The sequence below is a fragment of the Micromonospora sp. II genome, from assembly GCF_001709195.1.
GTDB lineage: Bacteria > Actinomycetota > Actinomycetes > Mycobacteriales > Micromonosporaceae > Micromonospora > Micromonospora chalcea.
The window spans coordinates 168287-223976 of sequence record NZ_LYXF01000035.1 but is presented as its reverse complement, the minus strand read 5'-3'; the positions used below and the strand labels follow the sequence as shown (position 1 = coordinate 223976).

General features: G+C 71.7%; 59 protein-coding genes and 1 other RNA gene (2 of these 60 cut by a window edge). 15 read left to right on the top strand and 45 right to left on the bottom strand.

The window, feature by feature from the left end; translation table 11 throughout:
* On the bottom strand, positions 1–602 hold the 5' end (the start) of the coding sequence (gene mptB / locus A8711_RS18960; RefSeq protein WP_069089123.1) for a polyprenol phosphomannose-dependent alpha 1,6 mannosyltransferase MptB. Its footprint begins 886 nt before the window's first position; 602 of the gene's 1488 nt are visible here — the first part of the coding sequence; it begins with the start codon at positions 600–602; its stop codon lies beyond the left edge, outside the window.
* Between the two features lie 11 nt (positions 603–613).
* The gene (mptB, locus tag A8711_RS18955) at positions 614–2026 is read right to left on the bottom strand and encodes a polyprenol phosphomannose-dependent alpha 1,6 mannosyltransferase MptB (protein ID WP_069088977.1); all 1413 of its coding nucleotides are present in this window, start codon (positions 2024–2026) and stop codon (positions 614–616) included.
* A 36-nt stretch (positions 2027–2062) separates the two neighbouring features.
* Between mptB (A8711_RS18955) and A8711_RS18950 the strand changes: the two genes are divergently transcribed.
* Positions 2063–3733: a hypothetical protein gene (locus A8711_RS18950; protein ID WP_069088976.1), complete on the top strand. Its 1671-nt coding sequence runs from the start codon at positions 2063–2065 to the stop codon at positions 3731–3733.
* A 366-nt stretch (positions 3734–4099) separates the two neighbouring features.
* Here the strand turns inward: A8711_RS18950 and A8711_RS18945 are convergent, their stop codons facing one another.
* Together A8711_RS18945 and A8711_RS18940 are read right to left on the bottom strand one after the other, a co-directional pair.
* The gene (locus A8711_RS18945; protein ID WP_069088975.1) at positions 4100–7123 is read right to left on the bottom strand and encodes a bifunctional [glutamine synthetase] adenylyltransferase/[glutamine synthetase]-adenylyl-L-tyrosine phosphorylase; all 3024 of its coding nucleotides are present in this window, start codon (positions 7121–7123) and stop codon (positions 4100–4102) included.
* A 2-nt stretch (positions 7124–7125) separates the two neighbouring features.
* Entirely contained in the window at positions 7126–7893 is a 768-nt protein-coding gene (locus tag A8711_RS18940; RefSeq protein WP_069088974.1) for a type 1 glutamine amidotransferase, read from the bottom strand.
* Positions 7894–8006: 113 nt separating this feature from the next.
* Here A8711_RS18940 and A8711_RS18935 point away from each other — a divergent pair, with 113 nt between their 5' ends.
* Positions 8007–8882, top strand: a complete 876-nt coding sequence (locus A8711_RS18935) for an LD-carboxypeptidase (protein ID WP_369830120.1) — start codon at positions 8007–8009, stop codon at positions 8880–8882.
* A 96-nt stretch (positions 8883–8978) separates the two neighbouring features.
* On the opposite strand, the gene A8711_RS18930 is transcribed toward A8711_RS18935, so the two are convergent.
* On the bottom strand, positions 8979–9875 hold the full coding sequence (locus A8711_RS18930; RefSeq protein WP_069088973.1) for a virginiamycin B lyase: 897 nt from the start codon (positions 9873–9875) through the stop codon (positions 8979–8981).
* 181 nt (positions 9876–10056) lie between these two features.
* On the opposite strand from A8711_RS18930, the gene A8711_RS18925 reads away from it, so the two are divergent.
* On the top strand, positions 10057–10548 hold the full coding sequence (locus tag A8711_RS18925) for a hypothetical protein (RefSeq protein ID WP_069088972.1): 492 nt from the start codon (positions 10057–10059) through the stop codon (positions 10546–10548).
* A gap of 171 nt (positions 10549–10719) precedes the next feature.
* Here A8711_RS18925 and A8711_RS18920 read toward each other — a convergent pair whose 3' ends face one another.
* The 5 genes from A8711_RS18920 to glnA form a co-directional block, all read right to left on the bottom strand.
* On the bottom strand, positions 10720–12147 hold the full coding sequence (locus tag A8711_RS18920) for a M28 family peptidase (RefSeq protein ID WP_051611414.1): 1428 nt from the start codon (positions 12145–12147) through the stop codon (positions 10720–10722).
* Between the two features lie 182 nt (positions 12148–12329).
* Positions 12330–12695: a VOC family protein gene (locus A8711_RS18915; protein WP_064448280.1), complete on the bottom strand. Its 366-nt coding sequence runs from the start codon at positions 12693–12695 to the stop codon at positions 12330–12332.
* A 97-nt stretch (positions 12696–12792) separates the two neighbouring features.
* Positions 12793–13485: a YafY family protein gene (locus A8711_RS18910; RefSeq protein WP_069088971.1), complete on the bottom strand. Its 693-nt coding sequence runs from the start codon at positions 13483–13485 to the stop codon at positions 12793–12795.
* Positions 13486–13517: 32 nt separating this feature from the next.
* Positions 13518–13943 carry a DUF350 domain-containing protein gene (locus A8711_RS18905; RefSeq protein WP_069088970.1) on the bottom strand — a complete coding sequence of 142 codons (426 nt, stop codon included), beginning with the start codon at positions 13941–13943 and terminating at the stop codon, positions 13518–13520.
* Between the two features lie 80 nt (positions 13944–14023).
* Entirely contained in the window at positions 14024–15373 is a 1350-nt protein-coding gene (glnA, locus tag A8711_RS18900) for a type I glutamate--ammonia ligase (RefSeq protein ID WP_036344036.1), read from the bottom strand.
* A gap of 206 nt (positions 15374–15579) precedes the next feature.
* Between glnA and A8711_RS18895 the strand changes: the two genes are divergently transcribed.
* Entirely contained in the window at positions 15580–17340 is a 1761-nt protein-coding gene (locus tag A8711_RS18895; protein ID WP_069088969.1) for an NAD+ synthase, read from the top strand.
* A 118-nt stretch (positions 17341–17458) separates the two neighbouring features.
* The gene (gene panB, locus A8711_RS18890) at positions 17459–18304 is read left to right on the top strand and encodes a 3-methyl-2-oxobutanoate hydroxymethyltransferase (protein ID WP_043329285.1); all 846 of its coding nucleotides are present in this window, start codon (positions 17459–17461) and stop codon (positions 18302–18304) included.
* Positions 18305–18406: 102 nt separating this feature from the next.
* On the opposite strand, the gene npdG is transcribed toward panB, so the two are convergent.
* The 4 genes from npdG to A8711_RS18870 all read right to left on the bottom strand — a co-directional run bounded on the left by npdG (position 18407) and on the right by A8711_RS18870 (position 21746).
* Positions 18407–19105, bottom strand: a complete 699-nt coding sequence (npdG, locus tag A8711_RS18885; protein WP_069088968.1) for an NADPH-dependent F420 reductase — start codon at positions 19103–19105, stop codon at positions 18407–18409.
* A 64-nt stretch (positions 19106–19169) separates the two neighbouring features.
* Positions 19170–20606, bottom strand: coding sequence for an RNB domain-containing ribonuclease (locus A8711_RS18880; RefSeq protein ID WP_069088967.1), 1437 nt, complete (start codon positions 20604–20606; stop codon positions 19170–19172).
* A gap of 87 nt (positions 20607–20693) precedes the next feature.
* Positions 20694–21464, bottom strand: coding sequence for a histone (locus tag A8711_RS31575; RefSeq protein WP_083297053.1), 771 nt, complete (start codon positions 21462–21464; stop codon positions 20694–20696).
* Between the two features lie 78 nt (positions 21465–21542).
* Positions 21543–21746 carry a hypothetical protein gene (locus A8711_RS18870; protein WP_018787041.1) on the bottom strand — a complete coding sequence of 68 codons (204 nt, stop codon included), beginning with the start codon at positions 21744–21746 and terminating at the stop codon, positions 21543–21545.
* A 178-nt stretch (positions 21747–21924) separates the two neighbouring features.
* Here A8711_RS18870 and A8711_RS18865 point away from each other — a divergent pair, with 178 nt between their 5' ends.
* On the top strand, positions 21925–22701 hold the full coding sequence (locus tag A8711_RS18865) for a M48 family metallopeptidase (protein ID WP_083297060.1): 777 nt from the start codon (positions 21925–21927) through the stop codon (positions 22699–22701).
* A 93-nt stretch (positions 22702–22794) separates the two neighbouring features.
* Here A8711_RS18865 and A8711_RS18860 read toward each other — a convergent pair whose 3' ends face one another.
* Both A8711_RS18860 and A8711_RS18855 read right to left on the bottom strand, forming a co-directional pair.
* Entirely contained in the window at positions 22795–23541 is a 747-nt protein-coding gene (locus tag A8711_RS18860; protein ID WP_233607655.1) for a hypothetical protein, read from the bottom strand.
* Positions 23535–23846 (bottom strand): PadR family transcriptional regulator, encoded by a 312-nt coding sequence (locus A8711_RS18855; RefSeq protein ID WP_043329277.1) that lies wholly within the window; start codon positions 23844–23846, stop codon positions 23535–23537. The genes A8711_RS18860 and A8711_RS18855 overlap by 7 nt, the downstream gene beginning before the upstream one ends.
* 234 nt (positions 23847–24080) lie before the next feature.
* On the opposite strand from A8711_RS18855, the gene A8711_RS18850 reads away from it, so the two are divergent.
* Together A8711_RS18850 and A8711_RS18845 are read left to right on the top strand one after the other, a co-directional pair.
* The gene (locus A8711_RS18850) at positions 24081–24452 is read left to right on the top strand and encodes a hypothetical protein (RefSeq protein WP_013287772.1); all 372 of its coding nucleotides are present in this window, start codon (positions 24081–24083) and stop codon (positions 24450–24452) included.
* On the top strand, positions 24449–24934 hold the full coding sequence (locus A8711_RS18845; RefSeq protein WP_069088964.1) for a roadblock/LC7 domain-containing protein: 486 nt from the start codon (positions 24449–24451) through the stop codon (positions 24932–24934). The genes A8711_RS18850 and A8711_RS18845 overlap by 4 nt, the downstream gene beginning before the upstream one ends.
* A 117-nt stretch (positions 24935–25051) precedes the next feature.
* On the opposite strand, the gene A8711_RS18840 is transcribed toward A8711_RS18845, so the two are convergent.
* Together A8711_RS18840 and A8711_RS18835 are read right to left on the bottom strand one after the other, a co-directional pair.
* A complete protein-coding gene (locus A8711_RS18840; RefSeq protein WP_069089121.1) occupies positions 25052–26008 on the bottom strand; it encodes a threonine/serine dehydratase in 957 nt (318 codons plus the stop codon).
* Positions 26009–26220: 212 nt separating this feature from the next.
* Positions 26221–26616: a VOC family protein gene (locus tag A8711_RS18835; protein WP_069088963.1), complete on the bottom strand. Its 396-nt coding sequence runs from the start codon at positions 26614–26616 to the stop codon at positions 26221–26223.
* Positions 26617–26727: 111 nt separating this feature from the next.
* Between A8711_RS18835 and A8711_RS18830 the strand changes: the two genes are divergently transcribed.
* Complete coding sequence (locus tag A8711_RS18830) at positions 26728–27195, top strand: DUF3592 domain-containing protein (protein ID WP_043329270.1); 468 nt, start codon at positions 26728–26730, stop codon at positions 27193–27195.
* Between the two features lie 64 nt (positions 27196–27259).
* On the opposite strand, the gene A8711_RS18825 is transcribed toward A8711_RS18830, so the two are convergent.
* The 10 genes from A8711_RS18825 to A8711_RS18780 form a co-directional block, all read right to left on the bottom strand.
* On the bottom strand, positions 27260–27694 hold the full coding sequence (locus A8711_RS18825; RefSeq protein ID WP_124779027.1) for a hypothetical protein: 435 nt from the start codon (positions 27692–27694) through the stop codon (positions 27260–27262).
* Between the two features lie 119 nt (positions 27695–27813).
* On the bottom strand, positions 27814–28386 hold the full coding sequence (locus A8711_RS18820) for a hypothetical protein (protein WP_069088961.1): 573 nt from the start codon (positions 28384–28386) through the stop codon (positions 27814–27816).
* 566 nt (positions 28387–28952) lie between these two features.
* Positions 28953–29234: a hypothetical protein gene (locus A8711_RS18815; protein ID WP_043329266.1), complete on the bottom strand. Its 282-nt coding sequence runs from the start codon at positions 29232–29234 to the stop codon at positions 28953–28955.
* 220 nt (positions 29235–29454) lie between these two features.
* Positions 29455–30660: a tyrosine-type recombinase/integrase gene (locus A8711_RS18810; RefSeq protein ID WP_083297052.1), complete on the bottom strand. Its 1206-nt coding sequence runs from the start codon at positions 30658–30660 to the stop codon at positions 29455–29457.
* Positions 30660–30842 carry a helix-turn-helix domain-containing protein gene (locus A8711_RS18805; protein ID WP_069088959.1) on the bottom strand — a complete coding sequence of 61 codons (183 nt, stop codon included), beginning with the start codon at positions 30840–30842 and terminating at the stop codon, positions 30660–30662. Before A8711_RS18805 ends, A8711_RS18810 begins: the two co-directional genes overlap by 1 nt.
* Positions 30839–32593 (bottom strand): replication initiator, encoded by a 1755-nt coding sequence (locus A8711_RS18800; RefSeq protein WP_069088958.1) that lies wholly within the window; start codon positions 32591–32593, stop codon positions 30839–30841. Before A8711_RS18800 ends, A8711_RS18805 begins: the two co-directional genes overlap by 4 nt.
* A complete protein-coding gene (locus tag A8711_RS18795) occupies positions 32590–33138 on the bottom strand; it encodes a DUF2637 domain-containing protein (RefSeq protein ID WP_069089120.1) in 549 nt (182 codons plus the stop codon). The genes A8711_RS18800 and A8711_RS18795 overlap by 4 nt, the downstream gene beginning before the upstream one ends.
* A 191-nt stretch (positions 33139–33329) precedes the next feature.
* The gene (locus tag A8711_RS18790) at positions 33330–33584 is read right to left on the bottom strand and encodes a hypothetical protein (protein ID WP_069088957.1); all 255 of its coding nucleotides are present in this window, start codon (positions 33582–33584) and stop codon (positions 33330–33332) included.
* The gene (locus A8711_RS18785; RefSeq protein ID WP_069088956.1) at positions 33581–35203 is read right to left on the bottom strand and encodes an FtsK/SpoIIIE domain-containing protein; all 1623 of its coding nucleotides are present in this window, start codon (positions 35201–35203) and stop codon (positions 33581–33583) included. The genes A8711_RS18790 and A8711_RS18785 overlap by 4 nt, the downstream gene beginning before the upstream one ends.
* Before the next feature lie 272 nt (positions 35204–35475).
* Positions 35476–35877, bottom strand: a complete 402-nt coding sequence (locus A8711_RS18780) for a transcriptional regulator (RefSeq protein WP_069088955.1) — start codon at positions 35875–35877, stop codon at positions 35476–35478.
* Between the two features lie 136 nt (positions 35878–36013).
* On the opposite strand from A8711_RS18780, the gene A8711_RS18775 reads away from it, so the two are divergent.
* Complete coding sequence (locus A8711_RS18775) at positions 36014–36856, top strand: GntR family transcriptional regulator (RefSeq protein WP_069088954.1); 843 nt, start codon at positions 36014–36016, stop codon at positions 36854–36856.
* Positions 36853–37542, top strand: a complete 690-nt coding sequence (locus A8711_RS18770) for an HAD family hydrolase (protein WP_069088953.1) — start codon at positions 36853–36855, stop codon at positions 37540–37542. Before A8711_RS18775 ends, A8711_RS18770 begins: the two co-directional genes overlap by 4 nt.
* 91 nt (positions 37543–37633) lie before the next feature.
* Here the strand turns inward: A8711_RS18770 and A8711_RS18765 are convergent, their stop codons facing one another.
* A complete protein-coding gene (locus A8711_RS18765) occupies positions 37634–37828 on the bottom strand; it encodes an AlpA family transcriptional regulator (protein ID WP_281575159.1) in 195 nt (64 codons plus the stop codon).
* Positions 37829–38287: 459 nt separating this feature from the next.
* Between A8711_RS18765 and A8711_RS31570 the strand changes: the two genes are divergently transcribed.
* Positions 38288–38521, top strand: a complete 234-nt coding sequence (locus A8711_RS31570; RefSeq protein WP_083297051.1) for a hypothetical protein — start codon at positions 38288–38290, stop codon at positions 38519–38521.
* 34 nt (positions 38522–38555) lie between these two features.
* On the opposite strand, the gene A8711_RS31565 is transcribed toward A8711_RS31570, so the two are convergent.
* From A8711_RS31565 to rnpB, 4 genes are all read right to left on the bottom strand, one after another.
* Positions 38556–40349 carry a caspase family protein gene (locus tag A8711_RS31565; protein WP_083297050.1) on the bottom strand — a complete coding sequence of 598 codons (1794 nt, stop codon included), beginning with the start codon at positions 40347–40349 and terminating at the stop codon, positions 38556–38558.
* On the bottom strand, positions 40342–40743 hold the full coding sequence (locus A8711_RS32085; protein WP_141707673.1) for a hypothetical protein: 402 nt from the start codon (positions 40741–40743) through the stop codon (positions 40342–40344). Before A8711_RS32085 ends, A8711_RS31565 begins: the two co-directional genes overlap by 8 nt.
* Positions 40744–40939: 196 nt before the next feature.
* Positions 40940–41155, bottom strand: coding sequence for a hypothetical protein (locus tag A8711_RS18760; protein ID WP_233607874.1), 216 nt, complete (start codon positions 41153–41155; stop codon positions 40940–40942).
* A gap of 414 nt (positions 41156–41569) precedes the next feature.
* An RNA gene (rnpB, locus tag A8711_RS18755) (RNase P RNA component class A) lies at positions 41570–41978 on the bottom strand.
* Positions 41979–42133: 155 nt separating this feature from the next.
* On the opposite strand from rnpB, the gene A8711_RS18750 reads away from it, so the two are divergent.
* A complete protein-coding gene (locus A8711_RS18750) occupies positions 42134–42895 on the top strand; it encodes a sulfite exporter TauE/SafE family protein (RefSeq protein ID WP_064448270.1) in 762 nt (253 codons plus the stop codon).
* Positions 42896–42919: 24 nt separating this feature from the next.
* Here A8711_RS18750 and A8711_RS18745 read toward each other — a convergent pair whose 3' ends face one another.
* Positions 42920–44143 carry an MFS transporter gene (locus A8711_RS18745; RefSeq protein WP_069088950.1) on the bottom strand — a complete coding sequence of 408 codons (1224 nt, stop codon included), beginning with the start codon at positions 44141–44143 and terminating at the stop codon, positions 42920–42922.
* Positions 44144–44199: 56 nt separating this feature from the next.
* Between A8711_RS18745 and A8711_RS18740 the strand changes: the two genes are divergently transcribed.
* The gene (locus tag A8711_RS18740; protein WP_064448268.1) at positions 44200–44667 is read left to right on the top strand and encodes a MarR family winged helix-turn-helix transcriptional regulator; all 468 of its coding nucleotides are present in this window, start codon (positions 44200–44202) and stop codon (positions 44665–44667) included.
* Positions 44668–44723: 56 nt separating this feature from the next.
* On the opposite strand, the gene mctP is transcribed toward A8711_RS18740, so the two are convergent.
* From mctP to A8711_RS18705, 7 genes are all read right to left on the bottom strand, one after another.
* Positions 44724–46367, bottom strand: a complete 1644-nt coding sequence (gene mctP, locus A8711_RS18735; protein WP_069088949.1) for a monocarboxylate uptake permease MctP — start codon at positions 46365–46367, stop codon at positions 44724–44726.
* Positions 46367–46609, bottom strand: a complete 243-nt coding sequence (locus A8711_RS18730; protein ID WP_030504212.1) for a DUF3311 domain-containing protein — start codon at positions 46607–46609, stop codon at positions 46367–46369. The genes mctP and A8711_RS18730 overlap by 1 nt, the downstream gene beginning before the upstream one ends.
* Positions 46610–46735: 126 nt before the next feature.
* Positions 46736–47881: a bifunctional RNase H/acid phosphatase gene (locus A8711_RS18725; protein ID WP_069088948.1), complete on the bottom strand. Its 1146-nt coding sequence runs from the start codon at positions 47879–47881 to the stop codon at positions 46736–46738.
* A 5-nt stretch (positions 47882–47886) separates the two neighbouring features.
* On the bottom strand, positions 47887–48624 hold the full coding sequence (locus A8711_RS18720) for a zinc ribbon domain-containing protein (protein WP_069088947.1): 738 nt from the start codon (positions 48622–48624) through the stop codon (positions 47887–47889).
* Positions 48614–49450 carry a Nif3-like dinuclear metal center hexameric protein gene (locus A8711_RS18715; protein WP_069089119.1) on the bottom strand — a complete coding sequence of 279 codons (837 nt, stop codon included), beginning with the start codon at positions 49448–49450 and terminating at the stop codon, positions 48614–48616. Before A8711_RS18715 ends, A8711_RS18720 begins: the two co-directional genes overlap by 11 nt.
* Positions 49451–49560: 110 nt before the next feature.
* Positions 49561–50142, bottom strand: a complete 582-nt coding sequence (locus A8711_RS18710) for a flavoprotein (protein WP_030504216.1) — start codon at positions 50140–50142, stop codon at positions 49561–49563.
* A complete protein-coding gene (locus tag A8711_RS18705) occupies positions 50139–51368 on the bottom strand; it encodes a helix-turn-helix domain-containing protein (protein ID WP_069088946.1) in 1230 nt (409 codons plus the stop codon). The genes A8711_RS18710 and A8711_RS18705 overlap by 4 nt, the downstream gene beginning before the upstream one ends.
* Before the next feature lie 217 nt (positions 51369–51585).
* On the opposite strand from A8711_RS18705, the gene A8711_RS18700 reads away from it, so the two are divergent.
* On the top strand, positions 51586–52257 hold the full coding sequence (locus tag A8711_RS18700; RefSeq protein WP_036344045.1) for a bifunctional DNA primase/polymerase: 672 nt from the start codon (positions 51586–51588) through the stop codon (positions 52255–52257).
* A gap of 350 nt (positions 52258–52607) precedes the next feature.
* On the opposite strand, the gene A8711_RS18690 is transcribed toward A8711_RS18700, so the two are convergent.
* The 4 genes in view from A8711_RS18690 to A8711_RS18675 are tightly spaced (at most 35 nt apart) and all read right to left on the bottom strand, a layout consistent with a single transcriptional unit that may run on beyond the window.
* Positions 52608–53336: an FAD:protein FMN transferase gene (locus A8711_RS18690; protein WP_069089118.1), complete on the bottom strand. Its 729-nt coding sequence runs from the start codon at positions 53334–53336 to the stop codon at positions 52608–52610.
* Between the two features lie 35 nt (positions 53337–53371).
* Entirely contained in the window at positions 53372–53968 is a 597-nt protein-coding gene (locus A8711_RS18685; protein ID WP_064448262.1) for an FMN-binding protein, read from the bottom strand.
* Positions 53969–53981: 13 nt separating this feature from the next.
* The gene (locus A8711_RS18680; RefSeq protein ID WP_069088944.1) at positions 53982–55397 is read right to left on the bottom strand and encodes a ferric reductase-like transmembrane domain-containing protein; all 1416 of its coding nucleotides are present in this window, start codon (positions 55395–55397) and stop codon (positions 53982–53984) included.
* Positions 55394–55690, bottom strand: partial view of a DUF1501 domain-containing protein gene (locus tag A8711_RS18675; RefSeq protein WP_223201459.1) — the 3' portion only. It continues 1077 nt past the right edge of the window; only the last 297 of its 1374 coding nucleotides appear in the window; the start codon falls outside the window, past its right edge — the gene reads right to left on this strand; its stop codon occupies positions 55394–55396. Before A8711_RS18675 ends, A8711_RS18680 begins: the two co-directional genes overlap by 4 nt.

Below are 55690 nucleotides of genomic sequence, written 5' to 3'. Positions count from 1 at the left end.
GGCACCCCGGCGGCGCGGGCCAGCCCGGGCAGGCAGAGCGCGGCCAGAAGCACCCCGGCCACCGCTATCAGCCGCAGCGCCACGACGGTCCCGATCAGGCCGCCGCCGGCGAGAACGGCGAGCCCGGCCAGCAGCACGAAGAACGGCCCGTACGGCGCCGGGGTGTCCCGCCAGATCGGCGACACCGAGTCGGTCCACGGGCAGCCGGCCGCCGCGACCCCCACCCGGTACGGGCTGAGGCCCTGCGTCCACGTCCAGCCCTGGCAGGCGTACGAGTAGACGTCGCGGCTGCCGATCGGCGGCGCGGCGAGCAGCGGCAGCGACCAGAGCCCGGCGGTCACGTACGCCCACCGGCCGGACGGCGCGCCCCACCGCAGCGACCACCAGGCGCCGACCAGCAGCAGCGTCCCGGCCAGCCAGCAGCCGAGCGTCAGCGGCCCGTTCGGGGCCGCCCAGATCGCGGCGAGCGTGCTGCGCGGGGGCGGGCCGGGCAGCGCGCCGCCGAGCCACCCGGCGACGGTGAGCAGCACCGCCCCGGCGAGACCGGCGTAGCGGGCGACGGCGGCGGCGATCGGCCGGACCGGTCCGTCGACCTCGCTCACCGGCACACTCCTCAGTCCGCGGGAACCGGCTGCCGGCCCTTGCGAGCCGACCGTACCAACCAGACGACCACGCCGATCACGAACAGCGTCATCAGCGGCGCACCGGGCATCTTGCTGTACCGGGCCAGCCCGGTGCCGTCGGCGAGCACCAGGAACGACGACACCACCGTGACGATCGAGAACCAGAGCGTGCGGTGCCCGGTGGCGGCCAGCACCGCCAGCGGCCACAGCCAGTACCAGGGGTGGAACAGCGGGGACAGCGCGACAGTGGCGGTCAGCGCCAGCCCGGCGTGCCAGAACGGCTCACCGCGACGCAACGAGCGGAACCACAGCCAGATCAGCACCCCGACCAGCACGACCATGCCGATCGCCCGGGTCACCGGCAGCGCGTCGACGTGCACCCCGAACGGCGCCAGCAGATAGCCGACCGTCTGCCCCACCGCGGTCGGCGGCGACGTCCAGGCCACCACCAGGCTGCCCTGCTCCAGCCCGCTGATGAACCCCAGCCCCAGGCCGGAGACGAGCGTCACCCCGGCCAGCGCCACGAGCGATCCGCCGACCACCCACCCGCCGTCGCGGACCAGCGACCTGATCCGGTACGCCCCGACGATGGCGGCGAGCGCGGCGAACGGCATCACGACCAGCGCGGTGACCTTGACGGCGGCTGCCAGTCCGAGCAGCGCCCCACCGGCGAGCAGCGGCCAGGGCCGCCCCGGCCGGGCCGCCACCACCGCGAGCCCGGCGACGAGCAGGCCGATCATCAGCGCGTCGTTGTGCGCGCCGGATATCAGGTGCACGGGCACCAGCGGGCTGGCCAGCGCCAGCCACAGCGCCCGCCGCGGCGGCACCCCGCAGCGGCGGGCCAGCACCGGCAGCGCCCACGCGGTGAGCGCCACCCCGGCCACGGCGAGCAGCCGGAACAGCGCGACCGCGCCGAGCAGCGACCCGGTCGCCTCCACCACCGCACCGGCGAGCAGCACGAACAGCGGCCCGTACGGCGCCGGGGTGTCCCGCCAGATGTAGGAGATGGTGTCCAGCCAGGGGCAGGGCAGCGCCGACACGCCCTGCTCGTAGGGGTTGATCCCGGCCGAGAAACTGGCGCCCTGGCAGGCGTACGCGTACACGTCCCGGCTGCCCAGCGGCGGCGCGACGAGCATCGGCAGCAGCCACAGCGCCACTGTGACCAGCACCCAGCGCGACGACGGCACCCGGTCCCGCAGCGACCACCACGCCCACGCCAGCAGCCCGGTGCCGACCAGCCACAACCCGATGATCAGCGGCCCGTTCGGGCCCTGCCAGATGCTGACCGGGGTGGGACGCAACTCGCCGTCGGGCAGGGCGCCGCCGAGGAACGCGGCCACGGCGAGCAGCACCGAACCCGCCAGGCCGATCCAACGCGAGAGGTGGTGAGGCACGCCCGACATGCTGCCAGTACGGTGGTTCGCGATCAGGAGGTGGGCATGCGGGGTGGTCGGGTGGTGGCGGTGTCCGCCGCGTTCGCGCTCGTCCTCGCCGTGCTCCACCTCACCCTGCCGGTCACCGGCTCGGACCTGTCCGCCCAGGTCGCCCGCGCCGACTTCTTCGCCGCGCATCCGTCCGCCCTGGTCGACCTGCGCTGGTACGGCGGCGTGCACCCGTGGGGCTACAGCCTCGTCTCGCCGCCGCTGATGGCGCTGCTCGGCGTACGCGTCACCGGCGCGCTGGCCCTGCTCGCCTCCGCCGCCGCGTTCGCCGCCCTGCTGGTGCGGACCCGGGTGCCCCGACCGCTGCTCGGCAGCCTGGTCGGCGTGGTCACGATCGCCGGCAACCTGGTCTCCGGCCGGGTCACGTACGCCCTCGGCGTCGCGTTCGGCCTGGCCGCGCTGCTCGCGCTCACCGTGCCCGCCCGACCTGGAGCCGCCGTCGACGCCTCCGGCACCGATGCCGGTGCGGCCGGTGCCGCTGCTGGTCCGGCCGGCCCCGGCGCGCCGGCCTCCCCCGTCGGCATCTGGGCGGGCCGGAGCGTCTGGGCGGCCGTCGCCGCCGTTGTCGCCGCGCTGCTCGCCTCCGCGGCCAGCCCGGTGGCCGGGCTGTTCGTCGGGCTCGCCGGCGTCGCGCTGCTGCTGAGCCGCCGGTACGCCGACGGCCTGCTGCTCGCCGTACCCGCGGCCGGACCGCTCGCCGTGACCGGGCTGCTGTTCGGCGAGGGCGGCTGGATGAACATCAGCCGCACCGACACCCTGCACGCCGTGGTGACGAGCCTGCTGGTCGCGGCGCTCGTGACGTACCGGCCGGTGCGGGTGGGCGCGCTGCTGTCCGCGGCCGGGGTGCTGGCGTCGGCGTTGCTGCCCACCCCGGTCGGGCTGAACGCCACCCGCCTGGTGGTGATGTTCGCGCTGCCGCTGCTGGCCGCCGCGGCGACGCCACCGGCGAGGCTGGGCATCCCCCGGTTGCCCCGGACCGCCGGTGCGGCCGGGCTGGCCGCCCTGCTCGCTGTCGTCTGCTGGTGGCAGCCGCCGGTGGTCACCGCCGACCTGCGCAGCGCCGACGATCCGACGGCCGACCCGGCGTACTTCGCGCCGCTGCGCGCGGAACTGGCCCGGCGCGGGCTCACCGGACGGGTGGAGGTGCCGCCGACCCGCAACTACTGGGAGGCGGCCCGGATGGGCGAGGTGCCGCTGGCCCGGGGCTGGCTTCGCCAGGCCGACATCGACCGCAATCCGCTGTTCTTCACCACGGTGCCCGGCGCGGACGGCACCGGCATTCCGCTGACCCCCGTCACCTACCGGGACTGGCTGGCCGACAACGCGGTGCAGTACGTGGCAGTGCCCGACGCCGAGTTCTCCTGGGTGGGGCGATCCGAGGCGGAGCTGGTGGAGACGGGCCTGCCGTACCTGACCGAGGTCTGGTCGGACCGGCACTGGAAGCTGTACGCGGTCGCCGACCCCACGCCGCTGGTCGGCGCGCCGGGTGAGCTGATCAGCCAGGACGGCGCCTCGATCACCTTCCGCGCCCCCGCCCCCGGCCCGATCCCGATCCGGGTCCGCCACGATCGCTGGCTGACCGCCTCAGGCGGCGCCGAAGTCACCCAAGACGGCAAGTGGACAACGGTGACGGTCCCCCGAGAGGGCACCTACACCCTCACAAGCTGATCCCGGCGGAGATCTTGGTACGAAATGGCCCCCATAGGGGCCGTTCCCTACCAAGATCTCTCGGCTTTCCTGAGATTCGGAAAGCATTTCTCGCGTGTCGGGACCAGCAGCGGCAGCGGAGGCGAGGGCGGCCATCGAGGTCCCGGCATCCCGTGGCACCGGGCTGGACCGCCTCGCCCTCTGACCGCCACCCCGCTGCCGACGACAGGCGACGCAGCTAGGCATTACAGCTAGGGCCGCAAGTGCAAGATCGACGTTGGGACCGGGCGGGGCGAGGTCGAGGGCGGGACGGGGCACGGCCGACGTGAACAAGGCCGAGGGCCGGGCAGGCGCAGCCTAACCAAGAGGCGTGGGCGGGCGCAGGGGCTAGAGGGGGGACTCCAGGATTCGCTGGACGACCGTGCGGGAGTGGCGGCCGGTGCGCAGGTACTCGTCGAGGAACTCGCCCTGGTCCTCGCGCCCCAGCAGCCGCACCACCCCGGCCAGCTCCACCCCGTGCCGGGGCAACTGGTCCCCCGCCCGGCCGCGTACCAGCATCAACGCGTCGCGCACCTCGGCGGCGAGCGTCCAGCCGGCGGCCAGCTCGGCGGCGTCGGTGGCGTCGAGCAGCCCGGCGTCGCGGGCGGCGGTCAGGGCGTCGAGCGTACGGGTGCCGCGCAGCTCGGGGATCCGGCCGGCGTACCGGAGCTGAAGCAGCTGCACGGCCCACTCGACGTCGGCGAGCCCGCCCCGGCCCAGCTTGGTGTGGGTGGCCGGGTCGGCGCCCCGGGGCAGCCGCTCGGTTTCCACCCGCGCCTTGATCCGGCGGATCTCGATGACCTGCTCGCGGGTCAGCCCGTCGGCCGGGTAGCGCACCGGCTCGATCATCGCCTCGAACTCGGCGCCCAGGTCGGCGTCGCCGCAGACGAACCGGGCCCGCAGCAGCGCCTGCGCCTCCCACACCCGCGACCAGCGCGCGTAGTACTGCGCGTACGCGGCGAGGCTGCGTACCAGCGGGCCCTGCCGGCCCTCGGGGCGCAGGTCGGCGTCCACACCGAGCGGCGGGTCGGGGGCGGGCGCGGACAGCAGCCGGCGCAACTCCTCGGCGATGGCCTGCGCCGCCGCGCTCGCGGTGCTCTCGTCCACTCCGGGCGGCGGGTCGTAGACGAACAGCACGTCGGCGTCGGAGAGGTAGTTGGACTCGTACCCGCCGAGCCGGCCCATGCCGATCACCGCGAAGCGCAGGCCGGGCGGTCCGGGGTGGACGGTACGGGCGGCGCGCAGCGCGGCGGCCAGCGTGGCGTCGGCGACGTGGGACAGCGCGGTGCCCACCGCCGTCACGTCGACCACTGTGGGCCGCCGCTCGCCGCCGCCGACCGGGCGCGGGGTGAGCGGCGCGAGTGAGCCGGCGCGGCTGAGCACGTCGGCGGCGGCGATGCGGACCAGTTCCCGGCGGCGCAGCGCACGGACCGCCCGGATCGCCTCGACCGGGTCGTCGTGCCGGGCAGCGGCCGCGGCGAACCCGTCGACGAGCGTCTCGCGCGGGCGCGGGGTCAGTTCGCTGTCCTCGGCGAGCAGCCGCAGCGCCTCCGGCTCGCGGGACAGCATGTCGGCCGCGTACCGGGACGAGGAGAGCACCCGGGCCAGGCGGCGCGCCACCGGGCCGGAGTCGCGCAGCAGGCGCAGGTACCACGGTGTGCTGCCGAGCTTGTCGGACACCTGCCGGTAGTTGAGCAGGCCGCGGTCCGGCTCGGGGGCGTCGGCGAACTCGTCCAGCAGCACCGGCAGCAGCGTGCGCTGGATCGCGGCGGTACGGCTGACACCGCCGGTGAGCGCCTGCAGGTGCCGCAGCGCGCCGGCCGGGTCGGCGAAGCCGAGCACCTCCAGCCGGTGCCGGGCCGCCTCGGGCGTGAGCCGCAGCCCTTCGGCCGGGACCCGGGCCACGGATTCCAGCAGCGGCCGGTAGAGCAGTTTGGCGTGCAGCCGGCGTACCTCGGTGGCGTGGGTGACCCACTCGGCGCGGAACTCCTCGACGGCGCTGCGGCCCGGCGTGGCCGCGTAGCCGAGCGCGGCGGCGAGCCAGCGCAGCGCGGCCGGTTCGGTCGGCACGGTGTGGGTGCGGCGCAGGGCCTGGAGCTGGAGCCGGTGCTCGACGGCGCGCAGGAAGCGGTAGCCGCGCAGCAGCGCCTCCCCGTCGGCGCGGCCCACGTAGCCGCCGGCCACGAGCGCGCGCAGCGCCGGCACGGTGCCCGGCACCCGCAGCGACTCGTCGCCCCGGCCGTGTACGAGCTGGAGCAGCTGGACGGCGAACTCGATGTCGCGCAGCCCGCCCGGACCGCGCTTGATCTCGCGTTCCAGCTCCTTCGGCGGCACGTTGTCGAGGATCTTGCGGCGCATGGACCGGACGTCCTCGACCGCCTCGGGGCGTTCGGCGGCGGTCCAGACGAGCGGGGCGAGCGCCTCGATCCACTCCCGGGCCAGCTCCAGGTCACCGGCGGCCGGGCGGGCCTTGAGCAGCGCCTGGAACTCCCAGGTGCGGGCCCAGCGCTTGTAGTAGGCGAGGTGGCTGGCGAGCGTGCGGACCAGCGGGCCCCGGTTGCCCTCGGGGCGCAGCGCCGCGTCGACCGGCCAGGCCACCAGCCCGCAGATCTGGATCAGCCGGGTGGCGATCTGGGTGGCGGCGGGCAGGTCGTCGTCGGTGGCGGAGACGAAGATGACGTCGACGTCGGAGACGTAGTTCAGCTCGTCGCCACCGCACTTGCCCATCGCCACCACGGCCAGGCGGGGACGCGGCGTGCCCTCCGGCAGCTCGTCGGCGGCGATGTCGTAGGCGGCGGCCAGCGTGGCGTCGGCCAGCCCGGACAGCGCCGCCATGGTCTGCTCCAGGCCGCGCCCGCCGGTCAGGTCGGCCGCCGCGATCCGCAGCAGCGCGAGCCGGTACGCCTGCCGCAGCAGCGGGACCGCGCCGGTCATGTTGGTGAGCCGGGCGGCCACGCTCAGGTCGAGCCGGCCGTCCGCGGTGGGGGCGAGCCCGTCCGGCTCGGTGGCCAGCACCGCCCACTGCCCCGGGTTGGCGACCAGGTGGTCGCCGAGCGCGGAGGAGGCGCCGAGCACCGCGATCAGCCGGCGGCGCAGCCCGGGGTCGGCGGCCAGCGCGTCGCGTACGGCCACCTCGTCGCCGGAGCGCCGCTCGGACTCGACCAGCCGGTGCAGCTGACGCAGGGCCAGGTCCGGGTCGGCGGCGCGGGACAGCGCGGCGAGCAGTTCGGCGGCGCGTTCGTCGGCCGGCTCCTGCGTCTCGGGCCGCCACAGGTCGAGCCCGTCCGGGCCGAGCAGGTCGGCGGCGCGCGTGGCGCCGTCCCCCTCGGCGAATCCGTAGCGGGCCAGGCGCCCGCGGGCCGGCCGGGTCACCGTCAGGCCCCGAGCAGCGGCAGGCTGCGGCGCGGGTTGTCGTCGCCGAGTTCGCCGAGCGCGAGCGCGGCGAACCGGATCGCGAACGGCTGCCACGCCTCCTCGACGTCGGCCATCACCCGGTCGCAGGCGGCCACCACCAGTTCCGGGTCGTAGTCCAGCTCGGCCAGCACCGCCGAGTCGCGGGACCACTCGGCGATCATCGCGGTGTCGCACTCGATGTGGAACTGCAGGCCCCAGGCCCGGTCGCCGAGGCGGAACGCCTGGTGCGGGTAGCGGGTGGACGCGGCCAGCAGCGTCGCGCCGTGCGGCAGCTCGGTGATCTCGTCGGCGTGCCACTGGAGCACGTCGGGCATCAGCGGCACGTACCGGAACAGCGGATCGTCCTCGGCGGCGTCGCGCCGGCCCACCAGGGCCGGGCCGATCTCCGGCCCGGACGGGCTGCGCTCGACCAGGCCGGCGTGCGCGGTGGCGAGCAGTTGCGCGCCGAGGCAGATCGCGAGCGTGGGCACCCGCTGGCGGACCGACTTGCGCAGCAGCCCCTCCAGCGCCGGGAACCAGGGCGCGCCGGGGGCGCCGTCGGACCCCGGGTACGCCTGCTGGTCGCCGCCGAGCACCACCAGCGCGGCGTATCCCTCCAGGTCGGCGGGGAGCGCGTCACCGGCGTGCGGACGCAGCACGCGCAGTTCCAGGCCCCCTTCGGTGAGCCACTCCCCCAGGCGGCGGAGGTCGTCGGTCGGGTCGTTCTCGATCACCAGCGCGGTCGCCACGACGTCGAGGCTAACCGGTGCGGCCGACAGGGCACGGTCCGGCAGGCCCTAGGCTCGCGATCGTGCCCGACGACTGCCTGCGCCCACCGGCCCTGCGTCCCGGCGACGCGGTGATGCTGGTGTCCCCGTCCGGACCGACCCGTCCCGAGCGGGTGGCCCGTGGCATCGAACTGCTCACCGGCTGGGGGCTGCGTCCGGTGCCCGCGCCGAACGCGTACGCCCGGCGGGGTTACCTGGCCGGCGACGACGCGCTGCGGGCCGCGGACCTGAACGCGGCGTTCGCCGACCCGGAGATCCGTGGGGTGATCTGCACGCGGGGCGGCTACGGCGCGCAGCGGGTGGTGGACCTGATCGACATGGCGGCGGTACGCCGGGACCCGAAGGTGGTGGCCGGGTTCTCCGACATCACCGCGTTGCAGTTCGCGCTCTGGCGGGGCGCCCGCCTGGCCGGGGTGCACGGGCCGGGGGCGGCGTGGCGGGACGAGCGCACGCCGCTCCGCTCGGCGGAGTCGCTGCACGCCGCGCTGACCAGCGCCGAGCCGGTGACGGTGGCGGCGGTCGAGGCGGAGGAGACGTACCCGGTGCGGGTGCCCGGCCGGGCCGAGGGCCGGCTGATCGGCGGCAACCTGTGCCTGATCACCGCGTCGATCGGCACGCCGGACATGCCGGACCTGACCGGTGCGATCCTGCTGGTCGAGGAGGTGCAGGAGCCGCCGTACAAGATCGACCGGATGCTCACCCACCTGCGTCGCTGCGGCGCGCTGGACGGGATCGCCGGGGTGGCGGTGGGCCAGTTCACCGAGTGCGCGGACGGCTGGGACACCACTGTCGTGGACGTGCTCACCGACCGCCTGGGCGACCTGGGCGTACCGCTGCTCGGCGGCCTGCCCATCGGCCACGGCCCCGCCCAGCTCACCGTCCCGGTGAACACCCCCGCGGTCCTGGACGCCACCACAGGCACCCTGACGGTGACCTCCGCCGTCCGCTGAAGCCGAGCCCCGGCGCCGGCCCGGCCCCGGCCCCGGCCCCGGCGATCATGAAGTTAGCGGCAGTTCAGAGATCCACAACTGCCGCCAACCTCATGATCAACGCGGCGCGGGCGGGGTGAGGTGGGCTACCGCGCCGATCTCCAGGGCTGCCCAGACCGTGCCGTCGGGGGTGACCGTGAGGCCATGGGGCTCCGACGCGGGGGTGGGCAGATCGTGGGCGGTGATGTGGCCGTCGGGGTCGAGGTGGGCGATGCGGTTGGCGCCCCACTCGGTGAACCAGCAGCCACCGGCCGGGTCGGCGACGATCGCGTGCGGGCGCGCCGCGCGGTCCGGCAGCGGGAACTCGTCGATCCGCCCGTCCGGCGTGATCCGGCCGACCTGCCCGGCGGCGATCTCGACGAACCAGAGCGCGCCGTCGACACCCCGGGTGATGCCGACCGGCCCGGCCGCCTCGGTGGGCAGCGGATGCAGCGTCACCGACCCGTCCGGGTCGATCCGGGCGATCGCGTTCGCCTGGTTGAGCGTGAGCCAGAGCGCGTCGTCCGGCCCGGCCGCGAGCATCGACGGGAAGCCCTTCTCGACCGGCAGCGGGAAGGACGTCACCTCCCCGTCGACGCTCACCCGGCCGGCCGTGTCGTCGTTCATGCCGGCGTACCAGAGCGCGCCGTCCGGGCCCGCCGCCAGCCCGCACGGGCCGCAGCCGGGCGGCAGCGCCACCGAGCCGGTCTCACCGTCGACGGTGATCCGGCCGAGCCGGTCGTCGCCCGAGCGGGTGTACCAGAGCGCGCCGTCGGGGCCGCCGACGATGATCAGCGGGCGGCTGCCGGGTGGGTCGTCGCGGTAGGTCCGCACCTCACCGTCGGGGCCGAGCCGGGCGACGCCGCCGGAGCCGGCCAGCGCCAGCCAGAGCGCGCCGTCGGGCCCGACCGTGATCGAGTACGGGCCGGAGCCCGGCCCGGTGAGCGGGATCTCGCGGATGGCAGGCTGTGTCATGGCGTGGCCTTTCATCGGGTTTCGCCCAGCCTCGCGGCCGCTCCGGCACACCGGCAACACGAATAAAACGGGCCTTCCGGACGGGATTGCCAGCCTGCTGACAGGTTCGCCACGGGTTGCCCTCAGTTCCGGGGCTCACTGTCGGTGACGTCATCGCACCACCACCGAACAGGAGAATCGCATGATCCGCACGATGTCGAAGAAGCACCTGCTGGCCGGCCTGGCCGCTGCCGGCGTGCTCGGCGTCGGGATCGCCGCCCCGACGGTGGCGCTCGCCGACGACAAGAACCCGAAGCCGTCCTCGAGCGCCAGCAGCACCGACCAGGGTGACGAACGCCGCCAGAAGCACGCCGACCGGCAGGCCGAGTTCGCCGAGGCGCTCGCCAAGGAGCTGGGCGTGTCGACCGACAAGGTCACCGCGGCGCTGGAGAAGCTGCACGAGCAGCGGCAGGGCGACCGCCCGGAGCGGCCGGAGCGGCCGTCGACCGAGGACCGGCAGGCGGCGCTGAAGGAGCGCCTGGACCAGGCCGTCACCGACGGCAAGCTCACCCAGGAGCAGGCCGACGCGGTGCTCAAGGCCACCGAGGCGGGCGTGTTCCCGGGTGGCCCCGGCCACGACGGCAAGGGCGGCCCGCACGGCGAGCGCGGCAAGGGCGGCCCGGACGGCAAGTGACCGCACGGCCACGCCGTTTCCCGCCGGCCGGCCCTCCTCGTGACCGGCGCCGGCGAGGCCACCGCCTGACACCAGGCGGGCGGGACAGAGGCGCCGCACCGGGGCTCCCCGGTGCGGCGCCGGTCGCCGTCCCCGTGACACCGCGGCCGGCGGCACGGGGACGGCAGTAAATCAGCGAGCTGTCGCGTACGCGGCGCAGCCGATGAGTTCGAGGGAGACCTGGAGTCGCTCGAGGCTGATGTTCTTGGCGATGGTGTCCTCCGGGGTGTGGTACGGCGGCTCCAGCAGCGCCGGGCTCGTCTCACCCCGCCAGGAGAAGTTGGCGCTGGCGATGCCGACCTCCTGGAAGGACTGGTGGTCGCTGGAGCCGCGCTGCGTCACCGGCGACATCCGCGGGTCGTAGCCGAGGCGTACACCGGCGGCGGCCACCTCGTCGGTGGCCCGGTTGGACTGGCCGGTGAAGGACAGCAGCCAGTAGAGGGTGGCCGGGTCCCAGCTCGTGGCGACCATGTCGTTCTGGTACACCGCCAGGAAGCGGTCCCGCTCGGCCTGCGGGAGCTGCCGGACGTGGTGACGCGAGCCGAGCAGGCCCTGCTCCTCCGAGCCCCACAGCGCGAACCGCAGGGTGGCGTCGACCGGGATCGCCTTCATCACCCGGGCCAGTTCGAGGCAGAGCACCGTGCCGGAACCGTCGTCGTTGGCGCCGGGGGCGCCGATGACAGTGTCGTAGTGGGCGCTGACCATGACGACCGGCCCGTTCGCGCCGGACCGCCCGACCCGCTCCGCGATGACGTTGTGGGACGTCAGGTTGCGGTGCGCGACGGTGGAGATCGTGAGCGTGAGCCGCCCGGCCGCGAGCAGGGCACGCAGCCGCTCCTTCTGCGCCTGCGCGACGCCGACCACCGGGATCGGCACCGGCGTGCCCGCCGAGCCCGGCAGGGTCGGCGAGAACGCGCTGCTGCGCCGGGGCGGCACCCCGTCGGCGGCGAGGAACACCACGGCGGCCGCGCCGCGCGCCACAGCGGTGGCGACCAACTGCTCGCGCCGGGCGGCCACGTAGTCGACGAGCACGATCTGGCCGGTGACGCTCGCCGGGTAGTTCTCTTCAGCACCCGCGCCCACGTCCACCACGTCACCCTGGACTGTGGTGTCCAGCGCGGCCTGCGGGGAGGCGCCGGCCTGCCAGTTCAGGTCGGTGGGCAGCCCGGCCGGCGAGGCGAGCTGGGCGAGGAACTTGTCCGCCACCGCGAACGGCTCCAGCCGAACCTGGTAGCCGAGGCGGTCGAGCTGCTTGGCGATGTAGTCGGCGGCACGCCGCTCCGAGGCGGTCCCGCCGATACGCGGCCCGATCTCCTCGCTGAGGACGCGCAGGTGCGCCAGCGCCCGCTCGGCCGAGACCTGGGCGATGATCTTGCGATCGTCCGACGTGAGCGCCGGCTTCCGGCTCGATCCGGGGCGCTTGTCGTCGGCCGCCCAGGCCGGCGCGGGCAGGGCCACGGTGGCGGCGCCACCGAGAGCGATGGTCAGCATGCGGCGTCGGTTCACAGTGGATCCGGTGATGTCCGTGGCGGGGGAAGAGGGGTGGCCGTCGTTGGTCATACGCTTCTCCTGACTGTGCGAGCCGGCCGGCGTTGGCCGTCCGACTCGGAGGATCTTGAACATAACCCGAGGTAGGGGGCGCATCCAAGATCCTCTCCGGCGATCACCGGACCCGACATCGACCGGTCTCTCGCCCGCCGTCGCTCCACGGTGGCCGGCCGCCACGGGTGGACGGACCGGGGTCAGCCGCCGGCCGGCGGGGTGAAGACGCCGAGCAGGTTGCCCGACGGGTCGCGCAACAGGGCCCGCACCAGACCGGCCGGCGTGGTCACCGGCCCCGTCACCACGACGCCGCCGGTCGCCTCGGCCCGGCGGCAGATCTCCGCGACGTCCGCCACCTCGGCGTAGAAGATCGCGTAGTTGCCGGCGTCGGTGCCCCGGATCGCGCCGCCGATCCCCCGCTCACCGCCGGCGGTCGTCTGCCGGTACGACCCGGCCGGGCCGCCCTGCTCCTCGAAACTCCAGCCGAACAGGTCGGCGTAGAACCGCTGCGCCTCGTCCGGGCGGTCGGAGCTGATCTCGAACCAGGTCACGGGCGTGCTGGACATGCTTCCTCCTGAGGTTCGCGCCGGCGGTCGGCCGGCGTCGTCAGGAATCAGCGTGGTACCGGGACACGACAGCGTCCTGTCGGTGTTTCCACAGGGATCAGACCAGGGTGAGCGGGCGCACCCGGTCGACCGGCACGTCGAGGTCGCCCGCACGCCACTCCCGGGTCACCGGCTCGGCGAGCGGACGCACCGAGCGGATCCGGTCGGTGCGGAAGCAGCGCACACCGTCGCGCAGCCGGCACCAGGCGACCAGGTACCAGTGCACCGAGTTGCCCAGATAGGCCAGCGGCTCCACGTCGCGTACCGAATCGGCGCCGTCGCGGTCGGCGTACCGCAGGCGCAGCACCCGCCCGGCGGCGACCGCGTCGGCGACGACGGCCGGGACGGGCGTGCCCGGCCCGTCGCCGACCAGGTGCACCCGGCCGGCGAGCCGGTGCGCCTCGGCCACCGCGGCCGGTGGCATCACCGCGACCAGCTTGCGCAGCGCGGCGCCGGCCGCCGCGGCGAACGGGGAGCCGCCGAGCCGGTGCAGCGCGACGGCCATCGCCACCGCCTCGGCCGCCGTCAGGTTGACCGGCGGGAGCGTGCGCGCCCGGTCGACGACGTAGCCGCCGGCGCGGCCCGGCTCGGCCCAGATCGGCACGCCCGCGCCCTGCAACGCGGAGATGTCCCGCTCGACGGTGCGGGTGCTGACCTCGAAGCGGCGGGCCAGCCAGCTCGCGCTGCGCGGGCGCGGCGACACCGCCCGCAGCTCCTCGACCAGGGCGTAGAGGCGATCGGTGCGGTTCACCCCCGGACGCTAACCCGGGGGTACGACACCGCTCAGGCGATGCAGGCGCAGACGATCAGCGCGGCGCCGAAGTGGGTGGCGGCGCTGATTTTGGCGGCCGGGTGCGGCTCCTCGGCGGCGATCACGTCGCCCAGCCGGCCCGGGGTGAGCAGGTCCAGCACCAGGAACGCCAGCGCCATCACCAGCAGGCCGACCAGCCCGAAGACCACCGTGGAGGCGAGCCCCTTGGTGAACGAGCTGTAGCTGGTCAGCACGGCGGTGAAGACGATGCCGGCGATGCCGAGCTGGTTCGCGGCGAGCAGCAGCGCGGCGTTGCCGTTGCGGCGTACCCAGATCAGCTCCCGCAGCTTGCCCGGGGTGAGCACATCCACGAGCAGGAACCCGGCGGCCATCAGCGCCACCCCGACGATCCCGAACACGATGCTCTGCCACGCCCCGTCGAGCAGGTCTCCCAGCACCCAACGCCTCCCCGGCTCACCCGCCCGGCGAAGGTGCCGGGACGGTGCCGCAGACGATAGCGGCACCGTGCCAGGATGATCTAGAGAGACAGGTAGCGCTGCCGCTCGTACGGGGTGACCTCGCGGCGGTACTGCTCCCACTCGGCCCGCTTGTTGCGCAGGAAGAAGTCGAAGACGTGCTCGCCGAGCACCTCGGCGACCAGCTCGGAGCCGGCCATCACGTCGATCGCCTCGGCCAGGTTCTCCGGCAGCGCCTCGTAGCCCATGGCGCGGCGCTCCGCGCTGCTCAGCGACCAGACGTCGTCCTCGGCGCCCGGCGGCAGCTCGTAGCCCTCCTCGATGCCCTTGAGGCCGGCGCCGAGCATCACCGCGAACGCCAGGTAGGGGTTGGTCGCGGAGTCCAGCGAGCGGACCTCGACCCGGGCCGAGTTCGGCTTGCCGTACGCGGGCACCCGCACCAGCGCGGACCGGTTCAGGTGACCCCAGCAGACGTACGCGGGGCTCTCGGTGATCCGGTCCGGCAGCGCCTGCGGGAACAGCCGCTTGTACGAGTTGACCCACTGGTTCGTCACCGCGGTGTACTCCCGCGCGTGGGTGAGCAGCCCGGCGATGAACGACTTGGCGACCTTCGACAGCTTCATCGGGTCACCGGCGTCGTGGAACGCGTTGCGCTCCCCCTCGAACAGCGACAGGTGGGTGTGCATGCCGTTGCCGGGCTGGTCGGTGAACGGCTTCGGCATGAAGCTGGCCTGCACGCCGGTGGAGAGCGCGACCTCCTTCACCACGTGCCGGAAGGTCATGATGTTGTCGGCGGTGGTGAGCGCGTCGGCGTAGCGCAGGTCGATCTCCTGCTGGCCGGGGGCGACCTCGTGGTGGCTGTACTCCACCGAGATGCCGATCCGCTCCAGCGCCAGCACCGCCTGGCGGCGGAAGTCCCGCGCGACGGCGTGCGTGGTGTGCTCGAAGTAGCCGCCGGTGTCCACCGGGATCGGCACCGAGCCGTCCTGCGGGCCGTTCTCCAGCAGGAAGAACTCGATCTCCGGGTGGGTGTAGAACGTGAAGCCCTTGTCCGCGGCGCGGGAGAGCATGCGGCGCAGCACGTGCCTCGGGTCGGCCCAGGACGGGCTGCCGTCGGGCAGCGAGATGTCGCAGAACATCCGGGCGCTCTCGCCGCTGACGCCGCCCTCGAACGGGAAGACCTGGAACGTCGTCGGGTCCGGCATGGCGACCATGTCCGACTCGAAGACCCGGGCGAAGCCCTCGATCGCGGAGCCGTCGAAACCGATGCCCTCGTCGAAGGCCGCCTCCAGCTCCGCCGGGGCCACCGAGACGCTCTTGAGCGTGCCGAGCACATCGGTGAACCACAGCCGGACGAAACGGATGTCCCGCTCTTCCAGCGTACGGAGGACGAACTCCTGCTGACGGTCCACTTCCACCCCTCGTTACACGTACGTCCGCACCGGCGCCGGGCCGGCTCGGCCTGACCGCCCAGTCTCCACCGGGCTCGTTACGCCGACGTTACGCCCTCCCCGGCCGGCCGTCCCGCCGTGTCCGCCGCGCTGGGACGCGCGGGCCGGCACGCCTGTCTGCCCCAACCGGTCGGATTCGGCCGGGAGGGCTGGGGGAAGATGAGGACATGCCCACCCTGCGTCTCGCTCTGTGCCAGGTCAACCCGACGGTAGGCGACCTCGCCGGCAACGCCGGCCTGGTCCGCGAGTGGACCCGCCAGGCGGCCGGCTCCGGCGCCCAGCTCGTCCTGTTCCCCGAGCTGATGCTGACCGGCTACCCGGTCGAGGACCTGGTCTTCCGCCGCTCGTTCGTGGCCGCGTCCCGGGCCGCGCTGCACCGGCTCGCCGCCGACCTCGCCGCCGACGGCCACGGTGACCTGCCGGTCCTGGTCGGCTACCTGGACGCCGACGGCCCGCCGCAGGTCAGCTCCGACGCGGAGCCGGGCAAGGGCGCCCGCAACGCGGCGGCGCTGCTGCACCGGGGCGAGGTCGTCGCCACCTACTTCAAGCACCACCTGCCCAACTACGGCGTGTTCGACGAGGACCGCTACTTCGTCCCCGGTGACACGCTCACCGTGGTGCGCGTCGGCGGGGTGGACGTGGCGCTGACCATCTGCGAGGACCTGTGGCAGGCCGGTGGGCCCTTCGCGGCGGCGCGGCAGGCCGGCGTCGGGCTGGTGCTGAGCATCAACGGCTCGCCGTACGAGCTGAACAAGGACGACGTGCGGCTGCCGCTGGTGCGCCGGCGTGCCGCCGAGGCCGGGGCCGCGATCGCGTACGTGAACATGGTCGGCGGCCAGGACGAACTGGTCTACGACGGCGACTCGATGATCGTCGCCGCGGACGGCACGCTGCTGGCCCGGGCGCCGCAGTTCGTCGAGCACCTGCTGGTGCACGACCTGGAGCTGCCGGCGGCGGCCGGGACGCCCGGCGAGGCCGGTGGGCTCAGTGACGGCATGCGGGTGGTCCGCGGCGAGGTGGCGACGATCCCGGCCACGCCGCCCGGACCGGCTGCGGACGGCGGGATCATCGAGCCGGTCGCCGACGAGGCCGAGGTGTGGCACGCGCTGGTGCTGGGCCTGCGCGACTACGTCGACAAGAACCGCTTCCCGTCGGTGGTGCTCGGCCTGTCCGGCGGCATCGACTCGGCGGTGGCGGCGGCCATCGCTGTGGACGCGGTCGGCCCGGAGCGGGTCGTCGGCGTCTCGATGCCCAGTCAGCACTCCTCCGAGCACTCCCGCACCGACGCGGAGGACCTGGCCAAGCGCACCGGCCTGGACTACCGGGTCGAGCCGATCCAGCCGATGGTGGACACGTTCCTGGCGAACATGTCGCTGTCCGGGGTGGCGGTGGAGAACCTCCAGGCCCGGGTACGCGGCGTGATCCTCATGGCGCTGTCGAACCAGGAGGGCCACCTGGTGCTCACCACCGGCAACAAGAGTGAGCTGGCGGTGGGCTACTCGACGTTGTACGGCGACTCGGTGGGCGGCTACAACCCGGTCAAGGACGTCTGGAAGACGCTGGTGTGGCGGCTGGCGAAGTGGCGCAACGCCGACGCGGCGCGCCGCGGGCAGACGCCGCCGATCCCGGAGAACTCGATCGGCAAGCCGCCGTCGGCCGAGCTGAGCCCCGGCCAGCTCGACAGCGACACGCTGCCCGACTACGACGTGCTCGACCCGATCCTGATCGGCTACGTCGACGGCGACCTGGGCCGCGACGGCCTGGTCGAGTCCGGCCACGACCCGGCCGTGGTGGACAAGGTGCTGCGGATGGTGGATACCGCCGAGTACAAGCGGCGGCAGTCCGCGCCCGGCACCAAGATCTCCATGAAGGCGTTCGGGCGGGACCGGCGGCTGCCGATCACCAACCGGTGGCGCGAGGACGGCTGACCGCTCCCCGGCCGGGGAGTGACATCCTCCACTCCGATCTGCCCGCGGGCCGTCGCCCGGTGCGACGATCGCGGGGAACCCGGGGACCGCGTGCGCGGCCTCGAGGAAGGAGATTGTCATGGTGGAGTCCACCCCGGCCGAGGTGACGGCGCTCTACGGCGGCCCGGCCACCCGGCGGGTACGCACCCGCGACCTGATCGCCGCCAAGGAGCGCGGCGAGCGCTGGGCGATGCTCACCTCGTACGACCAGTACACCGCCTCGATCTTCGACCAGGCGGGCATCCCGGTGCTGCTGGTCGGCGACTCGGCGGCGAACAACGTGTTCGGCTACGAGACCACGCTGCCGGTGACCGCCGAGGAGCTGCTGCCGCTGGTCCGCGCCGTGGTGCGGGCCACGAAGCAGTCGCTGATCGTCGGCGACCTGCCGTTCGGCTCGTACGAGGAAGGCCCGGCGCAGGCGCTGCGCACCGCGGTGCGGTTCATGAAGGAGGGCGGCTGCCACGCGGTGAAGCTGGAGGGCGGACGCCGCTGCGCGGCCCAGATCGAGGCCATCACCGGCGCCGGCATCCCGGTGATGGCACACATCGGCTTCACCCCGCAGAGCGAGCACACGCTCGGCGGCTACCGGGTGCAGGGCCGGGGCGAGGCGGCCGAGGAGGTGCTCGCCGACGCGCGGGCGGTGGCCGAGGCGGGCGCGTTCGCGGTGGTGCTGGAGATGGTGCCGGGCGAGGTCGCCAAGCGGGTCACCGCCGAGCTGGCCATCCCCACCGTCGGCATCGGGGCCGGCCCGGACACCGACGGGCAGGTGCTGGTGTGGCAGGACATGGCCGGGCTGCGGACCGGCCGGGCGCCCCGCTTCGTGAAGCGCTACGCCGACCTGGCGGGCGCGCTCACCGACGCCACCCGCCGGTTCGCCGACGAGGTACGCGGCGGCGATTTCCCCGCGGCCGAGCACACCTTCTGAGGGTGTAAGGAAGGGCCCCTTCTTAACGCCTGGCGTAGAGGAGGGGCCCCTTCTTAACACGCGCGCGCGCCGCGCGCCGCGCGCCGCGCGGCGCGCGGCGGTTCAGAGGTCGGTGACGCGGATGCCGGCGTGCGCCTTGTAGCGCTTGTTGATCGCGATCAGGTTGGCGGTGAACGCCTCGATCTGGTGGGCGTTGCGCAGCCGGCCGGCGTAGATGCCCCGCATGCCGGGGATCCGCGCGGCCAACGCGGCCACCACGCCGGCCACCTCCCGGTCCTCGGTGCAGATCAGCACGTCGAGGTCGATCCGGTCGATCTGCGGGTCGGCCAGCAGCGGCGCGCTGACGTGGTTGAACGCGGCGCACACCCGGGACTCGGGCAGCAGCCCGGCGGCCTGCTGCACCGCGCTGCCCTCTGGTACGTCGAGCGCGTACGGGCCCTGCTTGTCGAAGCCGAGCGGGTTGACGCAGTCCACCACGATCTTGCCGGCCAGCGGCTCGGCGAGCGCGGCGACGGTGACCGCGTGCCCGTCCCACGGCACCGCCACGATCACCACGTCGCTGCGCCGGGCCACGTCCTCGTTGTCGCCGCCGGACACGATGGCGCCGTCGGGCACCCCGGGCAGGGCGGCGATCTCGGCGGCGGCCTGGGAGGCCCGCTCCGCGGTGCGGGAGCCGATCAGCACGCTCTGCCCGGCGCGGGCGAACCGGTAGGCGAGACCTCGTCCCTGGTCGCCGGTGCCACCGATGATGCCGACGGTCAGCCCGGAGACGTCGGGCAGCGTGGTCGCGTCGTAAGCCATGCGCTCATCCTCGCAAAGCGAGGCGGCGTGCGGTGCATCCCGATGCTGTGACAATGGCCGCTGGTCAGGCCCGTTCGAAGGCGACCCGGCGCTGGGCCGGGTCGGCGACGGTGAGGCGTACCCGGACGCGCTCGCCCAGCGGCAGCTCGCCGGTGCAGCGGGCGCGGACCGGCGGCTCGTCCAGCGCGATCGTGCCGCCGGGCGGTCGGCCGGACCGGCCGTTGCCCGCCGGGCGCGGCTCGTCGACGTCGAGCACGGCCGCCTCGAACGTCTCCCCCACCCGGTGCGCGAGCAGCACCGCCTCGGCCAGTTCCACGGCGCCGCGGCTGGCCGCGCCGGCGGTCCGGTCGGTCGTGGCCATCACCTCGGGCAGCTTCGGCAGCGCGGCCCGCACCTGCTCGGGCACCTCCCGGCCCTCGTGCAGCGCCAGGCAGACCTCGGTGGCGTAGCGGTCGGCCAGCCGCCGCAGCGGCGCCGTGACGTGCGCGTACGCGGCCGCCACCCCGCCGTGCTCGGGCTGCTCGGGCAGCTCACCGTCGAACGCGGTGTACGCGGCGCCGCGCATCAGCTCGGCGGCCTGGTCGACGAAGGCGGCCACCCGGGGCTGGGAGGTGTCCAGCCCGTCGAGCACCTGACCGACGGGGGTGCCGTCCGGCCAGGGCACGCCGAGCGGGCCGGCGGCCAGACGCAGCCGCTGCACCGCCTCCGCGCGGGGACTGGGCATGGTGCGCAGCAGCCCGATCCGGCCGGCCAGCATGATGTCGGCCGCCGCCATCCCGGTCAGCAGCGAGATCTGGGCGTTGTGCTCCTCCATCGGGCCGGGGCCGCGCAGCACCAGCCGCCACCCGTCGCCGTCGGGCTCGACGTCCTGCTCCGGCAGCGGCAGGTTGATCGCGCCCCGGCTCAGGCCACGGGCGGTGAGCAGCGCCCCGATCTCGGGCAGCAGGGCGATCGGCTCGGGCAGCCGGCCGGCGTCGGCGTCGCGCTGCACGCCGCCGTAGTCGAGCTTGGCCCGGCTGCGCACGAGCGCCCGCTCCAGCGTGACCGCGACGGTGGCGCCGTCGGCGTCCAGGTCGAGGGTCCAGAGCACCGCGGCCCGGTCGGCGTCGGGCAGCAGGCTGGCCGCTCCCTCGCTGAGCGTGTGCGGGTGCAGCGGCACGTTGCCGTCGGGCAGGTAGACCGTCTGCCCCCGGCGCCACGTCTCGGCCTCCAGGTCACCGCCGAGGCGTACGTGGGTCAGCACGTCCGCGATCGCGTACCGGACGCGGTAGCCGCCGCCGGGACGGCGGGCGAGGTGCATGGCCTGGTCGAGGTCGCGCGAGGTCGCCGGGTCGACGGTGACGAACGGGACGTCGGTCCGGTCGGCGACGGCCGGTGGCGGCGCGGCTGCGGCCGCGTCGGCCTCGCGCTGCGCCGCGGCCGGGAAGCTCTCGGGCAGTCCCAGCTCGCGGCGCAGCGCGCCGAAGTCGATACGGGGCGCCAGTACGCGTCGGATCACCACGTGGTCAATCCTGACAGCGCCCCGCTCGTTCCGCCCTTCGGGGCGAGCGCCGTGTCCGTGCGGCGCCCCGCGGGAGGGCGGCGGGGGTCAGGCGCGGCGGGCCGGCGCCTTCCGGGCGGTGCTCTTGGCGGTGGTGGTCTTGCGGGCGGGCGCCTTCTTGGCCGCCGTGGTCTTCTTCGCCGTGGTGGTGGTCTTGCGCGCGGTGGTGGTCTTGCGCGCGGGCGCCTTCTTCGCCGCCGTCTTGCGCGCCGTGGGGCGGGTCGAGGCGGTGGCCTTCTTCGCCGGAGCCTTCTTCGCCGCTGTGGTCTTCTTGGCGGCGGTGGTCTTCTTCGCCGCCGCGGTGACCTTCCGCGCTCCGGTCGCCTTCGTCGCCGCCGCCGTCTTCTTCGCGGTCGTCTTGCGGGCCGGCGCCTTCTTCGCGGTGGTGCTCTTGCGCGCGGTGACAGTCGACTTCGCCGCCGTGGTCTTACGGGCGGCGGTGGTCTTCTTCGCGGCCGTCGTCTTCTTCGCCGCGGTGGTCTTCTTCGCCGTCGTCTTCTTCGCGGTGGCCTTCTTGGCGGGCGCGCTCTTGGCGGTGGCCCGGCCGGCCGGCGCCGTCCGGGTACCAGCCTTCTTCGCGGCCGTCTTCTTGGCGGTCGTCCTGGTGGTGGCCTTCGTGGCCGGCGCCCCGCGGACCGCCGACACGACCTTCTTGGCGGCCGCCTTCTTCGCCACCGCCTTCTTCGCCGGCGTCCGTCCGGCGCCGGCGCCCGAGGCGTTCGGCGACGCCTTGGTGACCGTCGTCGACCTGCCCGCGGCGGTCCTCTTCGCGGTCGTCCGTTTCGCGGCCGGGCGGGTGGCCTGCTGTGCTTCGGCCATCTCGGTTCCCTTTCCTGGGGACGTGCTCCCGCCCTCGCGGGAGCACGGATCACCTCGACGCGGGCCCTCCCGCGCCGTCTAGCGGCCCTCCCCGGCCCAACGGGCGTCCTCGGCGTCCCACGCGTCGTTCCGCTCCCGCACCGTCTGCAGGGCGTTGTCCGCGTCGGCGGCTGAGGCGTACGGTCCGAGAACGTGCCGTGCGGGACACACGTCGGCATCGGTCTCGACCCGGTGGTGTCGCGTGCACCAGTAGTAGTGCCCACCACTTCCGTCGTCGCTCATGCGATCACTGTGCACTGGTAACCGCCCGTCCGCCACCGGAACGGCCCAAATAGTCACGCTTCTCCACATTAGACCTGGTCGGGACGGTTGCGGTGGGGAACCGCGCAAGCCCGTCCTCGTCCGAACGGCGGGTACCGCCAGTGGTGCGAACCGGACAGGATCGGCGCTCGTGATCACCATGACGACGGGCACGGGGGCCTGTCCGCGCTGCGGCACGACGCCGGTGTCGCTGGACGGGGCGTTGCCGTGGTGCCCCGGATGCGACTGGAACCTCGACACCTACGACGCGCGCCGCCAGGCGCCCGAGTTCGGCTGGTCGCCTGTCGACCGGCGGACCCACCGGCTCGCCGCGCGGCTCACCCGTCAGCAGTACGCCGCCCTGGTCGCCCGGTCGCTGAAGTCGACCGGGCCGGGGTTCGCCGGCCTCCTCGTCACCGGCATCTCGGTGCTGCTCCTGCTCGGTGTGGCCGGGCTCGCGGTGGCCGGCGTGTGGCTGCTGTTCGCGTACCCCTTCCCGAACCTCGCCGTGGTCGGCGGCGTGGCGCTGATCGCGCTGGCGGTGGCGCTGCGCCCGCGCTTCGGCCGGGTCGACGGCGACCTGGACGTGCTCACCGCGCAGGAGGCGCCGGAGCTGCACGCCCTGGTCCGCGAGGTGGCGTCCGCGGTGGGCGCGCCGATGCCGCACGTGATCGGCGTCGACGGCGGCATCAACGCGTACGCGACAGCGGTCGGGCTGCGCCGGCGGCGCGTGCTCGGCCTCGGGCTGCCGTTGTGGGGCGCCCTGGACGGGCCCGCGCGGGTGGCGCTGTTGGGGCACGAGCTGGGCCATTTCGTCAACGGCGACGTACGGCGCAGGCCGGTCACCCAGCCGGCGCTGACCATGCTCGGCAACGCCGCCGACCTGTTCCGGCCCCGGGGCGGCTCCGACGGCGGCGGGCTGCTGGTACGGCCGTGACGCTCACCGAGGAGCGGGCCGCGCGGATCGACGCCGAGCTGGCACGGCACTACGAGCGGGCGGGCCGGGCGCTGAGCTGGAACTCCTGACCCTTCAGGCGAGAGCCGGGACGGGCGCGGCGGCCGCCGCCGGCCGGGCCGCCGCGATCGCGTACGCCAGGACGTAGGGCGTGCACGCCAGGTAGAACATCGGCTCGACGAACACCCGGTCGGTGATGAGAAACCGTTCCCAGCCGGTCGGCCGGGGCAGCCCGAACGACGAGTCGGTCCAGCAGGTGAACAGCCACAGCGGCGCGGAGATCCGGTCCACCGAGTCCGGCGGCAGGCCGTCCGCCACGGGCGCGCCGGCCGGGATCGAGGTGACCACCGCGAGCACCACCGCCGCGTCGGCCGCCACCAGCGCGCCGAGCAGCCCGGCCAGCCACGCGGCCCGGACCCGGCCCCGGCGTGCCAGCGCCCCGGCGACCCACAGCGCCGCGACCAGCAGCGCCAGCCAGAGCAGCACCCCGGGCGCCTTCTCCCCCACCCGGCTCTCGCCCCGGGCGGCGAGCAGCGCCGACGTGGCGGTCACCGTCGCGGCGATCGGCAGCACCACGTCGAGCGCGGTGGGCAGCGCCCCCACGCGTACGGTCCGGCGCGCGGCCCGGGCGACGACGAGCGCGAGCGCCACGCCGAGCAGCGCGGTGAGCGCCGACCAGGCCGGCAGTTGCGCGGCGGCGCGCATCTCCAGCCACCCGTGCGCCAGGGCCATCGCCGCGGCCGCGGCCACGAGGACCGCGAGGCAGGCCGGCGGCGCGAACAGCAACACCCCGGCGGTACGCGCCACCCGCCGGGTCACCACGCCGGGTCCGCGCCGGCACGTTCGGCGGGTACGAGGGCACGCAGCTCGGCCAGCGCCAGCCGGGCCGAGCGGATGCCCTCCCCGGTGAGGCGGTAGTAGCGGCGGGCCGGGCGGCCGGCGGCGACCGGGTCGACGGCCTCCCAGTCGGCGGTGAGCCAGCCGGCCGCCTGGAGGCGGTGCAGCACCGGGTAGAGCGTCCCGCTGGGCAGGCCGGTGAGCCGCATCAGGTCGAGGCCGTAGCGCGGCGCCTCGGGTTCGGCGAGCAGCGCCGAGAGCACCTTCGCCACCGGGATGGTCAGTCGCACAGCGGCACTCTATCGGAACTCTACATAGCATGGATGCACCGTCTTGCCGGGACGGACGGCGATCGGCGATGGACGGCGTGGTCCCTCCCGCGGGACCGGTGGCCCGTCCGGAGGGCCCGCTCAGGTGGATCACCGGTGGTCCGTGTGCACCTCGCGCCTCCATATGCGAGCCTCGACGGACGAATCCGCTGTCGCGCTTCCAGCGGACAGCGGCCCGAGTTGGGGAGAGAAATCGTGGGCAACCTTGACATCGCGCTGAAGAACGCGATGAACATCGACGGCGCGATCGGCGCCGCGCTCGTCGACTACACCAGTGGCATGACCCTCGGCGTCGCCGGTGGCACCGGCGAGATCGACCTGACCGTCGCCGCCGCCGGCAACACCGACGTCGTACGCGCCAAGCTGCGCACCATCGAGATGCTCAAGCTCGACGACGAGATCGAGGACATCCTGATCACGCTCGGCAGCCAGTACCACCTGATCCGCCCGCTGAGCAACCGCACCGGCAAGGGCCTGTTCCTCTACCTGATGGTCAGCAAGAGCCGGGCCAATCTCGCGATGGCGCGGCACCAACTGCGCACGATCGAGGAGAGCCTGGAACTGTGAGCCGGGTGGACGACCTCCCCCGCCGTACGCGCCCCCAGACCGGCACCCTGCCGCCACCACGCGCGCTTCCGCCCTCGCTGGCCGGCAACCCGACCCTGCCGTACCCGGCCATCGCCCAGGAACTGTCCGCGCTGCGGTTGCAGATCCCCGGCGTGCACGGGTGCGTCCTCGGCGGCGTCGACGGCCTGCTCGTCACGCACAACCTGCAGAACGGCGCCGACCCGGACGACCTGGCCGCGCTCGCCGCCACCACGTACGGGCTCGGCCGCCAGGTCGGGCTCCGGCTCGGACAGGGCGACTTCCAGCAGTCCACGGTGCGCAACGCGGGCGGCTACCTCAGCGTGTACGCGATCAACGGCCAGGCCCTGCTCGCCGTGGTCGGCACGGACAGCATCAACGTGGCGCGCCTGCACCTGCACGCCCCGACCACCGCGGCCAAGCTCGCCGAACTGCTCGACGGCGCCAGCCCCGCCACACCCTGACGTACGCCGGCCGCCTCGGTCCCACCCGTCCGAATCGAGCCGGCCGGCGTACCCCAGGTTCGGCGGCTCGTGCGCGGCGGTCGCCCGCTCCGGCGCGGCGGTCGCGTGCGCGGCGGGTCAGACGCCGAAGCGGCCCGCCCACGTGGTCACGTCGGCCACCGTGGCGTTGCCGCCGCAGAGCACCAGGCCCAGCCGGGCGTCGCCGCCGACCCGCTCGATCACCCGGCGGGCGGCGGGCAGCAGGCACCCGGCGGCCGGCTCGGCCCACACCTTGGCGTGCTCGGCCAGCTCCAGCGTGCCCCGCACCGCCTCGGCGTCGGAGACCACGAGGACGTCGCTGACCAGCGCGGTCACATGATCGTAGGTGAGCTGCGAGACGGTCGGCGCGCTGAGCGTGGTCACGATCGACGACAACGGCACCTCGACCGGGCCACCCTTCGCCAGGGCCTGCGACATCGCCTGCGCGCCCTCGGTCTCCACGCCCCAGACGCGCACCCCCGGCCGCCGCGCCCGCAGCGCCGCCGCCACGCCCGAGATCAGCGCACCCCCGCCGATGCTGACCAGCACGTCGGTCAGCTCACCGGCGTCGTCGGCCAGCTCCAGCCCGACAGTGCCCTGCCCGGCCAGCACGATCGGGTCGTCGAACGGGTGCAGCAGCGTCACACCCTCGTCCCGCAGCCGGTTCATCAGCGCGAACGCGCCGGCCATGTCCTCGGTCAGCCGCACGTCCGCCCCGGCCCCGCGGGCAATATCGACCGCGCGGGCGGGCGCGCTGCGCGGCATCACCACGGTCGCCGCCACCCCGAGCGCCCCGGCCATCACCGCGACCGCGATGCCGTGGTTACCGCCGCTGACCGCCACCACCCCGGCCGCCCGCTCGGCGTCGTCGAGCGCGAGCAGCTTCGCCGCCGCGCCCCGGGCCTTGAACGATCCGGTACGTTGCAGCAGCTCAAGCTTGGCGGTGACAGGTACGCCGAGCAGCTCGGACAGTCCCGGGCTGGGCAGGGTCGGCGTGTGCACCACGACGTCGGCGATCCGGTCGGCGGCCGCCTGGATGTCCGCAAGCTCGATCACCACCGCAGCGTGCCACAGTCGGCCCGCCGACCCTCTCCCCGCCCTCCCGCTCTCCCCGCCCTCCCCCTCCCCCGCCCTCCCGCTCTCCCCGTCGATCTTGAAGTTGTGGTGCCTGCCGAACTTCGCGGAACGGGGCGTTCTGGGCGCCACAACTCCAAGATCGACGGGAGCCGGGACGGGCCGGGTGCCTCGGCGCCTGGGCTCGGTCGCTGTCACGGGCGGGTGGCGGCCACCTCGGCGTCGCTGCGGAGGATGCAGAACTCGTTGCCCTCCGGGTCGGCGAGCACCACCCAGCCGGTGCCGTCGGTCTCCCGCCGGTCGGCCACCACGGCCGCACCCAGCCCGGTCAGCCGGGCCAGTTCCTCGTCGCGCGTCCCCTCGACCGGACGCAGGTCGAGGTGGATGCGGTTCTTGACCTGCTTCGCGTCCGGCACCTCGATGAACAGCAGGCGGTGCCGCCCGTCCCGCGAGTAGATCATGCACTCCTCATGGCCCGGCTCGTTCGGATCGTCCGGGTCCTCGCGGTAGTCCAGAACCGATGCCCACCAGCGGGACAGGGCATAGGCGTCGGCACAGTCCACGGTGGTGTGGGACACGTAGGAGGTCACACCTGATCATCGCAGAGTGGCACGGGTTGCAGCGCCGGCGGCCATGGCGGTTGGCGACGAGCGAGGACGTGCTACAACGCACTCATCCCGAGGATGCTGGGAGGACCGGCAATGGCGAGCCCGTTCGGCCGACGGGAACTCAAGTTGGTCCTGGCGGTTGTCCTGGGCACCCTTCTGGTCGGCGGCGGGATGCTGCTCCACGATCGGCTGAGCACGGCGATCGACGAGCGGGTACTCGCCGGCGCCGAGACGACCGGCCAGGTGGTTCACGTCGAACGGTTCAAGATCAGCCGATCGTTCGCCGCCACGAGGCTGACTGTGGACTACACGTTCGACGGCATACGGCACCGGAAGCGGTTCTCCAGCGAACTCGACGAGAGTGAGTTCCACGTCGGGGACGTACTCGATGTACGCGTCGACCGGACGGATCCGACCAGGGCTGCCACGCCTGACGGGTACGCGACGGAGGATCTTCTCCTGCAGGCGCCGACCGTGCTGGCAGGCCTGGGCCTCGCCGTGATCGCGATCTCGCTCGCGCTGCTCAGAAGAGATCCCCCACCCCACGAATATCCTCGCTGAGCACGGATCCCGATGGGCGGAACCGGAACTACTACCAGCACAAACGCCCCGAAGCACGCTCCCGCTACAGCTCGCCCGCTGCGGCTACCAGGACCACCGGGCCGTGGGTGTCCGACACCCCGACGCCGACACAGATGCTCCGATCTGCAAAGCGCCACACAGCCACATCCGACATGACGCCGAGAAGGAACCCGGGAAGTTCCGGAACGCTCTCTCCCCGCACCATGAGATCCATGTACGGCCGTAGGTCCACGCTCTCGGCTGGTCCCCACAGCCGGCTCAACGCCTCTTCGAGAGAGGCGCAGTCCTGTTCGAAGCGCTCCAGGACCTCAAGAACCTGCACGTTGTCGTCGAACTCTTCGGTGACACTCAGATACAGAGCCAGGAAGTCGTATCCCACCACGGGTAGAGCAGCGGGCCCGGGACTGGGTGGAGGTTGCGTTGCGAGGTCGAGCGTCCGCAGTTCGAGCACACGCCCCACGCAGTCAGCGAGATCCACAGCCGGCACTGTAGGCGAGAACTTCAGGGGCGGTGAGGGGCAGTAGCGGAGTGCGCAGCGGGCACGAGGGGCAGCCGCGCAGAGATCCGCTTCAGCGCTTGGCCTTGGTTCGTTACGCGTCAGCCCACCGTGCCTATGCGTGAACACTTGCTCAGAGCCTCGCGCTCCCAGTCGCTTCCTACGAGAGCGACGGGGTAGCTGACCCTTCTGCCTTGCTTGTCATCGGTCTCGACCGACAACCCTAGCGGCAGCGGCTCTCGCTGGAGGCGTGCGACCGAGCAATCGAACCACAGCTCGACCGCGAGCTGACCGGTGCTGCCAGGCGGTAACAACCGGGGCGATCCGATGCTGTGTATCACGACGCCCGGCCTCTTTGCGTGAACCCGACGAACGGTGATCGGCCCGGGGCCGGCGTTGGCCAACGCCAAATACCCGGACAGTCGGACGGGTCCCGCGGAGGCCGCGCTTCCAGAGTCGGCCGATTGAGGGAAGGCCACGAATGCGACCACGGCGTTCCGCTCCCGCTGATCACGCGAGTCCCGCAGTTGGCTGACACCGAAGCCGCCAAGCACAACGCCGACCACGAAAGCGGCGACGAGCCGCAGGATCATCTTCTGTCTGGCCAGGAGACGGTCATGGACGGTGGTACCCGACCCCGCCGACTGGTGATCGTGGTCGTCCAGGTCGATCACTGCATGCTCCGCGGCATGGACGTCAGCCTAGGTCTCTTCACACCAGCCTCACAGTCCTGTGCCGCTGTTCGATTGGATAGCTCGGTCCTGGCTGCRCATCGTTCTGTGCTATCTGGTCGGTGCCTGTCTGTCGCCGGGGGAATCCTTCAGCCGCGCCGTACTGAAGTTCGCATCCGCCAACTCGTGGCGACCGGCGAACCGGTCCAAGCAGTGATGGAGGGGTTCAAGTTCGGCGATCATGCCACGTACGTGGCTCGTGGCCGAACCTGGAGCGTTCCCTTGGAGAGCGCCTGGGGTAATGGGCCCGGCTACTCGCGAGGCGAAAGCGTCACCATCTATGTGTCGGAGACTGACCCACAGTTCGTCGCGACCAGGGATGGCTACGTGACCAGCAGTGTGCAAACACTCGCCCCGTTCCCGCTGATCGGGGCCGGCATGCTCGTCATACTCCTTGCCGGGCCAGGGCTCGCTACCCGAATAGCTCGTGCGCGACTCAACCAGCTGGTGGGATGACAAAGTCTTTCGGGAGGAAGAGGTCGTGCGTCGCGCTTCGGCGACGGTACGGCTCAGACGAGTGCCGAGGCAGGCAATCCCGTGTCTTCTGCCTCAGGTCGGACGCGCACCCAGCCGAGCTCAGCGTCGACGAGTGCTTGTGCGAGCCGCCGCACGAGTAGCTGTGCCTGCCGTCCGGCGGTGTCCACTTCGACGTCCAGGTGCCAACGCCCGTCGCCTGTGCCGGCACCCGTGACGCTGCCCTCGTCGCCGATGGCCTGCTCCAGGAGGTCTTCCACGTCGTCCCGGTCGACTGCGTCAGGTAGTGGCTGATCTCCGATGATCTCGACGAACATGCGAGGACGATAGCGGGCAGTGCCGCCACCCTCCTGGGCCGTGGTTGGGCCGTCGTTGGGCCGTCGGGGCCGTCACAGGGGCGTCGAACGCCGACCAAGAGCGGGCGGCTCACCTGGTGGGCGACGGACGAGTCGACCTGTACGCCGGATTGTGAAGGGTGCACGCACTCTGAGCAGGCGTTTTACCCTCCTGACACCCTCTCAGGGCGTCGCCAGGGCGTCAGGGCGTTTCGGCGGGGTGGTTGAAGAGGCTGTCGATCGCGTTGCGGGTGCGTTCCTCGCTGGCCGGCATCAGGTGCGTGTAGACCCGGAGCGTGAAGCCCGGATCGACGTGGCCGAGGTACGACGCCAGGGCCTTGATGCTCTCCCCCGCGTCGAGCAGCGACGAGGCATAGAAGTGGCGCAGCGCGTGCATCCCGGTGGCCCGGGTCGGCGTGATGCCGGCCGCGCGTACGGCGGGGCGCCAACTCTTGTCGTCGAAGGTGTGCCGGTTGATCGCACCCCGCCGGGTGGTGGTGAACAGCAGCGGCACCGTCACCCGCTCATCGTCGGCCGGGTTCTCCCATGGCAGGGTGAGCGACACCGGCGGGAAGTCGTCGATGTGCTGACGCAGCACCAGGGCGACGGAGTCGGGCAGCGGTATCCGGCGATCCCGGTCGTTCTTGGGCAGGCCGAAGACAAGCCGGGAGCGCACGAGCTTGACCTGACGCGTGACGTGCACCCATCCGGCGTCAAGGTCGATGTCGTCGACGCCGAGCCCGAGGATTTCGCCCTGCCGCAGACCGCAGCCGGCGCCCAGGTCGACCATCGCCCGGTACCGCTGGGCGAGGCCACCGCGGATTGCCGAAACCTGGTCGTAGCGCAGCGGCACCACCCGACGCTGCACCGGTCGCGGCGGGGTGACCGACTTTGCCGAACACGGGTTCTTGGCGATCCGTTCGTCGTCGACGGCCGCGCCGAGGATGGTCCGCAGGTGCGCGAAAATGACGGCCCGGGTCGCCGGGGCCAGCTTGCCGACCAACGCGGCATCCCACTCCCGGATGTGGCCCGGCTTGATGGCCGCCAGTTGCCGAGAGCCGAAGAACGGCAGCAGGTACTTGCGTACCCGATGCTCGGTCACCTCCCGCGTCGACTCATCGAAGGACCGCGTACGGAGCCACGTCTCGGCGTACTCGGCGAAGGTCATCCGGCCGGCCAGCGGGTCGACGTAGGAGCCGCGCAGCTTGTCCGTCTCTGTCGAGACCATGAACGCCTCAGCCTCGCGCTTGGCCCGGTCCGGGAAGGACTTCTTACGTTCCTTGCCGTCCGGGCCGATGTACCGCACCCGGTAGCGCAGGCCCTTGCCGAACAGTTGCGTCTTGACCCGCTCCTTCCGCCCGCCCTCGTGACGCAGCGTCTTGTACCAGCGGTCCTCGACGTGCCCCATCAGGCCGCCGCCTGCTCACGTACCCAGGCCCGGACCGCTTCCGGCTCGTAGCGCAGGTGTCGGCCGACCCGGGCCGCCGGCGGACCGTACTTGACCTTGCGCCAGCGGTACAGCGTCTCCTGCGGCACCCGGAGGTACGCCGACACGTCCCGAACCGTCCACAGCTCGTCCTTGGCCATCACAGCCCCTCCCCCGTCTTGTCATCCGCTTCCGTCGTCGAGTCGTCGTCGGGGAGCTGGGCCGCGCGGTCCTTGGCGGCGAGCAGTTCGGAGCGCCAGCGGGCGCGTTCGCTGATCGACCGCAGCAGCCGGTGAGCCATCGCCGGCACGTCCGGGTCATCGGGGCGGGCCAGTTCCCAGGCGTGCCGGACCGGTTCGACGGTGGCGCCCTGGTCGTCGACGCCATCGAGTCCGACGGTGACGCCGAGCAGCGCACGCACCCAGGCCCGCACGTCGTGCTTGTGGTCGGAGAGCGTCTTGYCGGACCAGTCGCGGGAGATGAGGATGCGCCGGCCACCGATGCCGAGGGTGTCCCGCTGGTGGACCTTGCCCTTGCAGCGGCCCGGCTTGAGCTTCGCGTGCGCCTTCTTCGGTGCGACGCCGTAGAGCAGCCAGTTCGCGCACCGGTCGGTGCAGGGGGTCACGCGCAGTTCCCGCCACAGCCGGTCCAGGTGTGCCCGTTGCCGGTCGGTGGTCGCCTTGTGGACGTCGCCGGTGTGCTTGGTGATGTACTTCGTGACGTACCGGATGGTTCGCTCGGCGTCCTCGGTGCCGGGCATGACGCCGCGAGCGTCGACCTGGGCGCCGAAACGGACCACGTGCACCGGATCCGCGTCGGGGTCGGCGTCGATGGCGTCGAGGGCTTCCTCCCAGGTGGTCAACGGCTGGCGGGTGTCCGGGTCGACCCACGCCGAGGCGTCCTCGTCCCACACCGGAGGCCGCTCGACGCTGTACCGCTGAACGTCGACCGCCGGCCACCACACCTGGTGATAGGTCGCCGCCGCGACGGTCCGCAGGATGTCCCGGGGAATCGTGCCCCGGATGGCGAAGTGCGCGTGCGGGGCGAGACGGCGTTGCGGCTCGACGCAGCCGGCGTACTGGACGTTCCAGCCCTCACACCGCCGCAGGTTCTGCCAGAACCGATCCAGCAGCCGAGGGAAGTGCACCGCATCCCATGCCGCACGGCGGTAGTCGTACCGGTCGGGGTTGAGCGGCGTGCCGTCGGGACGGACCGGACCGTAGGAGTCGAGGGTCAGCGTCAACCACATCGACGGCCGGTAGGTGGCCCCGTCCGCAGCGGTGTACGTCCTGCCGACCGTGCGCGCCTCGACCTTGCGCCGAGGCAGTTCCGGGGCATCCTGCCGCCGCCGGGTGGAACGCTTGCGGCGCGGGCCGGCGTCGTCGTCGCCCTGGTCCTCGTCGCCAGTCGCGTGCGGCGGGGCGACCCGTCCCCGGAGCCCCTCGGCCGCGATCGCCTCTTCCACTTCCCGGATCGCCTCGTCGAGGTCTTCCACCTGGTCCCACTGGCACGCCCGAGATGCCTCGTCACGCGAGAACTCCAGATGTCCGCGCATCAGGACGAGCGCCTTCTGTTCCTCGGTCGCCGGTTCGGGAGGCGGTAGTGGTTCGTCGTCGCGGTGCCAGCCCTCCCGGATCTGGGCCTGCCGCAGCCGGCGGTTCTTCTTCGCGCACGGCGGGCACTTGTCTTCCCGGGTCGCGGCGCAAGGCAGGTCGATGACCTCGGTCAGGCCGGTGTCGAGATCCGTGCGACGCATCGCCAGGGGGCGCACGCAGACGCCGTACTCGGCAGCGATCTCCTTGAGCACGTCCACCGAACGAGGCAGTGCCATGCGGGCCGCCCGCGACCCCGGCCGAGGAGCAGCAGCCGGGGTCGGGGCGGCCGGCACGAGGCCGGGCAGAGTCGGCGCGGTCATCGGATGATCCCGACGACGTGCGGCCGGTTCGACTGCACAGCACCGCGCGGAGGCAGCACCGCCGGAACGACGGGCGACGCCGGCACAGTCGGGCGGACCGGTTCGATCTCGGTGGCTTCCGCCGGCTCGTCGTACCGGTACGCGTCGGGCTGGTCCGGCTCGACAGCCGGCGGCGTGACCGGAGCGTTGGACAGGACGACCTTGACCAGGGCGAGGAAGGCCAGCGACGGCACCGCCGCCACGACCCAGCCCCACACCGACGGATGGGCTTCCGCGACCTGGGCCGCAAGCGACAGCAACGCGAACGCCACCAGCAGCGAGCCCACCAGGCCGACCGGTCGACCCGCGCGACGGCGGGCACGCAACTCCAGACCGAGGTAGATCGTCATCAGCTCGACCGCTACGGCGTTGGCCCAGCCGATCCAGTCGGGTTGGCCGTGGGCGACGGACAGGTCATGGACGTGGGTGAACGCGGCAGCGCCGGCCATCGCGGCGATGGCGAGCAGGATCAGCAGGCGTACGGCGGATTCGGTGCGCTCGGTCATCGCCACTCCCGCAACGGCTTCTCGCGGATGGTCAGGTCGATGCGGATACGCCGGTCGCACATGTCGGGGGCGGTTGACCATCTTGGCCAGGCCGTGCAGGGCGGCGGCAGTCTGGTCAGCCGGGCCGACGAGGCGGATGCGCAGCGGACGACGGAGCCGGTTGACGATGCGGGTGAGGGTGGTCATCACGGTTACCTCCTGGCCGGTCGGATGTCGGTGCGGATGTAGTCGGGCGGGGCGCCGAGCGTGGCGACGGCTTCGGACAGGCAGCGCCACAGCGCCCACGCCTCGTCGGGGGTCAGGGACATCCGTCGCCGGCCCGCACCGACCGCGAGATACACCGGGTACGGGTCCGGCCGATCCGGGTCGACGCGGACCGACACAGCCGTGACCGGTTCGGGGGTGCGCAGCCGGTAGAACCGGCGACCGTTCGCAGGGGTGGTCACCGCGGCTCACCCCCGCCGTCGGAGTCGAGGAGGTTGCGCAGCACGTCGGGCAGCAGCGGCCCGGACGGCTTACGCGGCAAGGGAAGGCGTACCGGTTCGGTGGCGGTTTCCCGGCCGACCTGGGCGAGGATGTCCGACGCGTCAGCCGGCGCCGGGAACCGCTGGGCCATGTCGCGGATGTCGTCGTCGCTGACGTACGAGAACCGGACCCGCATCGGGTCGGGGGTGCCGTCGAGGATTACGTACCCGACACCCTTGGCCCACCGGGGCATCTGATCCGCGAGCGCGCCCCGGTTGCGGGCACCGTCACCAAGGACCATGTCGACCTGTGACGCCTCGGTCAGCCCGAGCGCGATGCGGGTCGGGAACAGGTCCCGAAACGGCAGCACCTCCTTACGCGGGTCCTGCAACGCCGCCACCACCAGCACACCGACGCCGGCACCCTGCGACAGCAGCACCCCAAGCGAGCCGGCGATGCGCTTACGCAGCTCGACATCCTGCAAATAGGCGGTCAGTGCCGCCATCTCGTCGACGACGACCACGACCAGGGGGTCAGCCTCGGTCGGCGTGTGCACCCGAACCGTGCCGGCCAGGCGGGTCTGACGCTCCCGCAGCACGGTCACGGCCTCGTCGAGCAGGTCCGCCATCGCCTCGAACGACTTGCACGCAAACCGGGCGAACATCGGCCGGCCGAGCGCGAACTCCATCCCGCCCTTCGGATCGACCACCCACAGCCGCACCAGCCCCGAGGCGACACCGCCGCCGAGGACTCGGACCAGCGACCACAGCACCGAGCCCTTCCCCGATCGGGTGGCGCCGCCCACCAGGACGTGAGTCGCGAGCAGATGCAGCGACCAGGGACGCAGGTCCTCCCGCCGGGCCAGCGGCAGCGCGGTGAAGTCCGGCACCGCCGGCACCGGGAACGGCGGCACCAGCGTGCGCAACGCATCGGTACGCACCAACGCCACGTAGACCACCGTCGGGCGGTCCCGATACCGCACCCGATCCACCAGCCGCAGCACCCACGCACCCCGACCCGTACGCGTCGGCGGATCACCGGGACGTTCCGCGTAGACCCGGGCGTGCCGCCGGCCGAAGGCGTACGCCAGGTTCGCGCTCACCCGCTGGAACTGCTCCGGCGTCTGCCCCCGGACCATCCGCACCGTCAGCACGTCCAGGGCCTGATCCGAGCGGACCCGCAGCAGCTCAGGGAGAACGTGCCGACGGTCGAACGTCTCCGCGAGCCCGCACAGCGTCATGGCCTCACGCCACACCCGCCGGTAGACGAACACCCGCCGGAACGCCCCCAGCAGCGGACCAGCCAGCCACGCCCACCACGACGACTCATCCCGCCAGCGCCACACCGCCGACACCGCCGACGCGACCACCAGCGGCACCACCCAGCCCGGCCAGCCGAACTCGACGTACAGCCACAGGGCCAGCACCACCGCGCCGGTAGCCACCGGATGCCGCAGGCACCACCACAGCAGCCGCCCGGACCAGCGCAGCACCAGGCCGAGCACCACTGCCCACATCGGCAGCTCGAAGCGCCTCGGACGGAACACGATCAGGTCACCGGCCGAGGTCGTCACCACCTCACCGCGAGGCCGCCCGATCATTTGGCACCCCGCAGCGACACGAACCGACCCGACGCATCCCGCACCGGAGGAAACGGAAGCACGAGCTGCCCCACGCAGCCCTCACACCGGCCATCGGCACCCGTAGCCGGATTGAAGCGGGACTGACACACGCCACACCGAGGCCAGCCACGGCCAGCCGGACGCATACCCTTGGACACGTCACTACCTCTCTCGACAGAGCAGGGGAAAGAGACACAGGGGCGGGGCTGCCGTCCGCCAAGACCTGACAGCCCCGCCCCCACCAGATGCGGCTACGCCGCCGCCTTCTTGTTGCTGGCCACACCGGCTGGAGCGCGCATCGCGGTAGCCCGCAGCGAGTACGCCATCCGGCCGTTGTTCGCCACGTACGGCGTGACGGTCATGCCCTCGAACTCCACCGCCTCGAACGGGGCACCCGTCGGCGGCACCGGCTGGTAATCGGCGGAAATCTTCACCGTCGTCTCCCGCGAGCGCTTCCCAAGCTCCGGGTCCAGGTCCATCACCCGCACCTGCCACACCCGCTGGCCGGTCAGCTTGTCCTTCGCCGGGCTACGCCGGCCCGTCTTCTCGTCGAAGTCCTCGACCTCACCCATCGACTCGGGCACCAACGCGCACCCAGCCGGGAACACGTCCTCACAACGCACGGCGAACCTCGTACCGCCACGCAGAGCCATCGCTCAACCTCCTGATCCCACCTGGCCATCCTGACTAGCCAGGTGACGTTGATCAAAGGTAGGCCGGCTTGGCTAGTCATGTCAATGACAGCGTGGGAACTTTCCTAGCCTGGCTAGTCAGCGGTACCTTCCGTCCATGGCTCTTGACCCAGACGACCCGCGCACACCGTCGCAGCAGATCGCGGCCACACTCCGCGCAGAAATCAAGACAGGGAAGTTCGCGCCCGGTGAGAAGCTGCCGTCGCAACACGACCTCGTCGAGCGATTCAGCGTTGCCCGCGAGACGATCAAAGCCGCCTTGCGGAAGCTGCAAGACGAGCGCCTGATCGTGACCCGTCAGGGCAGCGGCACCTTCGTCCGCGCCAACACCGAGCGCCCGGTAGGACTACGCCCGCACATCGAGCGAGCGTTCGAGGCCACGAACGTCACGATCGACTTCGCCGGCTTCTCCGGAGAGACGCTGTACAACGCGATCCAAGAGACCTTGGACAAGGTCCGGATCGGCCGCCTCACCCCGGAGTCCATCCGGGTACGCGTGCTGATCTCCGACATGACCGCCCCGATGGCGATCCCCTGCCGCGCCGAGGACCAGGCCGACGACCCCGGCATCCGCGCCCGAGCCCGCCGGATCACCGACCGGTCCATCCACGCCGTCACCGACGCCGTCCAGGAGCTTGCCGACCTCGGGCTGGTCAAGACCGCCACCACCGAGGTACGCGTCCACAGCGCCGCGCCCCTGTTCAAGCTGTTCATCATCAACGAGCAGGAAGCCTTCTTCGGCTTCTATCCCGTCGTCGAGCACACCGTCTCTGTGGACGGCAAGCCGATGGCGATCTACGACGCGATGGGCAAGGACGCGATCCTGTTCCCGTTCACGCCCAGCGACGAGGACACCAGCAATGACGCCCTCTACGTCGAGCAGGCCCGCGCCTGGTTCGACAGCCTGTGGGGCACCATCGCCCGCGAGTACGCGTCGTGACCGCCGCCGACCTGGCCAAGGTGATCGACCGCGCCCGAGTGATCCTGCTCGACTTCGACGGTCCCGTGTGCAGCATCTTCGCCCAGCGTCCCGCGCCGACCGTCGCCCACGAGCTGCGCCGGCTGCTCGTCGACCAGGGCGTGACCCTGCCGCCCGAGATCCTTGCCGAACGCGACCCACTCGCCGTGCTGCGCTTCACTGCCACGCTTGGGCGCCCGGCCGTCGTCCGCGTGATCGACCAGGCGATGACCGGCGAGGAAGTCACCGCGGCCCGCACCGCCACGCCTACGCCGTACGGCCGAGAGGTCATCGTTGCCGCCCAGCAGACCGGCCGCCGGGTCGCTGTCGTCTCGAACAACTCGGCTGAGTCCGTCCACGCCTATCTAAGCGCCCGCCGCCTGAGCGGCTACGTACACCCGGTCATCGGACGGCCCGAGGCGGCACCGGAGCGGATGAAGCCGGACCCGTTCCCCGTACTGGAAGCTGTCCGCGAGTTGGGCGCCGAGCCGGCGGATTGTGTACTCGTCGGCGACTCTGAGACCGACATCCAAGCCGCCCACGCCGCCGGGGTGGCCGCCGTCGGGTACGCCAACAAGCCCGGCAAGCGCGAGCGGTTCGCCGCCGCAGAGGCTGTCATCGACAGCATGGCCGAACTGGTGGCTGCGTTCGCCGTCGACGAGCTGTAGCACCCTCCGCACACGAGCGCCCCGGGGATCATCACCGGGGCGTTTCTCGTTGCCTCGGGTCGGAGTACCAAACGCGAGGGACGGCTACGAGCTAGTCCAGGTCCCCGCGCCTGGCAGCGATCCAAGCCTCAACATCCTCAGCAAGCCAGACGTTGCCCATCTGGAGCGTGGCCACAGGCTCAGGGAAGTCGCGCCGGTTGGTGATCTGGTAGACGCGCTGCCGGGAGACGCCGCCGAGCATGGTTCGGATCTCGCCCGAGCCCACCAACCGCAGCTTCTTGCCCATGACGCTGACGCTAGGCATCCGTCGACTAGGCATGTATCAACTTGATGGAGACCTAGTTCATACCCGCTCTAGTCGTTTACTCTTTACGCATGACTAGGTTCAAGTGGTTCCAGCGCCCTGATCATCCGGTCGACTACGTAGCCGGCGAGCCAGTCTCATCTACGCGCAATTTCGAGGAGCAGCGATGGATTGGCCGCGCTGCCGTCCCACCGCCAGAGCCACCCCTGATGACGAAGGCGGGCGCCTGGCGCTCGTCAAAGGCTCTCAAGCGCCGCAACCAGAGGTGAATCATGCTGATCCCACAGCAGCAGCCGGAGCCTCCGTTCAGGGTTCTGATGGCCGGCTATGTCGTCGATTTCCACCACCGCTCCGTCTGCTCGAAGTGCGCCGACGACGGATGCCCGCGCTTGGAAGCGGCTGGCGAGACCCTACGCGCCTGGCGAGACAGGAGGAGCCGACGTGAAGGCCGGTGATGTTCTGCTCATCAGTCGCACGGCAAGTCCTCAATTCGTGCACCCAATCTACTTTCGCTTAATCAGGTTCCGCCACGAACTACACACCTACGACGGCTGGACATGGCTAGATGGCTACCAGCTCGACAAGAAAGGCGAAGCCGCGGTTCGGCGTGAGGTATTTGTAATGCACAACGCTTTGGTTGCAGTCAAGTTTAATGACCGCAAAACACCCGCGTGAATAGACGAAATTACTAAGCCTTCCTTTTAGGGAATTAAGTGCGCGCACGACTCACAGAAGATGTATCGCGAATTGGCATAATCAGCTGGGCATGGCGCGCCTCCTGCGCAGAGGTTACGGCCACCGCCGACTCGGAAGTGTCAATCCCTATTCGAATAGTCGAAGAACGAAATCCCTCCAATGCATTGAGTAAATAAGATGAATTAAGAGTGATGCGCGAATGTCGACCGTTCACGACGGCTGGCACCACGAAAACCTCGCGGAAATTCGTTGAATCTCGTATTCGAACCCCGTCCGCGACTAGTCCATACTCCAAAGTGACAGCCGGGAGATAATCTCCAACAGCAAGGCTAATGATTTTATTTAACGCCTCAAGCAGTGCAGCTCTGCTAACTTCAATCGTCGTCCGCTTTGGTTCAAGCTTGATTAGTCGGCGAAGAGGCGGGTACGAGTCAGGCGATAAGTGGCAATCAAACGCAATAAATTTATTTCCAGAAACCACTTCAACCCGATGCAAGTCAGCGATCAACTTAACCTCTGCGCTTTTTCGGAAAGCTCGCAGAGAAAGGATGTCGAAGCCGCTCAACAAGCCTTGAAAATCCCCACCACCGTTAAGTGTAGGCAGGTCAAGGAAGGCCATCTGATACTTGTCAGTCGCCATCAACTTAAGCGATCCGCCCTCGTATTCCACAAAAACATTTTCAACCGCTTGCTCCCGCTCAGAGCGGTAATAGGGGCCGTTGTAAACACTTACAACATTGCTCATTATTTCCGCTGCTCGCGCCAGCGCCTCACCCCCCACAACAGCCCACTTGGCAGAGCCTGCTTTCTCGGCGGAACGTTCTTGAATCTTAAGCGTTCGACGTCGCTGCTTCGGCCCTTCAGCCAAAGCCCGTCTCGCATCATCTCTCACGATCGGATGTTCGTCAGCACGAAGTTTACGAAGCAGTCTCTTAGCCGCCGACGACCTAGCATGGTCTCGGCTATACATTTGGCCTTCGATAATTCGAATTGCCGCCAAGCGAAGCAGATAATGGTGACTTTCTAGAGCAATCGCCACATCATCATCTAAGGAATCAATAGGCCGGGCTACAGCGGGAGCCCGTGCAATCACAATCTCTCCGCTCAGACCCACCAAGTTCAACTCAGGCGTCTGGTCGGAATTTCTTTTCCTAACTTCATTGCTGGCAAATCGATACAACTCGGTGAGCGTAATCCACCCGTCACCGTCAAGATCCGCCATACCAGTCAGTAAGCCATCTGCTAGCGCTTGCGTAAATAGCGATGAGGCCACCTCGTCCTGAGTGTATTCCAGGGCGATCTGAATAGCGCTACTAGCAGTGAGGATCGCGCGCCCACTACCACGCAACTCCTCCGGCATTCCCACCACATTAGTTATCGATTTAGCAACCAGATCACGGCCAAAAGCACCAGAATAACAGCAGTCCAACGCTAACACAGTCTGGCGCGCAGATGTGTCGTTCAATTGCTCTCGCAGGTACCTTCCAGAAAGCGCCGTAGCCGGAAGCGCATTAACATCGGTATCTGGAACCGCGAAATAGAAGCGACCCCCAGCATCCTTAACGCCGTGGCCTGAGAGGTGGATAAAAGCGAGGTCATCAGCTTTGACCTCCGCGAGGACTTCGTGAATTGCAACTTGCGCTTCCCGAAGAGTTGGATTCGATACGATACTCACCTCGAAGTCACCAACTCCTTTTCGACCTAGAGCCCTGGCGAGACGGGCCGCATCAGTCACCGGGGAGGAAAGTCGCGGCAACCTCTGATCATTAAACTCAGAGCACGCAATCAGTAACGCTCTTTTAGGCATCTTCGGCCTGCTGAATAGAAGCCTGCTTGCTGGCGGACTTACCTAGCCATGCCTCGATTACGGCCGCCTGATGTGCAGCCGACGCCGACTTAATTTCCAGCCTTTCGGTTCCCACAGAAAGGGTAACGGTGCGAGCTCGCTGCCGCTCAATCCAATGACTAACGACGTTTGCAACCATCCGCACTGCTTGCAGGGAGGCACCAACGAGAAGGACCGCAGCCGCTGGGTCCAGCGTCGACTTCGGAGTCCAGGAATCTGACGGATGAAGAGCCGGTGCGTTTCGGATCGAGGACTGCATCACTGCGTCAGCGTTGACCAAAGATCCAATAGCTCTGAGGTCATCCCTCAATCCCAAAAGCGCTTCTTCCTCGGACACCTCGATGACGATTTCCACCTGAGAGTAATCATGATTCACAACGACATTATGCCCGTCGACTGCAACTGCCGAATAGCCCTCTTGTAGATCAAGGCACCGCGCTCCGCGCGGTGCGGGGCGGCAAGCCCGGCCGGAGGCAAGCCGCCCCGGCCGCCTACGGCGCCGGGGCGGTGAGCCACCGACAGCCGCCGGGACACCGCCCCACGGTGGGATCTCAGCTCAGCGCGAGTTCGTCCGGGAAGCGCTCGTGAAGCGCGGCGACGGCATGCTTCAGGCAGTAGTCGAGGCTGTGGCCGTCGACCCTGATCGACGCACCATCGAGCCGCTGGCCCGAGATCACCACGGTCCAGGGCTTGCGCTCCCGCTCTCCGTCAATCTTGACCAGCCCGACCAGGCCCATCTCGCCCAGGTGCTCCAGCAGCTCCGGCACGCACTCGTCCCACCTCATCAAGGAATGGGATCACCGAGGCCGCTACGGAAGCCAGCGGGTCGGCCTGGTCGTGCGTCGGGGCTTCCGGCTGCCGCGCCAGTCCAACCCCGGGACTGGCTTGCCACCGGGTCACCGGGTCGCGGCACCAGCTCCACCGCCAAGACGTGCCCGGCCCTCCCCCACAGCCGCCGGCCCCACCCCGGAACCATCGAGCACAGGCCCGGAGTCGGCCCACAGCGGCACAGCCAGCCCGACCCGAGAAGAGGTGGACTGAGCCGGCGCTCAGGGCGTCTCCAGGGCGTCAGGGCGTCGTCAGGGCGTCAAACGCCGGCCAAAGTTGACCAAGAACGACCATCGACGCCCGGACATAGAACCAGCTCAGAGCCATGATCACGGCTCTGAGCTGGTGGGCGACGGACGAGTCGACCTGTACGCCGGATTCTGTGCCCGGCACGCCCGTAGGCGCACCGGCGGCGGCCATCCATCTCGGCCTGCCGTTGCCGGCAGGCTCCAGCGGCCTACCCGCAGACATCGGGCGGGCAGCCCTCAAGCGTCTGCGCGGGTCGTCATCTTGCGGTGACGGCCCTTTCTTGGCCTTGCTCCGGGTGGGGTTTACCGAGCCACCCCGGTCACCCGGGGTGCTGGTGGGCTCTTACCCCACCGTTTCACCCTTACCGTCCCGTTACGGGCCGGCGGTCTGTTTTCTGTGGCACTGTCCCGCGGGTCACCCCGGGTTGCCGTTAGCAACCACCCTGCCCTGTGGAGTCCGGACGTTCCTCGGCGACGGGCCGGAGCCCGTCGACGCGACCGCCCGGTCGACTCGTCCGTCGCGCTCTCATCCTAACGACGCACCCGCCGCGCCCATTTCCCGCCCACCACCTCGGGGAGGCGGCGGCATCAACCGGCTCTCGATACAGCCACCTCCCCGAACCGGCGCGATACGCGTTCGCCCGCCCGACCGACTAGCCTCGGGGGACCATGGATCTCTCCGACGCCGCGCTCCTGCTCGCCGCCGGTCTCGCCGCGGGCACAGTCAACGCGGTGGCCGGAGGTGGCTCGCTGATCACGTTCCCGGCGATGATCGCCACCGGTCTGCCGCCGGTGGCGGCGAACGTCTCCAACTCGGTGTCGGTCTTTCCCGGGTACGTGGCAAGCGTGGCGGGCAGCCGGATGGACCTGCCGCGCGGGCGGCAGCTGTGGTCGCTGCTGCCGACCGCCGTGCTCGGCACGATCGCCGGGTGCGCGCTGCTGCTGGCCACCCCGGCTCGGGCGTTCGAGCTGGTGGTGCCGTTCCTGGTGCTCGGCGCTACCGCCGTACTCGCGTTCCAGGGTCCGCTGCGCCGGCTGGTCGGCCATCCGGAACGGCTGGGCGCGCGCCGCCGTACCGTCACGGTGCAGACCATGGTCGCGCTCGGCACCGTGTACGGAGGCTACTTCGGCGCGGCCCTCGGGGTGATGCTGGTGGCCGGGCTGGCGCTGGTGCTGGACGCGACGCTGGCCCGGGTGTCGGCGGTGAAGAACCTGCTCTCGGCCGTGGTGGGGTTGACCACGCTGGTGGTGTTCGCCCTGTTCGGCCCGGTGAACTGGGCGGCGGTCGCGGTGGTCGCGCCGGCCACGCTGTTCGGTGGGTACGCGGGCGCGCGGCTGGCCCGCCGGCTTCCGCAGGTGGTGTTGAAGACGGTGATCGTGGTGTTCGGCACGGCCATCGGGTGCTACCTGCTGTGGCGCGCGTTGACCTGACGCCGCCCGGGCAAGACCGGAGCGTCAGTACGCCTCCCCCACCGGCTCCTCCGGGGCGTGCTCGGCACGGCGGGCGGCCCGGTTCCAGATGACCCGTTCGCCGTAGCCGGCCGCCATCAGGTGACCGAACGCGAGGTAGACCAGCACGCCGGCGGCGAGCACCGCGAAGCCGACCCAGAACGGCAGCGCGAGGCCGTGTTCGGCCAGCTTGCCGGAGATGATCGGCGCGGGTGCGGCGGCGCCCCAGCGGACCAGGTTGAACGCGCCGGTGGCGACGCGCCGGTCGGCGGAGCCGAGCCCGAGTGCCAGGTCGGTCAGGTTGGCGTTGGCGAGGCCCATGAACAGGCCGGCGACGACGAGTACGACGAGCGACATGGCGGTGCCGGTGGAGGTGGCGAACGCGACCATGCAGGCCAGCAGGCCGAGCAGGGCGACGCCGACGGTCTGCACCGCGCCGATGCGGTGGGCCAGCCGGTGCCCGATCAGCAGGATGCCGGCGGCGAGGCCGAGGCCCCAGCCGGTGAACGCCAGGCCGAGCGGGATGACGTCGAGGCGCAGGAACAGCGGCGTGTAGCCGAGTACGACGAAGAAGACGAAGTTGTACGCGGCGGTGACCACGCACAGCGTCACGAACGCGGGTTTGCGGTAGGTGGCGAAGATCTGGCCGAGGCGTACCGGCTGTTGCTTGCGTGCCGGTTCGCGCAGCTTGCGGGCGGCGACGCCGAGCGCGAGCACCATGAACACGCCGCAGACGAAGAACGGCAGCCGCCAGCTGACCTCGCCGAGCAGGCCGCCGATGAGCGGGCCGACGGCGAAGCCGAGCCCGAGGGCGGTCTCGAACAGGCCGACCACCCATTCCCTGTCGTTGGCGAGGTTGACCAGCACCACCATGGCGGTGGCGAAGAACATCGCGTTGCCCAGGCCCCAGACGCCCCGCAGCACTGAGAGCTGCACGATGTCGTTGCTGAACGAGGCGAGGATCGCGGCGAGGCCGACGACGGAGACGCCGGTGACGAGCACCGGTTTGAAACCGAACCGCCCGCTGGCCAGCGTCGCCGGGATCATGCCGACGGCCATGACCGCGATGTACGCGGTGAAGAGCAGCTCGACCTGCCAGGCGGTGACGCCGATCGCCTCGCCGATGGCGGGCAGGATCGGGTCGACGACGGCGATGCCGGCAATGGCGAGGAACGCGACGAGCGTGGTGGCGTAGATGGCACTGCGGTTGGGCTCGGATCGGCGATCCACTCCGCAACCTCCCAGATAGCTGTATCGTACAGGTAATTTTCTTGTATCATACAGCTATGAGCGAGGACGTCCACGGCACCGAAGTCACCCTCGGCCGGATCGAAACCGAGGTCGCGTTGCTGATGCGGCTCGGCGAGGCCACCCGCCGGGGCACCGGCACGATGGAGCACCGGCTGCTCGACCGCGCCGCGTACGTGATCCTGCGCCACCTGGACGCGGCCGGCCCGCAGAACGTCTCGGCGCTCGCCGCACGGCTGAGCCTGGACGGCTCCACAGTCACCCGGCAGGTCTCCGCGCTCCAGCGCGACGGCCTGATCTCGCGTACCCCCGACCCGGCCGACGGGCGCGGCACGGTGATCTCCGCGACGGCGGCCGGGCTCCAGCGGATGGCCGCCGTCCGGGCGGCCCGCACCCGGCTGTACGGCGACATCCTCGCCGCCTGGCCCGAGGCGGACCGGGAGACGCTCGCGGACATGTTGCACCGCCTCAACGAGGCGCTCGACGCGCGCACCCGCCGCCGCTGAGGGTGTTAGGAAGGGCCCCTTTCAATGCACGAGGCGTTAATAAGGGGCCCTTCCTTTCATGCCACGGGCTCGCGGGCGGCGTCGGCGGAGGGCGTGACGCGCGGGTCATCCTCGTCGGCAAAGTAGTCGTCCGGCGTGGTGTGGTCGGGGCCGTCGGCCACCTTCGCGGCGCGCAGCACCAGCGTGAGCAGCGCGGCCACCACCAGGTTCACCAGCACCGCCACGATGCCCACGTAGATGGTCTTCGGCGTGTCGAAGCCGAACTTCTCCAGCGGGAACGCCGACCCGGCGAAGTGCTTCTTGCCGGTCGCCGGGTTGCCGATCTGGTAGAGCATCCACATGCCCAGGCCCATGCCGGCGGCCCAGCCGGCGATCAGCGCGCCCCTGTGGAACCAGCGGGTGTAGAGGCCCAGCGCCACCGCCGGCAGCGTCTGGAGGATGATCACGCCGCCGATGAGCTGCAGGTCGATGGAGAACTGCGGGTCGAGGAAGACGATGCAGGCCACCGCGCCGACCTTCACCACCAGCGAGGTGATCTTCGAGACGTTCGCCTCCTGCGCCGGGGTGGCGTCGCGCTTCAGGTACTCCTTGTAGATGTTGCGGGTGAACAGGTTCGCCGCCGCGATCGACATGATCGCCGCCGGGACCAGCGCGCCGATGCCGATGGCGGCGTACGCCACCCCGGCGAACCAGTCCGGGAACTGCTGGTCGAACAGCAGCGGCACGACGGTGTTGCCGTCGGTGGTGCCCTCCTTCGCGCCCGGCAGCGGCTTCACGTTCGCCGCGATGGCCATGTAGCCGAGTAGCGCGATCAACCCCAGCAGCAGGCTGTACGCGGGCAGCGCGGACATGTTCCGCTTGATCACGTCGCGGTTCCGGCTGGCCAGGACACCGGTGATGCTGTGCGGGTAGAGGAACAGCGCCAGCGCCGAGCCGAACGCCAGCGTCACGTACTGGATCTGGTTGTTCTGGTTGAGCAGGATGCCGTCGCCGGGCGCTGGTGACGCCTGGAACTTCGCGTCGGCGGCGTCGAAGATGGCGCCCCAGCCGCCGAGCTTGTACGGCAGCCAGATCACCGCGACCAGGATCACGATGTAGATCAGCGAGTCCTTGACGAACGCGATCAGCGCCGGCGCGCGCAGCCCCGACTGGTACGTGTACGCGGCCAGGATCGCGAACGCGATGATGATCGGCAGGTGCCGGGCCAGCGCGCTGTCCCCGGTCACGCCCATGGTCTTGAGCACCGCCTCGATGCCCACCAGTTGCAGCGCGATGTACGGCATGGTGGCGACGATGCCGGTGATCGCGACCAGCAGCGCCAGGATCGGCGATCCGAACCGGTTGCGGACGAAGTCGGCCGGGGTGACGAAGCCGTGCCGGTGCGAAACCGACCAGAGCCGGCACAGCACCAGGAACACCAGCGGGTAGATGACGATCGTGTACGGCACCGCGAAGAAGCCGGCCGCGCCGGCCCCGAAGATCAGCGCCGGGACGGCGACGAACGTGTACGCGGTGTAGAGGTCACCGCCGACCAGGAACCAGGTGATCCAGCCGCCGAAGCTGCGCCCGCCCAGCCCCCATTCGTCCAGGTGGGCCATGTCGGTCGGTCTGCGCCACCGGGCCGCCACGAAACCCATGGCGCTGACCAGCAGGAACAGAAGCGTGAAGACGATGATCTCGGTGAGGTGGTCCCGCCACATCAGTGGTCACCCCGCTTCTTGGTCATCTGGTAGACCAGCGTGGTGGTGCCGACGCCCAGCAGGATCCAGGCCAGTTGCAGCCAGTAGAACCGCGGGAACCCGAACAGCCGGGGTGAGTCGGCGTTGAACAGCGCCGGGATCAGCGGCACCACGATCGGGATGAAGAGCAACCAGTTCCAGGGACTCTTGTCCTTCGCCCTGGATCGCGCCGTGTCCGGCGCCTCGGATTCCGGTGCGGCCATGTGACACCCTCCGGGCATTCGTAGCGGGCCATGTGACGGCCGGAGGCTACGACCCTGTGACGGGGGTCACGTCCGATCGGGTGATGTCGATGCGCCAAACGGCCGCCGGCATGCGCCGAACGGCCGTCAGACGTCCGTGAGGTGCGAGGTGTCGTTCACCGAGCGGACCGCGACGCCGCCGTCCGGGTACAGGTCCAGCACCGAGATGCCCGCCGTGTCCAGGTAGAGCCGGTGCAGGAACGCGTCGCCGGCGGCGAGCGCGTCGCGCAGCACCAGCTTGATCGGCGAGACGTGGGAGACCACCACCACCGTCTCCCCCGGGTACGCCGACCGCAGCCGGTCGACGGCCCGCCCGGTCCGCTCGGCGACCGCCACGAACGACTCGCCCTGCGGCGGGGCGACCCGGGTGGAGGCGAGCCAGGCGTCCAGCTCCGCCGCCCAGCGCTCGCGTACCTCGGCGAACGTGTGCCCCTCCCAGACGCCGAAGTCGCACTCGATCAGGTCGTCGTCGGTGCGTACCGGCGGGTTGCCGACCCGCGCGGCGATCGCCTCGGCGGTGGCCGTACACCTCGACAGCGGGGAACTGACCACCGCCGCGACGGACGGCGCCAGCGCGGCCACCCGGGCTGCGGTGGCCCGGGCCTGGGCCCGGCCCCGCTCGGTCAGCGGCACGTCGCCCCGGCCGGAGTAGTGCTTGCGCACAGTGCGCTCGGTCTCGCCGTGCCGGACCAGGATCAGCCGGGTGGCCTCCTCGGTCGGGCGCGGCTCCCAGGAGGCGGGCGTGGTGGCCGGGTCGGTGCCGGTGGCCCGGACGACGGCCGCCTCCCGCGCCTCGGCCGCCGCCTCCGGCGCGGCGCCGGACGCGGCGGCGTCCATGGCCGCGTTGGCGAGCGCGTCGGCGTGCCGGTTGCGCTCCCGGGGGATCCAGGTGAAGCGTACGGCGGTGAACCGGCCGACCAGCCCGGCGGCCTGGGCGGCGAGCGGGCGCAGCCCGGGGTGCTTGATCTGCCAGCGGCCGCACATCTGCTCGACCACCAGCTTGGAGTCCATCCGCGCCTCGACCTCGGCCGCGCCCAGTTCGGCGGCGGCCTCCAGCCCGGCGATCAGGCCCCGGTACTCGGCCACGTTGTTCGTGGCGGTGCCGATCGACTCGGACCGCTCGGCCAGCACCTCGCCGGTCTCCGGGTCCCGGACCACGGCGCCGTAACCGGCCGGGCCGGGGTTGCCCCGGGAGCCGCCGTCGGCCTCGATCACTACCGCGCGCACCGCCACGGCGGCTACAGCCCCGACTCGTTGGTCCGGACCATGATCCGCCGGCAGTCCTCGCAGCGGACCACGTCGTCCGGGTCGGCCTTGCGGATGCGAGCCAGGTCGGCGCCGGACAGGTCCAGCCGGCAGCCGCCGCAGCGGCCCCCGGTCAGCAGCGCGGCGCCCAGCCCGGTGTCCTCACGGATCTTGTCGTAGAGGCCGACCAGGTCCGCCGGGAGGTCACCGGCGAGCGGCTGCCGGGCGGTGCGCTTGAACTCCTCCTCCTTGGCGATCTCGGCCAGGGCCTCGTCGCGGCGCTGCTCGGTCGCGGCGCGGCGCTCGCGGGCCTCGGCGAGCCGGCTCTCGATGCCGTCGAGCACGCCCTGCGCGGTCTCCCGCTGCTCCATCAGCTCCAGCTCGGCGTCCTCCAGGTCGCTCTGCCGCCGGTTCAGCGAGACCAGCTCGTGCTGGATCGCCTCCAGCTCGCGGGCCGGGCCGCTGCCCGAGGCCAGCCGGGCCTCGTCCTTGCTCTTGCGCGCCCGCACCTGGTCGACGTCCTTCTCGATCCGGGCGATGTCCCGGTCCAGGTCGTCGACCGCCACCTGGGCGCGGACCCGCTCGTCCTCCAGCGCGGACAGCTCACGCGCCAGGGCCTCCAGCTCGGCGCGTTCCGGCAGGCTGCGGCGGCGGTGCGCGAGCTGCGCCAGCGCGGTGTCGATCGCCTGGAGGTCGAGCAGGCGGCGCTGCACCTTCGGGTCAGCCTTCACGTCGGGGCTCCTTGTCGTCCGGCCGGGGCGCGGCGGCGTGCACGGTCCACGGGTCGGTGTCCAGGTCGGACACCACGGTCTCGACGCCCAGCGCGCCGGCCAGGTGGGCGGCCAGGTCGTCCAGCCAGGGTCGCTCGGTCGCCCAGTGGGCGGCGTCCAGCAGCGCCGGGCCGCCCGCGGCGAGGTGTTCCCCGGCCGGGTGGTGACGCAGGTCCGCGGTGAGGAACGCGTCCACCCCGGCCGCGGTCGCCTCGGCGAGGAAGCCGTCCCCCGAGCCGCCGCTGACGGCGAGGGTACGAACCATACGCCCGGGATCCCCGGCGGCGCGAACTCCCCAGGCGGTGACCGGGAGCACGGCGGCGGCCAGCCGGGTCAGCTCGGCGAGCGTCATCGGGCTGGGCAGCTCGCCGATGCGGCCGATGCCCCGGCCGGGCCCGGCGGCGGGCGAGCCGGGGCGGGGCGGGTGCAACGGGCGCAGCCCGGTCAGCCCGAACCGGGCGGCGAGCGCGTCGGACACGCCGGGATCGGCCACGTCGGCGTTCGTGTGCGCCACGTACAGCGCGACGTCCGCCTTGATCAACCGGTGCACGATCCGGCCCTTGTACGTGGTGGCGGCCACCGAGGAGACGCCCCGCAGCAGCAGCGGGTGGTGCGCGACGATCATGTCCGCGCCGGCTTCGAGGGCCTCGTCCACGGTCTCCGGGACCACGTCCACCACGCAGGCGATCCGGTGTACCGGGTGGTCGGGCTCACCCACCACCAGGCCGACCCGGTCCCACTCCTCGGCCCAGGCGGGCGGGTAACGGCGGTCCAGGGCGGCCACCACGTCGGCGACGGTTGTGCTCACGGGCGGCCAGCTTACCGGCGTCCGGGCCGCTACACGCCGACCGCCGTCGGGCGTGGCTCCCGGGCGCGCCGGGAGCCACGCTCACACCGTCAGCCGACCGGGGCGACCGGCCGGTCCGCGCCGCGCAGGGCGGCCAGGCCGGCGTCCCAGGGGAAGGCGTCCGCGCGCCGCTCCCCCGTGCCGGGCGGATGCAGGCGTACGACGTGGTCGCCGAAGACCACCCGGACGCCCCACCCGGCCAGCCGGTCGAGGCTGGCCCGGAACGCCGGGTGCCCGGCCATCGCCTCGTTCGTGTACGGGACGGCAGCGATCGGCACCCCCATCCCCTGCGCCTCGACCAGCAGGCCGAGCGCGAGGGTGTCGGTGATGCCGACCGCCCACTTGTTGATCGTGTTGACCGTCGCCGGGCACACCAGCATGGCGTCCGCCGGTGGCAGCACGTCCAGGTCACCCGGGTTCTTGTAGTGCGTACGGACCGGGTGGCCGGTCTGCCGGGCCAGGGCCGCCCGGTCGACGAACTTCGCGCCGTCGGGCGTGGTGACCACGCAGACCGTCCACTCCTCCCGCTGGGCGAGGTCGACCAGCCGGCCGACGTGACGGGCCAGCGGCGAACCGCAGGCGATGACGTAGAGCACCCGCCGGTGCTCGCTCGCGGTCTCCGGACCGCTCATACTCCGACTCCCATGTGCTCAGCCAACTCCGCGATCGGCTGAGGCGGCGCACCACGTGTGCGACGGAGAATCTCGGACATCAATTCGTGCGCTATCGGCCGGCACCGGATCTCGGACGGCGCGAGCCGGTCGCCGCGCAGCAACATGTCCCCCGCGCTCGCCACGTCGCCGATCTGCGAGTAGCCCCGGGCCAGGTCGAGCAGGTGGTGCGCGCGCCGCTCCGGCAGCAGCGCGTTGAACGCGGGCTCGGACAGCCGCAGGTGCGTCTCCACCGCCCGGCCGCCGTCACCCAGCTCGACGGCCGCGGCGGCGCGGTGCAGCTCCAGGTTGGTCGGGCCGAAGGAGGTCCAGTAGTGGTTGTGGTCGCCGCCGAGCAGCTTGGCCGCCTCGTCGGCGCCGGCGAGCAGGTCGTCCACCGTCGCCGAGTCGCCGATCCGGGCGGCCGCCATCGCGCCCTGCAGCAGCAGCATGCCGTAGACGGAGAGCCGTTCGGGCCGGACGTCGTTGTCGCCGCCGGGCGCGAGCCGGCCGGCGATGCGCACGTTGAGCTCCAGCGCGGGGCGGGGACGGCCCATCGCGACGAGCGCGTTGCAGACCCTCGTGGTGGCGATCCCGGCCAGCAGCGGGTCGTCGGCCCGCTGGGCCACCGCCATCGACCGGTCGGCGGCCAGCCAGGCGAGGTCGCACTCGCCGAGCTTGCGCAGCACCGAGGAGGCGATCTGGTAGACCTGCCCGAGCAGGTGGGCGGCCTCGCGTACCTGCTCGTCGGCGGCGTAGCCGGCGTCCGCCGCCTGGGCGTCGCGCAGCAGCTTCGGCAGCGCGCGGGTGAGCATGCCGTACCGGCCGTACTGGTAGGTCAGCCAGGCGTGGTTGACGGCCTTGCGCATGTCGGCCAGCGGCGGCGGGAAGGGTGCCGCGTCGAAGTAGGCGCTCATCGAGTCGTACCGCTCCAGGGCGGTGCGGATCTCCTCCACCTCGACCTGGTCGATGCAGTTGAGCGCGTCGGTGCGCCGCTCCGGGTCCTTGCCGTGCAGCAGTTGCACGTCGATCTGGAGGATGTCGGCGATCTCGTAGAGGACGGAGAACTTGTCCAGCCGGCGGACGCCACGCTCCACCTTGTCCACCCAGCTCTTGGACTTGCCGAGCCGGTCGGCGAAGACCTGCTGGGACATCTTGCGCCGGCTCCGCCAGTACGCCACCCGCCGGCCTATGGGTAGTTCGTCCATCCCTGCTCCCTCCCCCTCACGGCGCCGGCCGGTCCCCCCACGTCCCCCAGGCTTGCCCCGATCGCACAGGTTGTGCGTCCACCGACCAGCCAGTTCTCGTAGTTTTCGTGCAAGTTGCACCGACCGTTAGTCACCACAACGAGCGTGAGTTTCGGCAGTGACGGCTTTCGACGTGTGGCATGTGGACGGTTTCGCGGGACGAGAGGGGATGTCAGACATGTGGAGGAATGTCCGGCCGCGCGTCGCTCATCTGTCCCCGCTGGAACGGGTCCGCCTGCGCCGCGTCGCGGTGCGGTACGCGCTGCACGGCTGGCCGGTCACGCCCGGCGCCTGCCTGGCCAACAGCCGCTTCGTCTGCGGCCGGGCCGGCTGCCCCACGGTGGGCTGCCACCCCGCCCTGGAGGACTGGGAGCACGCCGCCAGCACCGACCCGGCCCGGGTGGCCACCTGGTGGCGCAGCCGCCCGCACGGCGTCCTGCTGCCCACCGGCCGCGCGTTCGACGTCCTCGAGGTCGCCGCCCACCTGGGCCGGCAGGTGCTGGACGCGGTCGCCACCCATCCCGCCGGGCCCGGCGTACGCGGCCCGGCGCTGGTCACCCCGACCGGCCGCTGGATGTTCCTGGTCCGCCCCGGCGACCCGCTGCGCCCGGAACTGGAGCACTGCTTCCACGTGGTGCGGCACGGGCCCGGCTCGTGGATCCCGGCCCCGCCGACCCGGCTGCCCGAGGGGACGGTGCGCTGGGCGGTCGCCCCGGAGCAGGCCCGCTGGCAACTGCCCGACTCGTACCTGGTGCAGAACGCGTTGATCGCCGCGTTACGCGCGGCCGGCGTGACGCTCGGCGCGGACCTGTTCCCCGGCCACCTCCCGTTGCCCCGGCGGGGCCGCTGACCTACCCGTCCGCCCCGGACGGGTGGCCGACAGCGACCTCCCCGGCACCGGAATCGTTGAACCTGGCGAGGGCGCGTGCGCGCCGGAGCGGGGGTTTGAGGATGTCCAGGGACGACGCGGCCCGCCACACCGGCGGCACCGAGCCGGCGCGGCCCCGCCGCCGTGTGCACCCGTGGGCCTTCACCCGTCCCCTGGGCGTCCGCCCCGGCCGCCCCCGCCCGACGGGTTCCCGCCCCGCCATCCTCCACCGCCCCCTCCGCTGACCCCCCCTCACCCCTCACCCCCGCCGATGCCGTTGATCAAGGAGTTTGTGTCCTCCAGCGCGGGCTAAACGGACACAAACTCCTTGATCACCGCGCTGGGGTGGGGAGGGTGCGGGAGTGGTGTTGGTGGGCTTCGTCCGTGACCACGGCGTGCTGCCAGGGGGACGGTAGGCGGTCGAGCCAGGCTAGGCCCTGGTTGCCCATGGCCACCGCCGCTGTCGCGTACGCGTCGGCCACGCCCAGGTCCGGGCCCACGACCGTGACCGAGCGCAGGCCCTTCGCCGGTACGCCCCGGCGCGGGTCCAGCACGTGGTGGCCGCGTTCGTACACGCCGGAGGTGGCGACCGCCAGGTCGGTGCCGGTCAGCACCAGGCAGGTCGCCGCCGCGTCGAAGGGATGCCGCACCCCGATCCGCCACGGCTGTCCGGTTGCGTCGTGGCCGCGTACCCGCACGTCGCCGCCCGCGTTCACGCAGTGGTTCGGCGAGCCCGCGGCCACCAGCCGGTCCGAGGCGACCTGTGCCGCCCAGCCCTTGACGTAGCCGGACGGGTCGAGCCGCCCGGTCGCGTACACGTCGAAGAACCCGTCGGTGGCGGTCCACAGGTCGGCGCAGGCCGCCAGCACGGCGCGCAGGTCGGCGGAGGCGTCGGCGGGCCGCAGCTCGCCCCGGTCGATCCGGCACACCTCGCTGTCGTCCCGGTACGTGCTGAACCGCGCGTCCACCTCGCGCAGCCAGCCGAACGTGTCCTCGGCCAGCTCGTGCAGGGTCCCCGGGGGCAGGTCGTCGGCCAGGTCCAGGCTGATCGCCGTACCCATGACGTGCTCGACCCGGCGCAGGCCGGAACGAACCGTCACGCCTTGTCCAGCGCGGCCTGCAACGACTGCTTGTACGCGGTGCTGGTGTACGTGGCCCCGGAGACGGTGCTCAGGTTGGCGCTCTGCCGGGCCACCACCTCACCGGACGTGCCGCTGTAGCGGGCCTGCACGTCGTCGCTGCGCTGCCCGGACTGCCCGCCCAGCGGCAGTCCGATCGCCGTCGCGTCGACGACCCGGCTGCCGCTGAGCGTGATCCGCACCTGCAGTGAGCCGTACTCGTAGGTGACCGACGGCCCGGTCACCGTGCGGGTGGTGACCTTCGGCGCGCTGGTGGTGGTCCGGGGCGCGGCGGGTGCGGTGCTGGTACGGGTGCCGCCCCGGCTGGCCGGGCTACGGTCGGCGGACGCCTTCGGGGTGGGCTTCGCCGAGGCGCGCGACGACGGCGTGGCGCTGCCGGACGCGGCGGCGGTGGGCGACGGCGGCTCGGGCGCGGCCGAGCCGCCCGGGGCGACCGGAGCCAGCGCCACCGGCGCGTCCGGCAGGGTCTGCCCACTGCCCGGCGCGCCCTTGAGCACCACGAGCGCGGTGGTGCCGGCGGCCAGTCCGGTGATCGCGAGGAGCGCGCGACGCATTGTGGTGCCTTTCCTACAGCTCGAACGCGGTCAGGTGGATCTGGCGGCGGGGCACGCCGGCCGCGCGCAGCGCGGCGACCGCCTCGTCGACCAGGCCGCCCGGGCCGCACAGGTAGACGTCGCGCCGGGTCAGGTCGGGCACCAGACGGCGCAGCCCCTCCGGGTTCATCACCTGGCGGGGGCCGGGGTCGTCACGGCGGCCGACGACGTACCAGACGGAGGTCTGCCGGGCCTGCGCGAGCCAGTCCAGCTCCTGGTGCAGCAGCACGTCGGCCGGGGTGCTCGCGCGGTAGATCAGCGCCGCGCCGGGCGGCAGCTCCTCCAGCATGGCCCGCAGCGGGGCGATGCCGCTGCCGCCGGCGATGAGCAGCGTCCGCTCCCGGGTGCGGTGCGCGGCCGTGAACGTGCCGGAGGGGCCCTGCGCCCAGACCCGGGTACCGGGCGTCAGGTCGCGCAGCTCGGCGGTGTACCCGCCGACGACCTTCACCGTGATCCGCAGCCACCTGTCGTTGCCGGCGGCGGAGACGGAGAACGGGTGCGACTGCCACCAGCAGCCGGGGTTGAGGAACCGCCAGCGGAAGAACTGCCCGCCGAGCAGGTCGATCTGGTTGAGCCGCTGCCCGGTCAGGTAGACCGACACGGTGTCCTGGCTCTCCGCCACGACGTCGGCGACGCGCAGCCGGTGCCGCAGGTTGAACGCCAGCGGCGCGAGCACCCGGCCCCACACCAGCGCGGCCACCACCAGCACGTATCCGGCGATCCAGCCGGTACGCACCAGGCCCGGCTGGTGCAGCTGCGCGCCGTTGCTGAACTGGTGCGCGTAGCCGAGCAGCAGCGTGAGGTAGCTGGCCGCGTGCAGCAGGTGCCACAGCTCGTACGGCAGGCGGCGGCGCACCGCGCGTACCGCGGTGACCGCGACGGTGACCAGCACGCCGGCCGCGGCGAACGCGGTGATCATGTCCTCGTAGTCGGTCAGCAGCACGCCGACCTCGGCGAGCACCGAGTTGCGCTCCTGCCGGGAGTAGCCGACCACCAGCAGCGACATGTGCGTGAGCACCGCCACCAGCAGCGTCGCGCCGAGGTCCCGGTGCAGCCGGGAGATCCGCTCGCCGCCGAGCGCGCGTTCCAGCACGCCGAGCCGGCTCATCATCAGCACCTGGACCAGCAGCAGGTAGCCGGCGATCATGCCGGTGATCCGGCCGCCCGCGGTGAGCAGGTCGGCGGTGTCGGTGAGCGACCCGGCCGGGGTGTCCAGCCACCACGGCACCACCGCGGCGACCAGACCGAGCCAGAAGAGCGCGGCGAGCGTCCGCCGGGCGCCGGGTCCGCGGCGCGGACGAGCCGGGGGTACGGGAGCAGCCGGACGGCCGCCGTACGGGGCGGAGTGCCCGGTACGACGGCCGGCGGCGCGGGTTTCCTGGTACGTCACGCGTAGATCTTGACCGGGGTGAACTTCTGCCGGGGGAAGATCTTGTCCACCTCGGCGTTTGTCAGGCCGAAGCGGCCCTGCGCGACCGATCCGTAGACGTTGAACATGTTGTTGTACTCCGGCACGTCGCCGCTGTCCAACTTGTCCAGCCCGTTCCAGGTGCCGAGCAGCGAGCTGGCCAGCTTGCGGCCGGACAGCACGGTGACCACGCCGCCGTGGCCGTGGTCGGTGCCGCCGCCGTTCGAGGCGACCCGGCGGCCGAACTCGCTGGACACCATGATCGTCACGTCCGC

Excerpts from the sequence above, each read along its gene's own strand:
- A8711_RS18765 (WP_281575159.1), bottom strand. The coding sequence starts at position 37,828 with ATGGGCAAGAAGCTGCGGTTGGTGGGCTCGGGCGAGATCCGAACCATG.
- A8711_RS18700 (WP_036344045.1), top strand. The coding sequence starts at position 51,586 with ATGTGGAGGAATGTCCGGCCGCGCGTCGCTCATCTGTCCCCGCTGGAA.
- A8711_RS18925 (WP_069088972.1), top strand. The coding sequence starts at position 10,057 with ATGATCCGCACGATGTCGAAGAAGCACCTGCTGGCCGGCCTGGCCGCT.
- panB (WP_043329285.1), top strand. The coding sequence starts at position 17,459 with ATGGTGGAGTCCACCCCGGCCGAGGTGACGGCGCTCTACGGCGGCCCG.
- A8711_RS18810 (WP_083297052.1), bottom strand. The coding sequence starts at position 30,660 with ATGGGGCACGTCGAGGACCGCTGGTACAAGACGCTGCGTCACGAGGGC.
- A8711_RS18915 (WP_064448280.1), bottom strand. The coding sequence starts at position 12,695 with ATGTCCAGCACGCCCGTGACCTGGTTCGAGATCAGCTCCGACCGCCCG.
- A8711_RS18830 (WP_043329270.1), top strand. The coding sequence starts at position 26,728 with ATGGCGAGCCCGTTCGGCCGACGGGAACTCAAGTTGGTCCTGGCGGTT.
- A8711_RS18685 (WP_064448262.1), bottom strand. The coding sequence starts at position 53,968 with ATGCGTCGCGCGCTCCTCGCGATCACCGGACTGGCCGCCGGCACCACC.
- A8711_RS18750 (WP_064448270.1), top strand. The coding sequence starts at position 42,134 with ATGGATCTCTCCGACGCCGCGCTCCTGCTCGCCGCCGGTCTCGCCGCG.
- A8711_RS18865 (WP_083297060.1), top strand. The coding sequence starts at position 21,925 with ATGACGACGGGCACGGGGGCCTGTCCGCGCTGCGGCACGACGCCGGTG.
- A8711_RS18950 (WP_069088976.1), top strand. The coding sequence starts at position 2,063 with ATGCGGGGTGGTCGGGTGGTGGCGGTGTCCGCCGCGTTCGCGCTCGTC.
- A8711_RS18930 (WP_069088973.1), bottom strand. The coding sequence starts at position 9,875 with ATGACACAGCCTGCCATCCGCGAGATCCCGCTCACCGGGCCGGGCTCC.
- A8711_RS18870 (WP_018787041.1), bottom strand. The coding sequence starts at position 21,746 with ATGAGCGACGACGGAAGTGGTGGGCACTACTACTGGTGCACGCGACAC.
- npdG (WP_069088968.1), bottom strand. The coding sequence starts at position 19,105 with ATGGCTTACGACGCGACCACGCTGCCCGACGTCTCCGGGCTGACCGTC.
- A8711_RS18710 (WP_030504216.1), bottom strand. The coding sequence starts at position 50,142 with ATGAGCGGTCCGGAGACCGCGAGCGAGCACCGGCGGGTGCTCTACGTC.
- A8711_RS31575 (WP_083297053.1), bottom strand. The coding sequence starts at position 21,464 with ATGGCCGAAGCACAGCAGGCCACCCGCCCGGCCGCGAAACGGACGACC.
- A8711_RS18815 (WP_043329266.1), bottom strand. The coding sequence starts at position 29,234 with ATGTTCGTCGAGATCATCGGAGATCAGCCACTACCTGACGCAGTCGAC.
- A8711_RS18795 (WP_069089120.1), bottom strand. The coding sequence starts at position 33,138 with ATGACCGAGCGCACCGAATCCGCCGTACGCCTGCTGATCCTGCTCGCC.
- A8711_RS18730 (WP_030504212.1), bottom strand. The coding sequence starts at position 46,609 with ATGGCCGCACCGGAATCCGAGGCGCCGGACACGGCGCGATCCAGGGCG.
- A8711_RS18920 (WP_051611414.1), bottom strand. The coding sequence starts at position 12,147 with ATGACCAACGACGGCCACCCCTCTTCCCCCGCCACGGACATCACCGGA.
- A8711_RS18785 (WP_069088956.1), bottom strand. The coding sequence starts at position 35,203 with ATGATCGGGCGGCCTCGCGGTGAGGTGGTGACGACCTCGGCCGGTGAC.
- A8711_RS18740 (WP_064448268.1), top strand. The coding sequence starts at position 44,200 with ATGAGCGAGGACGTCCACGGCACCGAAGTCACCCTCGGCCGGATCGAA.
- A8711_RS18935 (WP_369830120.1), top strand. The coding sequence starts at position 8,007 with ATGCTGGTGTCCCCGTCCGGACCGACCCGTCCCGAGCGGGTGGCCCGT.
- A8711_RS18780 (WP_069088955.1), bottom strand. The coding sequence starts at position 35,877 with ATGGCTCTGCGTGGCGGTACGAGGTTCGCCGTGCGTTGTGAGGACGTG.
- A8711_RS18895 (WP_069088969.1), top strand. The coding sequence starts at position 15,580 with ATGCCCACCCTGCGTCTCGCTCTGTGCCAGGTCAACCCGACGGTAGGC.
- A8711_RS31565 (WP_083297050.1), bottom strand. The coding sequence starts at position 40,349 with ATGCCTAAAAGAGCGTTACTGATTGCGTGCTCTGAGTTTAATGATCAG.
- A8711_RS18775 (WP_069088954.1), top strand. The coding sequence starts at position 36,014 with ATGGCTCTTGACCCAGACGACCCGCGCACACCGTCGCAGCAGATCGCG.
- mptB (WP_069088977.1), bottom strand. The coding sequence starts at position 2,026 with ATGTCGGGCGTGCCTCACCACCTCTCGCGTTGGATCGGCCTGGCGGGT.
- A8711_RS18690 (WP_069089118.1), bottom strand. The coding sequence starts at position 53,336 with ATGGGTACGGCGATCAGCCTGGACCTGGCCGACGACCTGCCCCCGGGG.
- mctP (WP_069088949.1), bottom strand. The coding sequence starts at position 46,367 with ATGTGGCGGGACCACCTCACCGAGATCATCGTCTTCACGCTTCTGTTC.
- A8711_RS18705 (WP_069088946.1), bottom strand. The coding sequence starts at position 51,368 with ATGGACGAACTACCCATAGGCCGGCGGGTGGCGTACTGGCGGAGCCGG.